52 protein-coding genes and 3 tRNA genes (1 of these 55 cut by a window edge) are annotated in these 56,731 nt (G+C 59.5%); 43 read left to right on the top strand and 12 right to left on the bottom strand.

What is annotated here, in order from left to right:
* On the top strand, positions 1-1,313 hold the 3' portion of the coding sequence (locus tag IU367_RS20690; RefSeq protein ID WP_274452965.1) for an L-cystine transporter. It extends 88 nt beyond the left edge of the window; the window shows 1,313 of its 1,401 coding nt (coding positions 89-1,401); its start codon lies beyond the left edge, outside the window; it ends in the stop codon at positions 1,311-1,313.
* An 87-nt stretch (positions 1,314-1,400) separates the two neighbouring features.
* Complete coding sequence (locus tag IU367_RS20685; RefSeq protein ID WP_274452964.1) at positions 1,401-2,729, top strand: CoA-disulfide reductase; 1,329 nt, start codon at positions 1,401-1,403, stop codon at positions 2,727-2,729.
* 126 nt (positions 2,730-2,855) lie between these two features.
* On the opposite strand, the gene IU367_RS20680 is transcribed toward IU367_RS20685, so the two are convergent.
* Positions 2,856-3,611, bottom strand: coding sequence for an outer membrane protein assembly factor BamD (locus tag IU367_RS20680; protein ID WP_043119513.1), 756 nt, complete (start codon positions 3,609-3,611; stop codon positions 2,856-2,858).
* A 117-nt stretch (positions 3,612-3,728) separates the two neighbouring features.
* Between IU367_RS20680 and rluD the strand changes: the two genes are divergently transcribed.
* From rluD to clpB, 3 genes are all read left to right on the top strand, one after another.
* The gene (gene rluD / locus IU367_RS20675; RefSeq protein ID WP_043142683.1) at positions 3,729-4,709 is read left to right on the top strand and encodes a 23S rRNA pseudouridine(1911/1915/1917) synthase RluD; all 981 of its coding nucleotides are present in this window, start codon (positions 3,729-3,731) and stop codon (positions 4,707-4,709) included.
* A 187-nt stretch (positions 4,710-4,896) separates the two neighbouring features.
* Positions 4,897-5,634 carry a peptidoglycan editing factor PgeF gene (pgeF, locus tag IU367_RS20670; RefSeq protein ID WP_274452962.1) on the top strand — a complete coding sequence of 246 codons (738 nt, stop codon included), beginning with the start codon at positions 4,897-4,899 and terminating at the stop codon, positions 5,632-5,634.
* 207 nt (positions 5,635-5,841) lie between these two features.
* Entirely contained in the window at positions 5,842-8,415 is a 2,574-nt protein-coding gene (clpB, locus tag IU367_RS20665) for an ATP-dependent chaperone ClpB (protein ID WP_274452961.1), read from the top strand.
* 297 nt (positions 8,416-8,712) lie between these two features.
* Here clpB and asnA read toward each other — a convergent pair whose 3' ends face one another.
* Positions 8,713-9,705 carry an aspartate--ammonia ligase gene (asnA, locus tag IU367_RS20660; protein ID WP_172955252.1) on the bottom strand — a complete coding sequence of 331 codons (993 nt, stop codon included), beginning with the start codon at positions 9,703-9,705 and terminating at the stop codon, positions 8,713-8,715.
* A 153-nt stretch (positions 9,706-9,858) separates the two neighbouring features.
* On the opposite strand from asnA, the gene asnC reads away from it, so the two are divergent.
* On the top strand, positions 9,859-10,320 hold the full coding sequence (gene asnC / locus IU367_RS20655; RefSeq protein WP_042870194.1) for a transcriptional regulator AsnC: 462 nt from the start codon (positions 9,859-9,861) through the stop codon (positions 10,318-10,320).
* Positions 10,321-10,497: 177 nt separating this feature from the next.
* On the opposite strand, the gene IU367_RS20650 is transcribed toward asnC, so the two are convergent.
* On the bottom strand, positions 10,498-11,262 hold the full coding sequence (locus IU367_RS20650) for a substrate-binding periplasmic protein (RefSeq protein ID WP_103472266.1): 765 nt from the start codon (positions 11,260-11,262) through the stop codon (positions 10,498-10,500).
* Between the two features lie 85 nt (positions 11,263-11,347).
* Between IU367_RS20650 and IU367_RS20645 the strand changes: the two genes are divergently transcribed.
* Positions 11,348-11,884 (top strand): DUF2301 domain-containing membrane protein, encoded by a 537-nt coding sequence (locus IU367_RS20645; protein WP_103472265.1) that lies wholly within the window; start codon positions 11,348-11,350, stop codon positions 11,882-11,884.
* 118 nt (positions 11,885-12,002) lie between these two features.
* Here the strand turns inward: IU367_RS20645 and IU367_RS20640 are convergent, their stop codons facing one another.
* The gene (locus tag IU367_RS20640; protein ID WP_274452960.1) at positions 12,003-12,407 is read right to left on the bottom strand and encodes a CBS domain-containing protein; all 405 of its coding nucleotides are present in this window, start codon (positions 12,405-12,407) and stop codon (positions 12,003-12,005) included.
* Between the two features lie 134 nt (positions 12,408-12,541).
* Here IU367_RS20640 and IU367_RS20635 point away from each other — a divergent pair, with 134 nt between their 5' ends.
* The gene (locus IU367_RS20635) at positions 12,542-13,246 is read left to right on the top strand and encodes an SDR family oxidoreductase (RefSeq protein ID WP_274452959.1); all 705 of its coding nucleotides are present in this window, start codon (positions 12,542-12,544) and stop codon (positions 13,244-13,246) included.
* Positions 13,247-13,266: 20 nt separating this feature from the next.
* Here IU367_RS20635 and IU367_RS20630 read toward each other — a convergent pair whose 3' ends face one another.
* Positions 13,267-13,779: a 2-amino-4-hydroxy-6-hydroxymethyldihydropteridine diphosphokinase gene (locus tag IU367_RS20630; protein ID WP_122974401.1), complete on the bottom strand. Its 513-nt coding sequence runs from the start codon at positions 13,777-13,779 to the stop codon at positions 13,267-13,269.
* A 127-nt stretch (positions 13,780-13,906) separates the two neighbouring features.
* Here IU367_RS20630 and cydH point away from each other — a divergent pair, with 127 nt between their 5' ends.
* The 4 genes from cydH (at position 13,907) to IU367_RS20610 (ending at position 17,306) form a co-directional block, all read left to right on the top strand.
* Positions 13,907-13,999, top strand: a complete 93-nt coding sequence (gene cydH, locus IU367_RS20625) for a cytochrome bd-I oxidase subunit CydH (RefSeq protein WP_017409791.1) — start codon at positions 13,907-13,909, stop codon at positions 13,997-13,999.
* A gap of 105 nt (positions 14,000-14,104) precedes the next feature.
* A complete protein-coding gene (locus IU367_RS20620) occupies positions 14,105-15,505 on the top strand; it encodes a sensor histidine kinase (RefSeq protein ID WP_274452958.1) in 1,401 nt (466 codons plus the stop codon).
* A gap of 8 nt (positions 15,506-15,513) precedes the next feature.
* A complete protein-coding gene (locus IU367_RS20615; protein ID WP_274452957.1) occupies positions 15,514-16,029 on the top strand; it encodes a hypothetical protein in 516 nt (171 codons plus the stop codon).
* Positions 16,026-17,306, top strand: coding sequence for a sigma 54-interacting transcriptional regulator (locus IU367_RS20610; RefSeq protein WP_042870179.1), 1,281 nt, complete (start codon positions 16,026-16,028; stop codon positions 17,304-17,306). The genes IU367_RS20615 and IU367_RS20610 overlap by 4 nt, the downstream gene beginning before the upstream one ends.
* Before the next feature lie 72 nt (positions 17,307-17,378).
* Here the strand turns inward: IU367_RS20610 and IU367_RS20605 are convergent, their stop codons facing one another.
* Positions 17,379-17,861 carry a DUF1097 domain-containing protein gene (locus tag IU367_RS20605; RefSeq protein ID WP_043554141.1) on the bottom strand — a complete coding sequence of 161 codons (483 nt, stop codon included), beginning with the start codon at positions 17,859-17,861 and terminating at the stop codon, positions 17,379-17,381.
* Positions 17,862-18,234: 373 nt separating this feature from the next.
* Between IU367_RS20605 and msrP the strand changes: the two genes are divergently transcribed.
* Both msrP and IU367_RS20595 read left to right on the top strand, forming a co-directional pair.
* Positions 18,235-19,239, top strand: a complete 1,005-nt coding sequence (gene msrP / locus IU367_RS20600) for a protein-methionine-sulfoxide reductase catalytic subunit MsrP (RefSeq protein WP_274452955.1) — start codon at positions 18,235-18,237, stop codon at positions 19,237-19,239.
* 97 nt (positions 19,240-19,336) lie between these two features.
* On the top strand, positions 19,337-19,969 hold the full coding sequence (locus IU367_RS20595; RefSeq protein ID WP_241279291.1) for a protein-methionine-sulfoxide reductase heme-binding subunit MsrQ: 633 nt from the start codon (positions 19,337-19,339) through the stop codon (positions 19,967-19,969).
* 48 nt (positions 19,970-20,017) lie between these two features.
* Here IU367_RS20595 and IU367_RS20590 read toward each other — a convergent pair whose 3' ends face one another.
* Positions 20,018-20,266, bottom strand: a complete 249-nt coding sequence (locus IU367_RS20590; RefSeq protein WP_274452954.1) for a PepSY domain-containing protein — start codon at positions 20,264-20,266, stop codon at positions 20,018-20,020.
* 63 nt (positions 20,267-20,329) lie between these two features.
* On the opposite strand from IU367_RS20590, the gene IU367_RS20585 reads away from it, so the two are divergent.
* The 4 genes from IU367_RS20585 (at position 20,330) to IU367_RS20570 (ending at position 23,458) form a co-directional block, all read left to right on the top strand.
* Positions 20,330-20,662: a PepSY domain-containing protein gene (locus IU367_RS20585; protein ID WP_043142650.1), complete on the top strand. Its 333-nt coding sequence runs from the start codon at positions 20,330-20,332 to the stop codon at positions 20,660-20,662.
* An 82-nt stretch (positions 20,663-20,744) separates the two neighbouring features.
* Positions 20,745-21,401 (top strand): AHA_4052 family stress response regulator transcription factor, encoded by a 657-nt coding sequence (locus IU367_RS20580; RefSeq protein WP_005318517.1) that lies wholly within the window; start codon positions 20,745-20,747, stop codon positions 21,399-21,401.
* A 37-nt stretch (positions 21,402-21,438) separates the two neighbouring features.
* Positions 21,439-22,788, top strand: a complete 1,350-nt coding sequence (locus IU367_RS20575; protein WP_043142649.1) for a sensor histidine kinase — start codon at positions 21,439-21,441, stop codon at positions 22,786-22,788.
* Positions 22,789-22,996: 208 nt separating this feature from the next.
* Positions 22,997-23,458, top strand: coding sequence for a hypothetical protein (locus tag IU367_RS20570; protein ID WP_043142646.1), 462 nt, complete (start codon positions 22,997-22,999; stop codon positions 23,456-23,458).
* 151 nt (positions 23,459-23,609) lie between these two features.
* On the opposite strand, the gene torA is transcribed toward IU367_RS20570, so the two are convergent.
* Both torA and IU367_RS20560 read right to left on the bottom strand, forming a co-directional pair.
* Complete coding sequence (gene torA / locus IU367_RS20565) at positions 23,610-26,090, bottom strand: trimethylamine-N-oxide reductase TorA (RefSeq protein ID WP_274452953.1); 2,481 nt, start codon at positions 26,088-26,090, stop codon at positions 23,610-23,612.
* Between the two features lie 22 nt (positions 26,091-26,112).
* On the bottom strand, positions 26,113-27,243 hold the full coding sequence (locus IU367_RS20560) for a NapC/NirT family cytochrome c (protein ID WP_241326217.1): 1,131 nt from the start codon (positions 27,241-27,243) through the stop codon (positions 26,113-26,115).
* 366 nt (positions 27,244-27,609) lie between these two features.
* Between IU367_RS20560 and IU367_RS20555 the strand changes: the two genes are divergently transcribed.
* Positions 27,610-29,580, top strand: coding sequence for a DNA topoisomerase III (locus IU367_RS20555; RefSeq protein ID WP_274452952.1), 1,971 nt, complete (start codon positions 27,610-27,612; stop codon positions 29,578-29,580).
* A gap of 72 nt (positions 29,581-29,652) precedes the next feature.
* On the opposite strand, the gene IU367_RS20550 is transcribed toward IU367_RS20555, so the two are convergent.
* Entirely contained in the window at positions 29,653-31,008 is a 1,356-nt protein-coding gene (locus tag IU367_RS20550) for a TrkH family potassium uptake protein (protein ID WP_103472257.1), read from the bottom strand.
* Positions 31,005-31,658: a potassium channel family protein gene (locus IU367_RS20545; RefSeq protein ID WP_043554131.1), complete on the bottom strand. Its 654-nt coding sequence runs from the start codon at positions 31,656-31,658 to the stop codon at positions 31,005-31,007. Before IU367_RS20545 ends, IU367_RS20550 begins: the two co-directional genes overlap by 4 nt.
* Before the next feature lie 127 nt (positions 31,659-31,785).
* Between IU367_RS20545 and murB the strand changes: the two genes are divergently transcribed.
* Positions 31,786-32,823 carry a UDP-N-acetylmuramate dehydrogenase gene (gene murB / locus IU367_RS20540; RefSeq protein WP_274452951.1) on the top strand — a complete coding sequence of 346 codons (1,038 nt, stop codon included), beginning with the start codon at positions 31,786-31,788 and terminating at the stop codon, positions 32,821-32,823.
* Complete coding sequence (gene birA, locus IU367_RS20535; protein ID WP_274452949.1) at positions 32,820-33,785, top strand: bifunctional biotin--[acetyl-CoA-carboxylase] ligase/biotin operon repressor BirA; 966 nt, start codon at positions 32,820-32,822, stop codon at positions 33,783-33,785. The genes murB and birA overlap by 4 nt, the downstream gene beginning before the upstream one ends.
* 77 nt (positions 33,786-33,862) lie before the next feature.
* Here birA and coaA read toward each other — a convergent pair whose 3' ends face one another.
* On the bottom strand, positions 33,863-34,801 hold the full coding sequence (gene coaA / locus IU367_RS20530; protein ID WP_042036009.1) for a type I pantothenate kinase: 939 nt from the start codon (positions 34,799-34,801) through the stop codon (positions 33,863-33,865).
* Between the two features lie 261 nt (positions 34,802-35,062).
* Here coaA and IU367_RS20525 point away from each other — a divergent pair.
* The 22 genes from IU367_RS20525 to gmhB all read left to right on the top strand — a co-directional run bounded on the left by IU367_RS20525 (position 35,063) and on the right by gmhB (position 56,473).
* Positions 35,063-35,147: transfer RNA gene (locus tag IU367_RS20525), tRNA-Tyr, on the top strand.
* Between the two features lie 38 nt (positions 35,148-35,185).
* Positions 35,186-35,260, top strand: a tRNA-Gly gene (locus tag IU367_RS20520).
* A 172-nt stretch (positions 35,261-35,432) separates the two neighbouring features.
* A complete protein-coding gene (gene tuf, locus IU367_RS20515; protein WP_011898272.1) occupies positions 35,433-36,617 on the top strand; it encodes an elongation factor Tu in 1,185 nt (394 codons plus the stop codon).
* A gap of 53 nt (positions 36,618-36,670) precedes the next feature.
* Positions 36,671-36,747: transfer RNA gene (locus IU367_RS20510), tRNA-Trp, on the top strand.
* Positions 36,748-36,807: 60 nt separating this feature from the next.
* A complete protein-coding gene (gene secE, locus IU367_RS20505; RefSeq protein WP_011707705.1) occupies positions 36,808-37,179 on the top strand; it encodes a preprotein translocase subunit SecE in 372 nt (123 codons plus the stop codon).
* Positions 37,180-37,188: 9 nt separating this feature from the next.
* Positions 37,189-37,740, top strand: a complete 552-nt coding sequence (gene nusG, locus IU367_RS20500) for a transcription termination/antitermination protein NusG (RefSeq protein WP_005318554.1) — start codon at positions 37,189-37,191, stop codon at positions 37,738-37,740.
* A 133-nt stretch (positions 37,741-37,873) separates the two neighbouring features.
* Positions 37,874-38,302: a 50S ribosomal protein L11 gene (gene rplK / locus IU367_RS20495; protein ID WP_005318556.1), complete on the top strand. Its 429-nt coding sequence runs from the start codon at positions 37,874-37,876 to the stop codon at positions 38,300-38,302.
* A 4-nt stretch (positions 38,303-38,306) separates the two neighbouring features.
* Positions 38,307-39,008: a 50S ribosomal protein L1 gene (gene rplA / locus IU367_RS20490; protein ID WP_042036011.1), complete on the top strand. Its 702-nt coding sequence runs from the start codon at positions 38,307-38,309 to the stop codon at positions 39,006-39,008.
* Between the two features lie 256 nt (positions 39,009-39,264).
* The gene (gene rplJ, locus IU367_RS20485) at positions 39,265-39,765 is read left to right on the top strand and encodes a 50S ribosomal protein L10 (protein WP_005318563.1); all 501 of its coding nucleotides are present in this window, start codon (positions 39,265-39,267) and stop codon (positions 39,763-39,765) included.
* Between the two features lie 51 nt (positions 39,766-39,816).
* On the top strand, positions 39,817-40,179 hold the full coding sequence (gene rplL / locus IU367_RS20480; RefSeq protein ID WP_042036012.1) for a 50S ribosomal protein L7/L12: 363 nt from the start codon (positions 39,817-39,819) through the stop codon (positions 40,177-40,179).
* 222 nt (positions 40,180-40,401) lie between these two features.
* On the top strand, positions 40,402-44,430 hold the full coding sequence (gene rpoB / locus IU367_RS20475; protein ID WP_042867349.1) for a DNA-directed RNA polymerase subunit beta: 4,029 nt from the start codon (positions 40,402-40,404) through the stop codon (positions 44,428-44,430).
* 90 nt (positions 44,431-44,520) lie between these two features.
* On the top strand, positions 44,521-48,825 hold the full coding sequence (gene rpoC, locus IU367_RS20470; RefSeq protein ID WP_043142620.1) for a DNA-directed RNA polymerase subunit beta': 4,305 nt from the start codon (positions 44,521-44,523) through the stop codon (positions 48,823-48,825).
* Between the two features lie 197 nt (positions 48,826-49,022).
* Positions 49,023-49,739 (top strand): helix-turn-helix transcriptional regulator, encoded by a 717-nt coding sequence (locus IU367_RS20465; RefSeq protein WP_043554914.1) that lies wholly within the window; start codon positions 49,023-49,025, stop codon positions 49,737-49,739.
* A gap of 25 nt (positions 49,740-49,764) precedes the next feature.
* Complete coding sequence (locus tag IU367_RS20460) at positions 49,765-50,145, top strand: RidA family protein (protein WP_042036016.1); 381 nt, start codon at positions 49,765-49,767, stop codon at positions 50,143-50,145.
* Positions 50,146-50,231: 86 nt separating this feature from the next.
* Positions 50,232-50,624: a sulfurtransferase complex subunit TusD gene (gene tusD / locus IU367_RS20455; RefSeq protein ID WP_241281094.1), complete on the top strand. Its 393-nt coding sequence runs from the start codon at positions 50,232-50,234 to the stop codon at positions 50,622-50,624.
* 10 nt (positions 50,625-50,634) lie between these two features.
* Positions 50,635-50,991 (top strand): sulfurtransferase complex subunit TusC, encoded by a 357-nt coding sequence (tusC, locus tag IU367_RS20450; protein ID WP_274452947.1) that lies wholly within the window; start codon positions 50,635-50,637, stop codon positions 50,989-50,991.
* A gap of 7 nt (positions 50,992-50,998) precedes the next feature.
* Positions 50,999-51,277 (top strand): sulfurtransferase complex subunit TusB, encoded by a 279-nt coding sequence (gene tusB, locus IU367_RS20445; protein ID WP_043554908.1) that lies wholly within the window; start codon positions 50,999-51,001, stop codon positions 51,275-51,277.
* Between the two features lie 183 nt (positions 51,278-51,460).
* A complete protein-coding gene (rpsL, locus tag IU367_RS20440; protein WP_005306278.1) occupies positions 51,461-51,835 on the top strand; it encodes a 30S ribosomal protein S12 in 375 nt (124 codons plus the stop codon).
* Positions 51,836-51,928: 93 nt separating this feature from the next.
* Complete coding sequence (gene rpsG, locus IU367_RS20435; protein ID WP_005901834.1) at positions 51,929-52,399, top strand: 30S ribosomal protein S7; 471 nt, start codon at positions 51,929-51,931, stop codon at positions 52,397-52,399.
* 74 nt (positions 52,400-52,473) lie between these two features.
* Positions 52,474-54,579: an elongation factor G gene (gene fusA / locus IU367_RS20430; protein ID WP_043142611.1), complete on the top strand. Its 2,106-nt coding sequence runs from the start codon at positions 52,474-52,476 to the stop codon at positions 54,577-54,579.
* A 54-nt stretch (positions 54,580-54,633) separates the two neighbouring features.
* The gene (gene tuf, locus IU367_RS20425; protein WP_011898272.1) at positions 54,634-55,818 is read left to right on the top strand and encodes an elongation factor Tu; all 1,185 of its coding nucleotides are present in this window, start codon (positions 54,634-54,636) and stop codon (positions 55,816-55,818) included.
* Between the two features lie 112 nt (positions 55,819-55,930).
* Positions 55,931-56,473, top strand: a complete 543-nt coding sequence (gene gmhB / locus IU367_RS20420; protein ID WP_274452946.1) for a D-glycero-beta-D-manno-heptose 1,7-bisphosphate 7-phosphatase — start codon at positions 55,931-55,933, stop codon at positions 56,471-56,473.
* Positions 56,474-56,731 lie beyond the last annotated feature (258 nt).

Raw genomic sequence — 56,731 nt, 5'->3', positions numbered from 1 at the left:
CCCGCCGGGTCTTCTCGGGGCTGGGGCTCGGCATCCTGTTCGGCGCCGCCTTGCAACTGCTGTATGGTGCCGGCTCCAGCGTGCTGGTGCAGACCGGTGACTACCTGGATATCGTCGGCAGCGGCTATGTGACGCTGCTGCAGATGATCATCACCCCGCTGATCATGGTCTCCATCATAGGCGCCATCCTCAAGCTCAACGGCGGCACCGCCCTTGGCAAGATCAGCGCCATGACCATAGGCGTGCTGATCTTCACCACCATGATTGCCGCCGGGGCGGGCATCTTGATGTCCAACCTGTTCGGCCTGACGGCCGAAGGGCTCACCGCCGGCGCCGCCGAGACCGCTCGTGGCGCCGCGCTGCAGACCACACTCGGCAGCGTCGAGAGCATGTCCTTTGCCAAGATGGTGCTGGAGTTCATCCCGGCCAACCCCTTCCTCGACATGACGGGGGCGCGCAAGACCTCCACCATAGCCGTGGTGATCTTCTCCATCTTCATCGGCCTCTCCGCCACCGGCATCGCCCGCAAGAAGCCGGAGATCTTCGCGAGCTTCGGCCACTTCATGCAGGTGGCCCACGTCATAGTGATGCGGATGGTGACCCTGGTGCTGCGCCTCACTCCCTATGGCGTGCTGGCGCTGATGACCAAGGTGGTGTCCGGTTCCAACTACGCCGACATCCTCAACCTGCTCAGCTTCGTCATGGCCTCCTACGGCGCCATCGCCATCATGTTTGCGGTGCACCTGCTGCTGGTGAGCCTGGTGGGCATCAACCCGGCCCGTTACCTGAAGAAGATCATGCCGGTGCTGGCCTTTGCCTTCACCTCCCGCACCAGTGCGGGCTCGATCCCGATGAACGTGCAGACCCAGACCAAGGCACTCGGCATTCCGGAGGGGATCGCCAACTTCGCCGCCTCGTTTGGTTCGACCATAGGCCAGAACGGCTGCGCCGGCATCTATCCGGCCATGCTGGCGGTGATGATAGCCCCGACCGTGGGGGTCAATCCCATGGATCCCGGCTTCATCATGACGCTGATCGCCATCATCACCGTCAGCTCGTTCGGGGTGGCCGGGATCGGTGGCGGCGCCACCTTCGCCGCGCTGATCGTGCTCTCCGCCCTGGACTTTCCGGTGGCGCTGGCGGGCCTGCTCATCTCCATCGAGCCGCTGATCGACATGGGCCGCACCGCGCTGAACGTTTCCGGCTCCATCACGGCCGGTACTGTCACCAGCCGCCTGTTGGGCGAGACCGACATGGCGGTGTTCAACAGCGAGCACGAGGTGTGTCTGGACGGCGAAGAGTCCACCATCTGATCCGCTTGCCAGGGGAGGGGCCAGCCCCTGCCCATCGATAGACCAGAGGGAGGGCATGCCCTCCCTCTGCCATTGAAAGGAGAGAGTATGAGAATCCTGATCATAGGTGGCGAAGCCGCCGGTATGAGTGCGGCGGCCAAGGCGCGCCGGCTGGCCAAGGATGCCGACATTGTGGTGTACGAGGCCTCCGAGGTGATCTCCTTCGGCGCCTGCGGCCTGCCCTACTTCGTCGGCGACGAGTTTCAGGAGCCGGGCTACATGGCCGAGTTCACCCCGGAGCAGTTCGCCGCCAAGGGGATAGAGGTCAAGACCGGCCACCGGGTGCTCGGTATCGATGCGGCCGCCCATACCCTTCGGGTGGAGCACAAGGGCGACACCTTCACCGATCGTTACGATCGGCTGATGATAGCCACAGGTGCCCGTGAAGTGATGCCCCCCATCCCCGGCCTGCAGCAGCAGGGGGTGTTCGGCCTGCGCCGCATGGCCGACGGGCTGGCGCTGAAGGAGGCGGTGCAGGACAAGCGCAATACCCGCGCCCTGGTGATCGGCTCCGGCTTCATCGGGCTGGAGGTAGTCGAGGCCCTGGTGCATCAGGGTAAAGAGGTGCGGCTCATCGAGCTGGCGGATCGGGTCATTCCCGACGCTTTTGATAGCGAAATCACCCAGCACATAGAAACCGAACTGCGCGAGCAGGGGGTCTGTGTCCATCTGGGTGAGCGGGTTGAGGCTCTGCTGGGGGATGGCAGGGTCACGGGCGTGCGAACCAGCCAGGGCGAGTATGAGGCCGATATAGTGGTGGTCTGTACCGGGGTCAAGCCCAACACCGAGTTCCTGGCCGACACCGGCATCAAACGGCTGGCCAATGGCGCCATCGAGGTGGACAGGCAGGGCCGCACCTCGCTGGCCAACGTCTGGTCTGCCGGCGACTGCGCCAGCGTCTGGCACAGCGTCAAGCAGCAGCAGGTTTATGTGCCGCTCGCCACCATAGCCAACAAGCTGGGCCGCATGGTGGGCGAGAACCTGGCCGGGGCCGAACAGGTGTTCCCGGGCACGCTGGGCTCTGCGGCGCTCAAGGTGCTGGGGTTGGAGGCGGGTCGTACCGGTCTTTCTGAGCAAGAAGCCAAGGCGATGGACATCGACTATCGCACCGTTGTCATCAAGGACAAGTGCCACACCAACTACTGCCCCGGCCAGTCCGACATCCACGTCAAGCTGGTCTATGAAGCGGGCAGCAAGCGGCTGTTGGGGGGCCAGATCCTGGGTCGCAAGGGGGCTGTCCACCGTATAGATGCGTTGGCGGTCGCCATCACCATGGGAGTGACCACTGAGCAGCTCGGCATGCTGGACTTTGCCTACGCCCCGCCCTTCTCTCGCACCTGGGACGTGCTCAACGTGGCGGGTAATGTGGCCAAATAGCTGACTGAAGATGGCGGCGCATACACGGCGCCGTCATGCCAGTTGCACTCTGCAGGTAAATAGCAGACATAAAAAAACCGATGCCTGGGCATCGGTTTTCTGTTGCGACCGGTTTGGCCGTTGAACTCAGCCGCGGCCGAGACGGTTGTCCGGGTAGTTCTTGGCCAGCACTTCGCGGGCATGCTGGGCCAGGGCCGGCATCTTCAGCGTGTCGTAAGACTCGACCATGATCTCCAGCGCCTTCTCGGTTTCGGCCGTGTCGGGATAGGTCTCGACAATCAGCTTGGCCCGGTTGGCGGCGGCGATCAGCGCATCGCGCTTCACGTAGTACTCGGCCACGCTCAGGTCGTAGCGGGCAAGGCGGTTCTTCAGGCCGATCATGCGAGCACGGGCATCGGCGGCATAGACGCTGTTGGGATAGTTCTGCAACAGGGTCTTGAAGTCCTGGAAGGCCTGACGGGCATAAGAGGGGTCTTTGTCGTCCCGATTGATGCCCAGGAAGTCCTGGAAGAAGTTGTAATCGCCGGCCATGTTGGTCAGGCCGCGCATGTAGAACACATAATCGATATTTTTATGCGCCGGATTGAGGCGGATAAAACGGTCGATATTGGCGATCGCCTGAGCGGTATCGTCCTGTTTGTAGTAGGCGTAAATGAGGTCAAGCTGCACCTGGTTGGAGTAGGCGCCGAAAGGATAGCGCGAGTCCAATGCTTCCAGTAATTCGATAGCATTCAGGTAGTTACCGGCATCCAGCTTGAGGCGTGCTTTCTGGTACAGGGTCTCCGGCGGTTCGTCGGGGACCTTGGGTTTGGTGCTGGAACAGCCCGTGATCAAGGTAGCAACCAAGGCGAGCGACATCAGCAGGTGAGACTTCTTTCCCATCAACAACATCCGGTCCATTTCCACGAAATTGGCAAAGTATCCGTTATGCTTGGCTAAAAGAAAAGCTAGAATACCCGGATTATTTCGAATTGATACCCCCCGCTCAAGAGACCATACATGAGCCAGCATATTGAACTGACAGGCGAATTTCAGGATCACCAATTCGGGCAGCGACTCGACCAGGCCCTGGCCGAATTGTTTCCAGACTACTCCCGAACCCGCATCAAGGAGTGGATTTTACAGGACAGAGTGACCCTGGATGGTCAGGTTGCGAACACCCCGCGCGAGAAGGTACTGGCCGGGCAACAGGTGCATGTAGATGTCGAGCTGGAAGATGACACTCGTTGGGATGCCCAGGACATAGCGCTCAACATCGTCTACGAAGATGAACACATTCTGGTGATCGACAAACCGGCCGGTCTGGTGGTTCATCCGGGTGCAGGCACGCCGGATGGCACCATACTCAACGCCCTGCTGCACCGCTATCCCGGCATCGCCGAGGTGCCCCGCGCCGGTATAGTGCACCGTCTGGATAAAGACACCACAGGCCTGATGGTGGTTGCCAAAACCGTGCCCGCCCAGACCCATCTGGTGGAAGCGCTGCAGGCGCGCCAGATCACCCGTGAGTACGAAGCCATCGCCATCGGTCACATGACCGCAGGCGGCACAGTGGATGCGCCTATCGGCCGTCACCCGACCCAGCGTACCCACATGGCTGTGGTGCCGAACGGCCGTCCTTCCGTGACCCACTACCGGGTACACGAGAAATTCCGTGGCCACACCCGTCTGCGTCTGCGTCTGGAAACCGGTCGTACCCACCAGATCCGTGTGCACATGGCTCACATCAAGCATCCGCTGGTGGGGGATCCCGCCTACGGTGGCCGTCTGCGCCTGCTGCGCAATGCGACCCCTGAGCTGACCCAGATGTTGCGCAGCTTCAATCGTCAGGCGCTGCATGCCACCATGCTGCAACTGGCGCACCCCATCACGGGTGAAGTGATGCAGTGGCACTCCGAGACGCCGCAGGACATGGTGGATCTGATGGAAGTGCTGCGCGCTGACACCCTGGCCAATCCGGACGATTTAGTCTGGAATTGATGATCTGATGGAAGTACTGCGCGCCGATACCCTGGCCAATCCAGACGATCTGGTCTGGAACTGATGAAGAGGGTGGTTCTGCGACGATTCCTGCCGTAACCCGTCCTGCATGACCTGAAACGGGGCTCCTTGACTGGCAACAGCTAAGGGGCCCCGTTTTTATATGAATAAATGAAAGGAGCCACAGATGAAATGGATCGAACCCGACTGGCCGGCACCGGCTCGTGTCAGAGCCCTGTCGACCACCCGGGATGGCGGCGAGAGTGAAGGGGTCTTCGCCGGCCTCAATCTGGGCGCCCATGTGGGGGACGCGGCGGCGCGGGTCGAGGCCAATCGTGCCCGCCTGCAACAGGCTGCGGATATTCCCGGCCCTCTCAACTGGCTCAATCAGGTGCATGGCACCGCAGTGCATCCGGTCAGCAACCAGTATGATGCCGTGCCGGATGCCGATGCGGCTTGCGCCCATGAGGCGGGACAGGCCTGCATAGTGATGACCGCCGACTGCCTGCCCGTGTTGTTTTGCGATCGGGCGGGCACTGTGGTGGCTGCCGCCCATGCCGGTTGGCGCGGGCTGCAAGGAGGCGTATTGGAAGCCAGCATCGCGGCCATGGGCTGTGAACCGAACGACATTCTCGCCTGGCTTGGCCCGGCCATCGGTCCTACCGCCTTTGAAGTGGGCGGGGAAGTGCGCGACGCCTTTATGGCTGAACAGGCAGAGGCGGCTGCGGCTTTCATCCCTTCACCCAATGAGGGGAAATGGCTGGCGGATATCTACCGGCTGGCCCGGCTGCGCCTCGCCCGGGCCGGTGTGAGCGCCGTCTACGGCGGCGAGTTCTGCACCTTCGGCGATGGCGAGCGGTTCTACTCCTATCGTCGCGACGGTCAGACCGGCAGAATGGCCTCCATCATCTGGTTGGCCCGCTAAGAGCAGGACAAGCACCCGGTCAGCAATCACCCCGCTTTTCTCACGACCAGATCAGCGTGAGAAGGGCGGGGATCCTGCCTTCTCCCCGCTTTGCAGAAAAAATAACCAGTCCAGGCCCTTGAAATAACCCGTACGGGCCGCATCTTTCTTGTCAGAAAGTCATGTTGTTTGCCGCATGAGCGGCGTCTGTCTGAAAGGGGGAGTGCGATGCGCCTCGATCGCCTGACCAGCAAATTCCAAGTTGCTATTTCCGATGCCCAGTCTCTTGCACTGGGTCGTGATCACCAATTTATCGAACCCGTCCACCTGATGACCGCTCTGGTCAATCAGGATGGTGGCTCCATTCGTCCACTGCTCACCCTGACCGGGATGGACATCAATGCCCTGCGCTCTCGCCTCGGCGAAGAGCTGGATCGGCTGCCCAAGGTGAGCGGCGTGGAGGGCGATGTGCAGCTCTCCAACGGCCTGGGTCGCCTGCTCAACGTCTGTGACAAGCTGGCTCAGCAGCGCAAGGATCAGTTCATCTCGTCCGAGCTGTTCGTGCTGGCCGCTCTCGACGAGAAGGGCAACCTGGGCGAGCTGCTGCGTGCCCAGGGCTTGAGCAAGGAAAAACTCGAAGCCGCCATCGACAAGGTGCGCGGTGGCAGAAAGATCGAAGATGCCAACGCCGAGGAGAATCGCCAGGCGCTGGAGAAGTACACCATAGACCTCACGGAGCGGGCCGAGATCGGCAAGCTGGATCCCGTGATAGGTCGCGATGAAGAGATCCGCCGTACCATCCAGGTGCTGCAACGCCGTACCAAGAACAACCCTGTGCTGATCGGTGCCCCCGGCGTCGGCAAGACCGCCATCGTCGAAGGGTTGGCCCAGCGCATCATCAACGGCGAAGTGCCGGAAGGGCTCAAGAACAAGCGGGTGCTCTCCCTGGACATGGGCGCCCTGGTGGCCGGTGCCAAGTACCGCGGCGAGTTTGAAGAGCGGCTGAAAGCCGTGCTGAGCGATCTCGCCAAGGAGGAGGGCAACGTCATCCTCTTCATCGACGAGCTGCACACCATGGTCGGCGCCGGCAAGGGCGAAGGGGCCATGGACGCGGGCAACATGCTGAAACCTGCGCTGGCCCGTGGCGATCTGCACTGCGTCGGTGCCACCACCCTGGATGAGTACCGCCAGTACATAGAGAAGGATGCCGCGCTGGAGCGCCGCTTCCAGAAGGTGCTGGTGGAGGAGCCGAGCGTGGAAGACACCATCGCCATACTGCGCGGCCTGAAGGAGCGTTACGAACTGCACCACCATGTGCAGATCACGGATCCGGCGATCGTGGCGGCGGCCCAGCTGTCGCACCGTTACATCGCCGATCGCCAGTTGCCGGACAAGGCCATCGACCTGATCGACGAGGCTGCCGCCAGCATCCGGCTGCAGATCGACTCCAAGCCCGAGTCCCTCGACCGGCTGGAGCGGCGCATCATACAGCTCAAGCTGGAGCAGCAGGCGCTGATGAAAGAGGATGACGACGCCAGCCGCAAGCGACTGGATCTCATCAATCAGGAGATTGGCGAAAAGGATCGGGAATACAACGAGCTGGATGAGGTGTGGAAGGCCGAGAAGGCTGCCCTCGCCGGCACCCAGCACATCAAGGCGGCACTGGAGCAGGCCCGTCAGGATCTCGACGTGGCGCGCCGCGCAGGCGACTTGGGTCGCATGTCCGAGCTGCAATACGGCCGTATTCCCGAGCTGGAGAAGCAGCTGGATCTCGCCACCCAGGCCGAGATGCAGGAGACCAGTCTGCTGCGCAACCGCGTCACGGACGTGGAGATAGCCGACGTGCTGGCCCGTGCAACCGGTATTCCGGTGGCCCGCATGCTGGAAGGGGAGCGCGACAAGCTGCTGCGGATGGAAGAGCAGTTGCACAGCCGGGTGATAGGCCAGGAGGAAGCGGTTGAAGCCGTCTCCAACGCCATTCGCCGCTCCCGTGCCGGGCTCTCGGATCCGAACCGTCCCATCGGCTCCTTCCTGTTCCTCGGTCCCACCGGGGTGGGCAAGACCGAGCTGTGCAAGGCGTTGGCGGAGTTCCTGTTCGATACCCAGGACGCCATGGTGCGGATCGACATGTCCGAGTTCATGGAGAAACACAGCGTGGCCCGTCTGGTGGGGGCACCCCCGGGCTACGTGGGCTATGAGGAGGGGGGTTATCTGACCGAGGCGGTACGCCGTCGCCCCTACTCTGTGATCCTGCTCGATGAAGTGGAGAAGGCGCACCCGGATGTGTTCAACATCCTGTTGCAGGTGCTGGACGATGGCCGCCTGACCGATGGTCAGGGTCGTACCGTCGATTTCCGCAACTCGGTCGTCATCATGACCTCCAACCTGGGGTCGGATCTGATCCAGGAGCACCACTCCGAGAAGGATTACGACGAGATGAAGGCCATGTTGATGGAGGTGCTGACCCGCAGCTTCCGGCCCGAGTTCATCAACCGGATCGACGAGACAGTGGTGTTCCACCCCCTCGACGAGGCTCACATCAAGTCCATCGCCCGCATCCAGCTCAAGAGCCTGATGGGCCGCCTGGAGGCTCAGGGTTACGAGGTGGAGGTGAGCGAGGCGCTGCTCGAGAAGCTGGTGCACGCCGGGTTCGACCCCGTCTACGGGGCACGGCCCCTCAAGCGGGCGATCCAGCACAAGGTGGAGAACCCGCTGGCCCAGGCGCTGCTTTCCGGTCGCATCGTTCCCGGCAAGAAGTTGCTGCTGGGGGCCGACGGCAACGGCCTGACCATGACCCAGTAACCGATCTCGTGCCTATGTTCACAACGCCAGCCTTCGGGCTGGCGTTGTCATATCTGTCGGCGGTGAGCTGGGAGCAAAAAAAAGCGGCAATCCGAAGATTGCCGAGAGGAATGTAGTGACGCGACCTGACGTGGGTTGAGCGGATCGCAGGGGCAAGCCCCGGTTTCGCAAAGGGCCATCAGGGATGTCCACTCTGCTTACAGCATGCCCGTGATGCGCTCTCTCATCCCGGGCGGCCACACACCTGTCAGGCCTGACCCGCGCGCCGCAGCTCGCAGGTCAGGCCCATTGAATTGCTTACAGCATGCCCGGGATGGCGGTTTTCATCTCCGCCGGCCAGACGCCGACCTGCACCTGACCTATGTGTTCCTTTTGCAGCAACAACATGGCCAGACGGGATTGGCCTATGCCGCCGCCTATGGTTTGCGGCATGCGCGCGGCCAGCAGATCCTGGTGCCAGTCGTATTGCAGGCGATCTTCATCGCCCGTGATGGCGAGCTGGCGGCGCAGGGCCTCGGCGTCTACCCGGATCCCCATGGAGGAGATCTCGAAACTGTCTTCCAGCACAGGGTTCCACACCAGGATGTCACCGTTCAGGCCGGCCAGCCCCAGCTCGCTGTGACTGCTCCAGTCGTCATAGTCAGGGGCACGCACATCGTGGCGCTCGCCGTGGGAGAGGGCTCCGCCTATGCCGATGAGGAAGACGGCACCCAGCTCCTTGGCGATGGCGCGTTCGCGCCCCTTGGCGTCGAGATCCGGGTAACGGGTCAGCAGCTCTTCGCTGTGCAGGAACTGGATCTCGCCTGGCAGGAAGGGGGTCAGCGCGTGTTCGGCACAGACGGCGCGCTCGGTGGCCTTGATGGCGGCCCAGATGCCGCGCACCGTCTCCTGCAGATAGGCCAGATCGCGGCGCTCGCTCGGCATCACCTTCTCCCAGTCCCACTGATCCACGTAGACGGAGTGGATGGGGGTGAGACGATCCTCGTCCGGACGCAGCGCCTTCATGTGGGTGTAGATGCCTTCGCCCGGGCCGAAACCGAAGCGGCCGAGCGTCTGGCGCTTCCACTTGGCCAGGGAGTGCACCACCTCGTAGCTGTGTTCAGGCAGGGTCTTCACCTTGACCTGCACCGCATTCTCGTGGCCAGAGAGGTTGTCTTGAGTGCCATCACCGACCCGGCTCAGAATGGGGGCTTGCACCTCCATCAGGCCCAGTTGCTGGGCGAGTTGGCGGGAGAACATCTCTTTGACGAAGCTGATCTGTTGCTGGCTGCGAATGTAGTGCTGTTTCATGCTGAATACCTGTCTCAAATCCGTTGGATGTGACGATTCTTCAACAGATTGCCAAGTAAATTCAATATTCGATAATAGAAATAGGCTTTGTGTGTTTTTTTCTTCAAAATAAACCCATTATTAATGAGGTATCGTCAACGGGAGTTCAAAAAAGTGCCGGAAAATTATCGGATCGATAATCTCGATCAGGCCATCCTCACCGCCCTGATGGACAATGCGCGGATCCCTTACGCCGAGTTGGCCAAACAACTGGCGGTCAGCCCGGGCACCATCCATGTGCGGGTGGAGAAGATGAAGCAGGCGGGGATCATCGAGGGGACGCGGGTGCAGGTGAATGCCAAGAAGCTGGGTTATGACGTCTGCTGCTTTATCGGCATTAATCTTAAAAGTGCGAAAGATTACCCCTCGGCGCTGGCCAAGCTGCAGGCGCTGGACGAGGTGGTGGAGGCCTATTACACCACGGGCCACTACAGCATCTTCATGAAGGTGATGACCCGCTCCATCGACGAGCTGCAGACTGTGCTGATCCACAAGATTCAGACCATAGACGAGATCCAGTCCACTGAAACCCTGATTTCACTGCAGAATCCGATCTTGCGAGATGTTAAGCCCTGAGGTCTGTTGCGTGGGGGATGCGCGAGATCCATTTCACATGCGAAACCCTGATTTCACTGCAGAATCCGATCTTGCGAGACGTGAAGCCCTGAGGCTTGTTGCGTGGGGAGGGATGCGGGAGATCCATTTCACATGCGGAACCCGATCTTGCGTGATGTGAAGCCCTGATCGCCGGGATCAGGGTTCGATATAGGGGATGCCGTACTTGTCGTAGATGGCCTTGAGCCTGCCGTCGCGCTTCATGTGCAACAGCTCGGCATCATAGGCCGCCATCAGGGCCGGGGTGCCGGCATCGGCCCTGGCCTTGGTCCAGACGGTGTAGTAGGGGCTGGCCTTGAGCGGCTTGGGCAGGTAGTCGAGCTTGCCCTCCAGCCCTTCCTCCTTGATCTGGGCGAAGGCGGTGACCAGCGGCATGGGCACGGCATCTATGCGTCCGGCGATCAGCTTGCGCAGTTGCAGCTGGTTGATGGGGATCTCCTGGAAGTGATAGGCCGGATCGGTCAGGGCCGCCGTCAGCTCAGGGGTGTAGGAGAAGTCTTTGGTGACGCCGATGCGCCAGGGTTTGAGATCGCTCAGGGTGTCGTAGCGGATCTTCATCATGTCGGCCTTGCGCACGAAGAAGTGCCAGCTGTGGCGCAGGTGGGCCTGCTGCGGGTAGAGCAGATAGCGCTCTCGCTCCGGCTTGTAGGAGTGGGTCATCACCAGGTCATACGCGCCGGTTTCGGCATTGCGGGTGAGGCGGGCGCCCGAGTCGGTCAGCTCGATCCTGATGGGGACCTTGAGCTTGCCGAAGATGGCGGTGACCACGTCCACATCCAGCCCGCAGGGGCGGGCCTGGTCGTCCAGAAATTTCAGCGGCGGCTCCAGCGTGCCACCTATGATCAGTTCTTTGGCCTGGAGCCAGAGGGGAAGCAGCAGGCAGAGCAGAATGAACCTTCGCAAACCACATCTCCTGCACTGAATAGGGAATCGCCCACGGGTATAATTCAAGTATATTGGCCCGGATATTCAACAGAGACGACCCCGGATGGCAAATCCTGAAATCGAAAGTGAACTGGACGGTATCGACAGCTTGTCGGTCTGCCTCTATCGCCTTGGCCTGAGTCTGGCAGCTTTATTGCTTGTGTGTCGAGGGGCCAGCCTGCTGATTGGGCAGGATTTTTTACCGCCTGCGATCTGGCTGGCGGCCATGGCGGTGGCGAGCGGGGTGTGCGGGCTCTGTCTGCATATCTATGACAAGCGTATTCGCTTCATCCTGCAGGCGACGGCCTGGGGCGGCCTGATGCTGAGTGCCTGCGGGGCGCCGGACGTGCTGGTGCTGGGGGCTGTGCTGGCCACGCTTTCCGGCCTGGCGTTCAAGGAGCAGTTTTGTTTCGCCATTCCTGGCATCAAGGCGGTGCCCCTGTTGCTGCCGCTGTTATGGGGGCTGGAGTGGGCCCGGCTCGGCTGGGCCGCCGCCCTGGTTGCCCTGGCGTGCGGCCTGTTGCTCTGCCTGCTCAGTCTGGCCAAGTGGCGCATGCCCCTGCACTTCGACATAGGTGACAAGGGGCGCTATCAGAGCTAGGTCTGCTGACAGCCCTTCATCTGGTGGTTGAGGGCCTGCATCACCTGATGGCGGCTGATGATGCCGATCACCTTGCCCCCTTGCACTTCGACATAGGTGACAAGAGGCACTACCAGAGCTAGGTCTGCTGACAGCCCTTCATCTGGCGGTTGAGGGCCTGCATCACCTGATGGCGGCTGATGATGCCGATCACCTTGCCCCCTTGCAGCACCGGGTAGATCTTGGGTCTGGCCTCGCTCATCTGGCGCGCCAGCTCCAGTATGCTGTCGTCCGGGGCGACCGAGAGCGGCGTGCGGCTCATCAGATCTTCCACCCGGGTGCGGGTGTCGCAGTGATAGCTGCCGGTGAGCAGGCTGGGAAGGCAGTCCTGCTCGGAGAGAAAACCGATCAGCCGCTGCTGCTCGTCCAGCACCGGCAGGCCGCTCAGGCCTGAGTGGTGCAATCTGTCCAGCGCCTCGGCCAGGCCGAGTTGCGGGGTGAGGGAGTGGGTCAGGCGGCTCATGTGATCGCGGATCTGCAGCATCTGGGTGGCTCCAAAAGGGGTAAAGTGGTGTCACTATGGCCGCCGGGCGGCGGACGGGGCCAATGGCTTGTGCCGTGGAGATTGATAGGCAGGGCCCTGCCACGGGCCGGCAAGCAATGACAAAAGGAGAGGTTATGCGTGCATTGGTGACGGGGTGTGGCCGCCGGCTCGGCTTCTATCTGTGCGAGCAGCTGGTGGCGGCCGGCTGGCAGGTGACGGGCAGTTATCGCAGCGAGCGGCCCGAGCTGGCCAGACTGGCGGCGCTCGGGGTCGAGCTGGTGCAGGCTGATTTTGCTCGTGAAGAGGAGGTCGGCAGGCTGATCGAGGCGCTGGCCGCCCATCAGGATCTGGGGCTGGTGATCCACAACGCCTCGGCCTTCGAGCCCCAGGCGGCGGATCCGGCGGTGCAACTGGCCCAGTTCGAGCAGTTTTATCGGGTGCACATGGCGGCACCCTTCCAGCTCAACCGGGCGCTGGCGCCCCAGCTGGCGTGCAACGCCAATGCCGGCATCATCCACATCACGGATATCTATATTCACGCCCCGGCCCCCCAGTTTGCCAGCTATGTGGCCACCAAGGCGGGGGCTCACTCCCTTGCCATGAGCTTTGCCCGCGAACTGGCACCCGCCATCCGGGTCAACACCATAGAGCCTGGCCCCATCCTGTTTCTCGACGAACATGGCGACGCGTGGCGCCAGCAGGTGCTGGCGAAAACGCCGCTGGCGCGGGAAGGGGGGCTGGAGCCCATCTGGCAGGCGGTGCAGTTGCTGATGGAGAACGACTACATGACGGGTGCCAGCATCCGGGTCGATGGCGGCCGCAGCCTGGCCGTCATCTGAGCCCTGACCCGGAGCGGCGCTCAGCTTCTGGCGACAGAGGCCTCTGCCGCCTGATGCAGGGCCAGGGGGGTGAGGCCGACCTGCTGCTCCTCGATCACCTTGCCCGCCATCAGCCGGGTGTGCAGTGGCAAGGTGACCTTGCGATCGCGCACCTCCCCCTGCCCATACAGCTCGGCCAGCAGCTCGTTGAGGTAGGCATCGACCCGGGTAGCGGCGAAGTCATCGGTCGGGTTGCTGGCCAGAATGTCGATGTCCAGCGGCCGGTCGAGCACCTTGCAGTTCGGATCGCCGCGATCCCGGCCGTGGGCCAGCTCCATGGCGATGAAGACGGTTTTCAGCTGCAGGGGCGTCAGCGTGCTTTCTGTGACGAACAGGCAGTTGAGGAAGTCGTGGCGGGAGTGCATCCCCACCGGTTTGGTCTGGATCACCGAGCTCAGTTGCAGGCGACCGAAACGCTCGAGCAGTTCGCCGACCGCCTGGCTGACATGCTGGTGGGGATCCAGATTCGATCCAATGCTGCACAGATAGAACATCTTCATCGGTCCTTGAGTAGGGCTCATCTGAAATGTATACACGGCTCACGGTAATCGGATTAACTATGCATTAACATCAAATTGTCTGTTGTGATCAGGCTCTATGTTGGCAAGAAAGGAGGTTTGCATGAGTGTGGAACTGAAGTGGGCACTGTTGACCGCGTCTGGCGCGTTGGCGATGATCCTGATTATCTGTGTGGCATCCGTCGGTCTGGCGTGAACCCCATCCCTCATTTTGCAGTATGAACCGGCCTCCTGGCCGGTTTTGCTTTTTGGGGGAGTGCGGATATGCTGGCCCACCCATGATGAATCGAGACAGCCCAAGATGACCAAGGTACGTCCACGCTCCCTGTTGCAAGTGGTATTGATGGGCTTCGTCCTGGTATTGATGCCGCTGGGCGGCATGATCTGGCACGACAGCCAGGCTCTCGAACACCTCAGCCAGTTGACCAGCGACGAGCTGGAAAGGGCGGTGCGCGATACCCGGCGGGCTACGCTGCTCACTACCCAAGCCATTGATCTGGAACGTACTCTTCGTCGTTATGCCGTGCTGGGGGATGATCGCATCCTGGCCAGCTATCAGCAGCAGCTGGCGAGCTATCGCGGCCTGCTCGCCGCCCATCAGAGTTCGATCCCGGATGCCGAGGCCTACACGGGTCTCGAGCAGGCACTGACCTGGCTCGACAGCCTGCAGGATCTGGCCCGCGCCAAGGCCGAGTCGACCAGTCCGAAGTTTGATGAATTTAACCATGTTAATCAGCAGCTTGAGGTCATCACTCGCAGCCAGGTAGACGAGCATGTCAGCCGGGTGCGGGCCACCATAGCCGACCTGATGACGGAGATCTGGTGGGTCAGCGGTTTCGTGGCTGTACTCAGCCTGCTGCTGGTATTGCTGTTTACCTATCTGATCATCCACCCGGTACGTCAGATTGAGTCGCGGATCTTGAGCCTGGGTGCCGGGGTGGAACCGGACAAGCGCCCGGTGGACGGGCCGGCTGAGCTGGTGTTGCTGGGGGAGCGGATCGGCTGGCTGCACGACAAATTGAAGGAGCTGGAGCAGCAGAAATACCAGTTCCTGCGCCACGTTTCCCATGAATTGAAGACCCCGCTGGCGGTGCTGCGGGAGGGGGCGGATCTGCTCTCAGAGCAGCTTGTAGGGCCCTTGACCCCGGATCAGCAGGAGATCTGCCAGATGCTGGAGGAGAACAGCCGCCGGTTGCAGACCCTGATTGAGCGCCTGCTCGATTTCAACCGCCTCAGCCAGCAGGAGGTGTTCAGCCTGACCCCGGTGGCGCTGGCGCCCCTGTTGTCAGAATTGTCTGCAGAGTACCGGCTGGCGCTGGAATCCAAACAAATCAGTGTACACTTGCCGACCGATCCGATCATGCTGCAGGCCGAGCCGTATCGCTTGCGGCTGATCCTCGATAATCTGTTTTCCAACGCGGTCAGTTATGGCGCCATGGGCGGCCAGATCTGGATCCGCGCCGGGCAGGATGCCGATGGCTGCTGGCTGGAGGTGGCCAACGAAGGGCCCTCCATTCCGGTGGCCGAGCGGGAACGGATCTTCGAGCCGTTCGAGCAGGGCAGCATAGTGCGGCAAGGTTTGTTGAAGGGCTCCGGCATGGGGCTCTCCATCGCTCGCGAGTCGGCGATGAGCCTGGGCGGCGAGTTGGTATTGGTTGAAGATGAACAGGCGGATGTCTGTTTCCGGTTGACGTTGAAGTGAAGCCTAAGATGAAACAATGTGTTGTTCCGGTATTGATGATGGGTCTGCTCACAGGCTGCTCCCTGTTGCCCGCGGGTGAACCGGCGGCGTCGTCGGATATCGCCCTCGCCAAGCGGATGGAGTTTGCCAACAAGGAGATGCAGGTGCGCCTGCAGTACTCGGACTGGCTGCTGGCCAGTCATGCCCAGCAGCGGGTGCAGGAACGTCAGCGCCTCAAGGGGGCGAGCGACATCGAGAGCCGGGTCAGCCTGGCCATGGTCAATACCCATCCGTCCGAGTCGGTGGCAAATCGCCGGGCCGGACTGGACAAACTCAAGAGCCTGCTGCCCGAGCTGGGGCTGGATGCCCAGGCCTTCCTGCGCAGCTGGATTGCCCTCGGCGAGGAGCTGCTGGCCCGCGACAGCCGGCGTGACGATCAGAGTCAGGAGGTGCAGCGTCTGCGCCGCCAGATCGAACAGCTCTCCGCCATCGATGAACAGCTCAATCAGCGCAAGCTGAACGGCAATGGCGAGGCGCTGAAATGAGTCGCATCCTGCTGGTCGACGACGATGTCAGCCTGCTCAAACTGATGAGCATGCGCCTGCGCAGCCAGGGCTACGAGGTGGATACCGCCGACAGTGCCGAAGGGGCGCTGGACAGACTGCGCCAGCAGCGGGCCGATCTGGTGCTGAGCGATCTGCGCATGACCGGCATGGATGGATTGGCGCTGTTCGAGCGCATCCAGTCCCAGTGGCTGGGGCTGCCGGTCATTATCATGACAGCCCACGGCACCATACCCGATGCCATTCAGGCCACCCGTTCCGGGGTATTCAGCTTTCTCACCAAGCCCATCGACAAGGATGAGCTGTTTGCCACCATAGAACATGCGCTGAGCCTGACTCGCCCAAAGCAGCGGCAGGATTGGCAATCGCTGATCCTGACCCGCAACCCGCAGATGGAGCAGTTGCTGATCCAGGCCAACAGCATAGCCGGCATGGAAGTGCCCGTGCTGATCATGGGTCCTTCCGGTTCCGGCAAAGGGGTGATGACACAGGCGCTGCATCAGGCCAGCAGTCGCCGTGACAAGCCGCTGCACGCCATCAACTGCGCCGCCTTGCCGTGGGCCGCGCTGGATCTGCAACTGTTCGGCGAGGATGGTCAGTCCGGCCTGTTCGAGCAGGCCAAGGGGGCAACCCTGTTTCTCGACGAGATAGGGGATCTGTCGGAGTCATTGCAGGCCAAGCTGCTGCAGGTGCTGCAGGAGTACGGTCAGGGCATCCCCGAGGTGCGGGTCATCAGCTCCAGCCATCAGGATCTGGTGGCGGCGATGGAGGAGGGGCGCTTTCGGGAGGATCTCTTCTACCGCCTCAACGTGGCCAACATCACCTTGCCGCCCCTCAGTGCCCGCAGCGAAGACATTCCGCTGCTGGCCAGACAGGCGCTGGACGAATATCGCAGCCGTCACGGCGACTGCGCCGCCCTCGGCTTCTCGCCGGAGGCACTGGCCCTGCTGGCCGCGGCGGGCTGGCCCGGCAACGTGCGCCAGCTCTACAGCGTGGTGGAACAGCTGGCCAGCCTCTGCTGCAGCCCGGTGATCGGCGCCGCCATGGTGGAGTCCGCCCTGAGCGGCGGCAGCGGCGGCATCCCCTCGTTCAACGAGGCGCGGGCCGAGTTCGAGAAGGAGTATCTGATCCGGCTGCTGCGTACCACAGAGGGCAACGTGACCCTGGCGGCCAACATGGCGGGCAGAAACCGCACCGATTTCTACAAGCTGTTGAATCGGCACGGTATAGAAGCGGCAAACTTCAAGTCGAAGGGATAAATGACAGAGGGGCGGCCCGTCGATGACGGACCGCCCCTCTTGTTTCAGACCGAATCGGCCAGGTCGGCAGGATCAGGCCGGGTCGGTGACGCCAGCCGTGGCCTGGGCTTTCTGGGTTTTCTGGGAGAGCCAGAGGCCGCTCGCCTTCATCAGGTAACCGAACAGCGCGCCTATCACCAGGGAAGGCAGTATCAATCGCCACTCTCCCGCCGCCCCGAAGGTGGCGCAGCAACCGGCGAAGGTGCCGGGAATGTAGCCGAGCCACTGCTGCTTGGCCTGCACGCACATCAGGGTCGCGACCACCCCCGTCATCATGTAACCCGCCACACCGGCTCCCCACCAGGCATCCCCGTGGATCAGCAGCAGGGCCCACAGCATGCCGCTCACATTGCACAACATGGTTTGCAGCAGCGCCTTGTAGCCACCGCTGGAGGCGAAGTAGCTGGTACAGCCGAGGAAGCCGACCCAGGAGATGAGGCCGAGGGCGACGGCAACCCAGCCCCAGATGGCGGAGAGGATCCCGGTCGTGATGGCGATGGCGATCAATGGGCTCATGGTGTGACTCTTCAAAGTAGTGACATCTGGAAAAAGGGGGAGCCTACCCCTCGCAGGGGGGGCGGCAAGCAGGGGCGGAATTGTGTGTGATCTTCATCACTCATTTCAACTCAGGAATACGCTTGCGCTCGCGAAAAAAATTCATTGGTGGCGTCTTTGGCCCTGCACCATAGTTAGAGGCCCTGTCCTGCTCATGGAGTGAGTCTGATGGTGCCAAATGTGATCGTTCCTCTGCTGGTGTTCGTAGTGCTGTTCCTGGTCGGAACCATGGCCAAGGCCCTGCCCCTGCACCAACTCATGTAAATTTGTGTGAAATAAAACTCGGCCGGGGCGGGTCTTATGGTTATCACCCTCATAGCCCCGGGAGTTTTTCATGTTGATCAAGCGCCGCTCTTTCCATCACCCCACCGAGCAGGATGTCACCCCGGAAGCCGTCTATCAGGATCGCCGCCTCATCCTGAAGGGGCTCGGGCTGGGGGCCGCGACCCTGGCGTTTCCCACTCAGGCGGGCGTGCTCGATCTCTTCTCCGCCGACAAGCCGACCCCTGCCGCCGCGACCAGGCCGCTCAACATCCATGCCGCTGCCCGGCCCGAGGGCGTGATCATCACCCCGGAGGAGAAGGCCACCACCCACAACAACTTCTATGAGCTGGGCACCGACAAGGGGGACCCGGCCCGCAATGCCCATTACCTCAAACCCGAGCCCTGGACCCTCAAGGTCGAGGGGGAGGTGGCCAAGCCGTTTACGCTGGACGTGTGGGATCTCATCAACAAGAGCACGCTCGAAGAGCGCATCTACCGGCTGCGCTGCGTGGAGGCCTGGTCCATGGTGCTGCCCTGGAGCGGCATCTCGCTGGCGGACCTCATTCGCCGTGCCGAGCCCAACAGTCGCGCCAAGTTCGTGGCCTTCGAGACCCTGTATGACCCCGAGCAACTGCCGGGACAGGCCTCCCGCTCCCTCGGTGGCGGCATCGATTATCCCTACGTGGAGGGGCTGCGCATCGACGAGGCGATGAATCCGCTCTCCTTCCTGGCGATGGGCCTCTACGGCAAGACGCTGCCCGCCCAGAACGGGGCACCGATCCGGTTGGTGGTGCCCTGGAAGTACGGCTTCAAGAGCATCAAGAGCATAGTTTCCATCCGGCTGGTGGAGGAGATGCCGCCCACCACCTGGAATCTGCTGGCATCGAACGAATATGGCTTCTACGCCAACGTCAATCCACAGGTGGATCACCCGCGCTGGAGCCAGGCCAGCGAGCGCTTCATCGGCGAGGGGGGCATCTTCGGCGCCAAGCGTCAGCCGACCCTGATGTTCAACGGCTATGCCGACGAGGTGGCCTCGCTCTATCAGGGGATGGATCTGCGCAAATGGTATTGAAACTGACGCTCTGCCCGAACGGTGTCTTGCCCCCTTCTCCCCTTGCGGGAGAAGGGTTGGGGATGAGGGGTGGGAAAAACATAACGGGAACTGCGATATGACGCCGAGACTGAAAACAGCCCATATCAACGGCTTGCGCCTGCTGGTACACCTGGCCTCGCTGGGGTTTCTGCTCTGGCTGCTGGTGGCCGTGCCCGGCGGCCTGCTGGGAGGGGACCCGGTACAGGGGCTGACCCACTATCTCGGCAAGGGGGCGCTGCATCTGCTGCTGCTCACCCTGCTGGTGTCACCGCTGGCCAAACGCTGGCGCCAGGGTCAGCTTATCAAGCTGCGCCGTCCCCTCGGGCTCTGGTGCGCGGCCTGGGCCGGGTTGCACTTTATGGTCTGGCTGGGGCTGGATCTGCAGTTCGACTGGGGCCTGATTGGCGGCGAGCTGGTGAAGCGCAGCTACATACTGGTGGGGGCGCTGGCGCTCTTGCTGCTGGTGGCGCTGAGCATCACCTCGATCCCGGCCCTGCTGCGGATCATGGGGCCGGCCTGGCAGAAGCTGCACAACTGGATCTATGCGGTGGCCCTGCTGGTGCCTGTACACTACTGGTGGTCGGTGAAGAGTGGCTGGCAGGAGCCGCTCATCTATTTGCTGCTGGCCTGTGCCCTGCTGTGGCCACGGCGGGACAAGCTGCTGCGCCCCTGGCGCCAGCGTCAGCCACAAAAACTGAAAGAGGCGTGACTCGTCGCGCGCTCATCCGGCGCGCGCAGCGCACATAGCAAAAGAGGCCTAGTCGGCCTCTTTTTTGGTGATCTCCCCCGTGTAGGCATCGACCAGCAACTGCACTCGCTGCTCCTGGGCATCCAGGGTTTCTACCTCGAATTTATCCCCTTCCAGCTCCACTTCCCGAATGTCGTGGTACCCTTGGGCCAACAGCAGCTTGACCAGCGCCGGCATGTCGAGACGCGTCTGGGCCGCCCAGCCGAAGGTGGAAAAGAGGCAAAGGATCAGCAGGATACTGCTTGGGATCATATTCATTCCGGATTCATGGCTGGCAGACTATAAACGGCATTATGTTAGGTTTTTGGAGATGAATCATCCATGAATAGAGCCCTGTCTCTGCTTGGGTTGCTGCTGCCCGTGATGGCGCAGGCAACCACGCCGAACGAGGCCTTGCTGCAACAAGCTGTCAGCGAGGGTCGGATCAGGCCCTTTCATGAGGTGATGGAGGTGGCCTCTCGCCTGCCGGTGCGCGTGCTGCGCGTCGATCTGGGGGAAGAGGACGGCATCTGGTTGTATGAGCTCAAGCTCATCGACAGCGAGAACAGCGTCATCAAGGTGGGCTATCGCGCCGACAACCTGGAGATGGTGTGGCTCAAGGGCCATCATCTGGAGCGGCTGTTCGAGCCTCGCCCTCCACCGGAAGAAGAGTGACCCGGTTGGGCGCTCGGGCAGGCATGGCTGCCAGACCCCCTCTCCGCTGACGCAAGTGTAACCCTGCTTTGGATACCCATTTATGCGCATTCTGATAGTTGAAGATGAGAAGACACTGGCGGGCCAGCTGGCGGAACAGCTGCGTCTGTCCGGTTTCGTGACCGACCTTTGTCATGATGGCAACGAGGCCGGCTTTCTCGGCGAGACCGAGCCCTATGACGCCATCATCCTGGATCTCGGCCTGCCGGGTCGCGATGGCCTGAGCGTGCTGAAAGAGTGGCGCAGCAAGGGGATAGATACCCCAGTGCTGGTGCTGACCGCCCGCGGCCAGCTGCACGAGAAGATTGAAGGGCTCAATGCCGGTGCCGACGACTACCTCACCAAGCCGTTCCAGGTGGCCGAATTGGTGGCGCGGGTGCAGGCGCTGGTGCGGCGGGCGGCGGGCAATGCCAGCTCGATCCTGGAGATAGGCGGAGTGCGGCTCGACATGGCGGCCTCCCAGGTCTGGTACGAAGGCACCCCCATCAAGCTCACCGCCCACGAGTTCCGGGTGCTGGGTTACCTGATGCAGCACAGGGGCAAGGTGGTGTCGCGCAGCGAGCTGATCGACCACATCTATGCCCAGGATTTTGACCGCGACTCCAATACCGTCGAGGTGTTCATCGGCCGGATCCGCAAGAAGACCCACGCCGATCTGATTGAGACTGTGCGTGGCCTCGGATACCGGATCAACGAATGAATCGGGCGTTGATGCAACTGCGGCAAGGGTACGCTGAATGAGGCTGGTACGGACCCTGCGGGGGCGACTGGTGGTCATAGCCCTGGTCTGGTGCGGCCTCTTCCTGTTCGCCACAGGTTTCAGCCTGCAGACCATGATGCGCAACTACTGGCAGGAGGCGGAGGCCGACGGCCTGCGCCTGCAGCTCTATGATCTGCTCTCCCGGCTCGAGATCCAGCCGGACGGTCTGCCCATAGTCACCGAGCCCATGGCCGATCCCCGTTTCCGTCAACCTTACTCCGGCTACTACTGGCAGCTGGAGCTGGGGGATGCCGTGGTCAGCCGCTCCCGCTCCCTGTGGGATGTGCACCTCGACGTGCACGGCCTGAAGTCGGCGTTTGGCGACCCGGATCTGTTCGTCGGCAAGGGGCCCAACAAGGAGCCCCTGCTGATCATGACCCGTGCCGTGCTGCTGCCGGGCTCTGACAAGGTGTTTACCCTGGTGATGGCCAAGGACAGCAGTGCCCTGACCCAGACCCTGAAGAAGACCCGGATCAGCCTGTTCCTCGGCCTCGGTTTTGCCGCCACCGGCCTGGTGCTGGGCTTCATGTTCCAGATCGTCTATGGTCTGCGCCCGCTGCATCTGCTGCGCCGCGAGCTGGGGCGGGTGCATCAGGGGCATCAGGAGGGATTTCGGCTGCGTTACCCGCTGGAGATCCAGCCGCTGGTGGAGGACATCAACCGCCTGCTCCACCACTACGGTGAACTGCTGCAACGGGCCCGCTCCCACACCGGCAACCTGGCCCATGCCCTCAAGACGCCGCTCAGCATAATGCGCAATCAGGTGGCCCAGTTGTCACCCGAGGATCAGGCCGCCATCGGCGAGCAGCTCGACCAGATCCAGCGCCACATCGACTATCACCTCGGCAAGGCCCGGGTGACGGGCGCCGCCAAGATCCTCGGGGTGTCGACCCCGGTGCGGGCGCGGGTGGAGTACATCTGCCGCGCCTTCTCCCGGCTCTATCCGGGCAGGGAGGTGGATCTGCAGGTGCCGGCCAATCTGGCGGTCGGGGTGGAGGAGCAGGACTTCGACGAGATGGTGGGCAACCTGCTGGAGAACGCCTTCAAGTGGTCGGCCGGCCAGCTGCGCATCTCCAGCGCCGAGCTGGGGGGCTGGATCACATTGCGCATCGAGGATGACGGCCCCGGCATGAGCGAGGATCAGATCGCCAAGGCGGTGCTGCGCGGGGTGCGGCTCGATGAGAAGGTGCCGGGCTCCGGGCTCGGCCTCAACATAGTCTCCGATCTGGCCGAGGCCTATAGAGGCAATCTCATCATGGGCCGGGCGGAATTGGGTGGCCTGGCGGCGTCTCTGTCACTGCCCAAGGTGGCAAGGGTGGATAGCTAGGGATCACGCCCGTTATGGGGCAATGGAATTGGGGTGGCCCGTTCCCCGTCTCCGCTCAAGGTGGCCTGGGTAGAGAGCCAGGTATTATCAAGCCTTGTCATGAGGCAATGGAATTGGGGTGGCCCGCGCCCCGCCACCGCCCAAGGTGGCACGGGGAGCGGGCCAAGCATAAGATAAGACACTTGTTCAAGCCTGAGGAAGGGTAGCAATGACAGACGATCCATGGGCACTATGTCATCTTGATGACTCGTTCGATTCCTCTGTACTGGGGATCAAGGGGGCTCAGCTCCAGTGGTTCGAGGACAGAGATAGCCTGATCGCATTCCTGCTGGAAGATTTCATCGATCTGCTGGCCGATGTGGGTGAGCTGGACGAAGACGAAATCGCGAGCGCCCGCGAGCGCTTCACCCTGCTGGTGGAGCAGATCAGAGACGATCGCGGTCTGGTGGATGCGCTCAACGATCTCGCCTCCGGCCTGCGTCGCATCGCCTGGCTGGGGCCGCTCTCCGAGCTGGCCGAGGTCAGCGATGACTTCGCCGCCGGCCTGCGCCGCTATTTCTGGACCCAGTACGACGGCGACGAAGATGACCCGGATGCCTGGGTGCCGGAAGAGCTCTGGCCCCAGCTGGTCGAATGTGCGGAAGAGTACATGCAGGAAGGGGACTTCTGAGTCACCTTGTCCGTGCTCTGGCTGCAGAGCGGGTTGCGTGTGCACAAGAGTACATGCAGTAAGGGGGCTTCCGAGTCACCACTGCCCCAGCAAATTGACAGCAATAAAAAACGGCGCCTGATGGCGCCGTTTTTGTTGGTCGAGTGTGAACTCAGCCGTTGGCCGGGACCGCGTGGGCGGTATTGGCCAGTGCCGGGCCCCTGTATTTCTCGATCTGCAGCTGGGCCATGTGGCCGCAGTTGCCCTGCGCCAGGCTGGAGGTGCCCTCGTCGAAGGTCAGGCAGTTGACGTTGCCGTTCTTGCAGATGGCCCCCGCTTCACCCGGCTTGGCCGGGTCGAACCAGGCCCCTTCACAGATGCGCACCACGCCAGGACGTATGTCTTTCGACACCAGGGCGCCCACTAGGATCTGGCCGCGATCGTTGAAGGCACGCACCAGGTCCCCATCCTGAATGCCACGGGCCTTGGCATCATCCGGGTGGATCAGGATGGCCTCCCGATCGGCGATGGCAAACTTGTCCCGCAGCGGCGTGTTGTCCAGCTGGGAGTGCAGGCGCTGGGTCGGGTGCGAGGTGTTGAGCGACAGCGGATAACGGCTGGCCGCCTCGCTCTTCAGCCACTCCTTGGGCTCATACCACTTGGGATGGCCGGCGCAGTCGGCATAGCCCATGCCGGCGATGGTGTTGGAGAAGATCTCGATCTTGCCGGACGGGGTGCCGAGCGGGTTGAGCAGCGGGTTCTCGCGAAAATCGGCGTGACGGATCCACTGGCGGTTCGCCTCCGGAATGGGGAAGCGGATGTAGTTGTTGGACTCCCAGAACATGGTGAAAGGCGGCAGTGCCACCCGGGCACCACGGGCCTGGGCGGCCATGCCGTCATACATCTGCTTGAGCCACAGCATCTCGTCCTTGCCTTCGGTGTAGGCCTCCAGCAGGCCCAGCTTGGCGGCGATGGCGCTGAAGATGTCGAAGTCGTTGCGTGACTCGTGCTGGGGCGGCACGCACTGGTGCATGGGGAAGACGTAGCGCTGGGAGTAATCGCCGCCCATCTCCAGATCGTTGCGCTCGTAGCTGGTGGTGGCCGGCAGCACTATGTCAGCGTGCTTGGCGGTGGCGGTCCAGTAGGGCTCGTGCACTATCACGGTTTGCGGTTTGCGCCAGGCCTTGAGCAGGTTGTTGGTGTCCTGATGGTGGTGGAAGGGATTGCCACCCGCCACGTAGACCAGCTTGATGTCCGGATAGCTGAGCTGACGGCCGTTGAAGTCGATGGTCTTGCCCGGATTGGCGAGACAGTCGGCGATGCGGGCCACCGGGATCGGCGCCGGGCTGTTCTTGGGGGCGTTGCCGGCCGAGATACCCGCCAGTATGCCGCCCTTGGCGGTGGGGCTGCCACCGGAGGAGTAGTGGTAGCTGAAGCCGTAACCGCCACCGGGCAGGCCGATCTGGCCCAGCATGGCGGCCAGGGTCACCAGCATCCAGTTGGGCTGCTCGCCGTGATGCTGACGCTGCATGCCCCAGCCCGCCATGATCATGGTGCGCTTGGACGCCATGTCGAGGGCCAGCTGACGGATCACGGCGGCATCGACGCCGCAGACCGTGCTCGCCCACTCGGCGCTCTTCGGCTGGCCATCCTCCTTGCCCAGCAGGTAGGTGAGGAATTTGTCGAAGCCGCTGGTGTAACGGTCGAGGAAGGCCTGATCGTGTTTCTGCTCGGTATAGAGGGTGTGGGCCACCCCCAGCATCATGGCCACGTCGGTATAGGCGTTCGGCGCAATCCACTCGGCCCCGGCCAGCTTGGCAGTCTCGTTGTAGACGGGGTCAATGCTGATGATGCGGGTACCCTTCTCCTTGAGCGCCTTGAAGCCGGCCTGACCCTCGTGATCCGGCATGTTCCAGCTGTTCTTCAGGGTGACCTGGGCGTTGACCCCCCACAGCACTACCAGTTCGGCGTGCTCGATGACGTTGGGCCAGGCGGTCTGCTGCTCATACACCTCGATGGAACCCATCACGTGGGACATGATCACCTGGGCGGCACCGGCGGAGTAGTCACCGGCATAACCGGTGAAGCCACCGGCCAGGTTCATCAGGCGGTGCAGCAGGGTACGACTGTTGTGGAACATGCCGACGCTCTTCCAGCCGTAGGAACCGGCGTGGATCGCCTGCGGGCCGAAGTCGCTCTGCACCCGGCCAATCTCGCCGGCCACCAGTTCGATGGCTTTGTCCCAGCTCACCCGCACCCATTCGTCGGCGCCGCGCAGCTCGGGTCTGGCGCCCGGGCCCTGCTCCAGCCAGCTCTTGCGCACCATGGGATACTTGATACGGTTCTTGGCGTGAACCTGGAACGGGGCCATGTCGATGAGATCGTTGGGCGCCGGATCATCGGCCACCGGCTGGACGCGCACCATGCGGCCCTCTTCGACTATGGCTTCGAAGGCGCCCCAGTGAGCACCGGTCAGTATGCCCTTCTGGGCGGGAACCAGGGTCGGGAACTGTTCAAGCGCCGTGCTGATGGCCTTGGCCAGGGCACTTTTCGGGAAGATGCCGGCCAGCAGCGGCAGGGCCGCGCAGGCGCCGAGCCCCTTGAGCAGGTTGCGGCGGGAGAGATTGGTTTTCTTATCGGTAAAAAAAGTCATGACGATTTCCTCTGTGCCAGCCTTAGTGCGCCGCGCTCATGTCACTGGCATGTTTCTGGACGTATTGGGTCAACATGCGAGCCTGTTCCGGGGTCAGGGAGGTACGGGATTCCATCCCCTTGATGACGCCGATCCACTGGTTGGCATTGAAGTGATCCAGCGCCGTGAGGCCGTGGCAGCCGGTACAGTTGTTGGACATCAGGGTAGAGGCGTATTGCCACAGCTTGCCCTGATCGCCGATGAGCTGGCTCTGATCCACCCAGGCGGTCAGGCTGACCTGATGCCAGGTAAGGTTGGTGGCGCTGTCGGTTTCGCTCTGGCCGGTGACCAGGGATTTCTTGGCGTTATCGCCGACCAGCACGCTCAGGATCCGCTTGCCGGGGGCGGCGTAGAAGACTTCGCTCACGCCGTCCTGCTGCCAGCCTTCGATCTGCACCTGGGCGCGGCCATTCTCGTTGGCCAGCACTTCCACCCTGGTGGAGGGCATCAGGGTGCCTTCGTCTGTCTTGGCGGCGGCATCGAGGAACAGCGGCGCCGTGGCGATGGCGTAACGGGTGGTGACGTTGGCCGGGGTCTGGGCGGCAGCCTGGGCCAGCTCGCTCGCGCCGGCGGCGGCCAGCTCGCTCATATCAGGCATGATGTGGGCGACACCGCGGTGGCAGTCGATGCAGGTCTGGCCTTCCTTGATGGCGACCGGGTGCTCGGCGCGGGCATTGGGGCGCTGGGCCAGAATGTCCATGGCGGCGTAGCTGTGGCAGCTGCGGCAGGTGGCAGAATCGTTGGCCTTGAGCTCGTCCCAGACGGACTGGGCCATGCGCAGCTTGTGCGATTCGTATTTCTCCGGGGTGTCCAGGGTGCCGATCGCTTCGTGATAGATATCCTTCACGGCGCGGATTTTGGTCCACAGATAGGCGCTGGGTTCATTGGGGATGTGGCAGTCTGCACACTCGGCCCGGATGCCCTTCACGTTCTGGAAGTGGACGCTGCCCTGATACTCGGCCAGCGGTGTCTGCATGGAGTGGCAGGAGACGCAGAACTCGGTAGAACTGGTTTTATGCATTACTGTCACTGTGACACCCAATGCCGCGACGCCCAGCAGGGCCCCGAGCAGCAGGAGCCAGAACCAGGTCTTTCTCAATAATTTTCCAAGCATGGCGGCGTTTTCCTACGATCAAATATTACCAATATAGTAGTAGCTAGGGAGAGGTAGTGGATTGACCTCTATCATGATTTTTATTTCGTATTGTTATTTTAAATGCATTTATTATTTTGTATTTTATCATTTAATTGAATTTAATTTAACTTCAGTGCTTTTATCATCCTGTTCGCACTCGTTCGGGCCAGGTTTCATCATCTGGCTCGCATGAGCATCCTCAAGGGTAGTTGCATCCTTGACCCCGAGTCGCGGCGCTGACCGACAGCGTGCTCGCGATCACCGGATCCACGGGTGGCCGGGCTTGGGCTTTGCAAAAGGCTCGGTATATACTGTTCGCATATACAGTATTCAGGTATGTTTGCCATGCGACTCTTTATCGCCGAGAAGCCCAGTCTGGGCCGCGCCATTGCCGATGTGTTGCCCAAGCCCCACAAGAAGGGGGACGGTTTTATCGAAACCGCGCAGGGGGATGTGGTGACCTGGTGCATCGGCCACCTGCTGGAGCAGGCCGAGCCCGATGCCTACGACGCCGCCTTCAAGCAGTGGCGCATGGAACAACTGCCCATCATCCCCACCCAGTGGCAACTGGTGGCCAAGCCCAAAACCAAAACCCAGCTCACCGTCATCAAGCGGCTGATCAAGCAGGCCGACTGCGTGGTGAATGCCGGTGACCCGGACAGGGAAGGGCAACTGCTGGTGGACGAGGTGATCGATTTTCTCGGCTACCCCAAGACCAGGCCCGTACAGCGCTGTCTCATCAGCGATCTCAACCCGCCGGCGGTGCGCCGTGCCCTCGACAAGCTCAGGGACAACAAGGAGTTCGTGCCGCTGGCGGTGTCGGCGCTGGCCCGCAGTCGCGCCGACTGGCTCTATGGCATCAACATGACCCGGGCCTACACCCTGCTCGGCCGCAAGGGCGGTTGCAGCGAGCTGCTGTCGGTCGGCCGGGTGCAGACCCCGCTGCTGGGGCTGGTGGTGCGGCGGGATCTGGAGATAGAGGCCTTCGTGCCCAAGCCCTTCTACGAGGTGCTGGCCCATGTGGTGACCGAAGGTAACGAGCGCTTCAGCGCCAAGTGGCTGCCTTCCGAGGCCTGCCTGCCCTGGCAGGATGAGGAGGGGCGGGTGCTCAACCGGGCACTGGCCGAGAAGGTGGTCAGTCGCATCAATGGCCAACCAGCCGTGGTGGAAGAGGTCGAGGAGCAGGCCCGCAAACAGGCGGCGCCGCTGCCCTACAACCTCTCCAGCCTGCAGATCGATGCCGCCAAACGCTTTGGCATGGATGCCAAGCGGGTGCTGGATGTGTGTCAGGGGCTCTACGAGCGCCACAAGCTCATCACCTACCCGAGATCCGACAGTCGCCACCTGCCGAGCGATCACTTCAACCGGGCCGCCCAGGTGCGGGAGGCCATAGCCGCGACCGCGCCGGCGCTGGCCAGGGCGGTGAGCGAGGCGGACGGCAAGATCCGCAGCAAGGCGTGGAACGACAGCAAGGTGGATGCCCACCACGCCATCATCCCCACCGAGAAGCGTGGCAACGGGGCCAGCCTCAGCACCGATGAGGCCAACATCTACGCTCTGGTGGCGCGCCAATATCTGCTGCAGTTCTATCCCCCATTCGAGTACAACGACAGCAAGGTGCTGCTGCGCATCGCGGGCGGCCTGTTCCAGGCCAAGGCGCGGCGGATCCTCAAGGCGGGCTGGAAGGCGCTGCTGGGGGTGGAAGAAGATGACGACGAAGAGAAAGCCGGTACCCTGCCCGCCCTGAAAGAGGGGGAGCAGCTGCTGTGCGAGCGGGGCGAGCTGCTGGAGAAGATGACCCAGGCCCCCAAGTCGTTCACCGATGCCACCCTGCTGGCCGCCATGACCGGCATAGCCCGCTACGTGCAGAACCCCGAGATCCGCAAGACACTGCGCGAGACCGACGGCCTTGGCACAGAGGCGACCCGGGCCGGCATCATAGACCTGCTGTTCAAGCGCCGTTTTCTGGTGCGCCAGGGCAAGAGCATCAAGGGCACTCCCACCGGACGGGCGCTGATCCTGGCATTGCCTGCCACCGCCACCACACCGGATATGACGGCCCTGTGGGAGCAGAGCCTGGGCCAGATCGCCGAACGGCACGCCAGCTACCAGCAATTCATGGGGCCGCTGACGGAGCAGTTGAACGGCTTGATCGAGGGGGCCAGGCAGGATTCAGGCGCCAGCTTCAGCGCCCTGCCCAAGGCAGCGCCTGGGGCCAGCAAGCAGCGCTTCACCCGCCGCAAGAGCAGCGCGGGGACGGCTGGCACGGCTCGCAAGAGTGCGGGCAAACGGCCGGCCAAGGCCAAGGTGGCCTGAGCCGTTGCACCGGGCGTTAATGCCGAGAAAAAGAAGGGGCCATAATGGCCCCTTCTTTTTATGGATGCGGGCTCAGCCCGTATAGACACCCTCTTCCGGGTACTTGATGCGGGTTTCGCTCGGGCGCGCCAGCATGAAGGCCAGGGTCAGCGGGCCGAGACGGCCGCAGATCATCACCAGCACCAGAATGAGCTTGCCAGGTTCGCTCAGGCCGGCGGTGATGCCGGTGGAGAGGCCCACGGTGGCAAACGCAGATATGGTCTCGAACATGATCTTGTCGAAGGATTGCTGCTCGGTGATCATCAGCAGGAACATGGCCAGCATCAGCACCATGGTGCTGACTATGATGATGGCCAGCGATCGGGTCACTATCTGGGGCGACAGGGTGCGGCCAAAGGCGGTGACGTGGGGGCGTTTGGTCAGGAAGGCCTTGGTGGCCAGCAGCACCACCGCAAAGGTGGTCACCTTGATGCCGCCACCGGTAGAGGTGGCACCGGCACCGATAAACATAAGCATCATCATGAACAGCAGGGAGGCGGGTACCATCTGACCTATGTCGATGGAGTTGAAACCCGCGGTCCGCGCACTGGTGGACTGGAAGAAGGCCGCCAGCCACTGACCCCCGAAGGAGGCCTTGCCGAGGGTGCCCGGGTTGTTGTGCTCCAGCAACCAGAACATCAGGGTACCCAGCAGCAGCAGGGCCGGCGTCATGATCAGCATCAGCTTGCTGTGCAGCTTCAGCTTGCGCCAGCGGCGGTTGCGTACCAGATCGACGATGACGGTGAAGCCAATCCCCCCCAGGATGATCAGCGCGGCTATGGTCAGGCTGATGACGGGGTCGTCTCTGTAGTCCATGAGATTGTTGGCAAACAGCGAGAAACCGGCGTTGTTGAAGGCCGATACCGCGTGGAAGAAGCTGACATAGAGGCCGCGCCCCCAGCCCATCTCGGGTACCCAGCGTATCGCCATGAGGGCGGTGCCGATCAGCTGGGCGATGAAGGCGAACAGCACTATGCGCTTCACCAACTGGATGATGTTGACCGAGCCCTCCTGGCCCAGCGCCTCCTTGGCCAGTACCTGCTGGCGCAGGCCGACCCGTTTGCTGAACATGGCGATCAGCAGCAGCGTCATTGTCATCTGGCCCAGGCCGCCAATTTCCATCAGCATCAGCAGGAAGATCTGCCCCTGCAGGGTGAAGGCAGTGCCGGTATCCACCACCCCGAGGCCGGTCACGCTGATGGCCGAGGTGGCAGTGAAGAGGGCATTGACGAAGGTGACCTCGCCCTTGTGGCTGGAGGGTTGCACCAGGAACAGGGTGCCGACCAGCAGTATGATCAGGAAACTGCCCAGGATCAGCTTGGCCTCGCTCCAGCGGGACTCATCGTCTCGGTGCAGGGCGAAGGCGTAGCTGCTACGCCAGCGTGTCATAAGGTTTCCAGCCAGTGGTCGATGGCATGCTTGTTGCCCGCCAGGATCAGGATGTCACCCAGTTGCAGCTCCATCTTGCCGGTCAGCACGTTGTGCAGCACCTGGCCACGCTTGATGGCCAGCAGTTGCAGCTCGGTCTGTTGCAGCAGGTGCAACTCGGCCAGGGTGCGGCCATTTTGCGGCAGACCTATGACGAACTCGGTCAGCACCATGTCGTGACCCAGCTCCAGATAGTCGAACAGCCGGTTGTCCAGCATGCTCTGGGCGACCCGGCGACCCATGTCCCACTCCGGGTTGATCACCTTGTCTGCGCCGACTTTTTGCAGGATCTTGGCGTGGAACTTGTCGCGTGCCTTGACCCACACCTTCTTCACCCCGGCCTCCTTCAGCACGAGCGTGGTGAGTATGCTGGTCTCGAGGTTGTCACCTATGGCGACGAAGACGATGTCGAAATTGGCCAGCCCCAGTTCGGCCACTGTGGACTCATCGGTCGCATCGGCGACGACGACATGGTTGCACAGGGTGGCGATCTGGCGAGTCTTGCTCTCGTCGATATCAATCGCCAGCACCTCGGCATCCTGCCGTTGCAGCTCTTCGCACAGGGCGCTGCCAAACAGTCCCAGGCCGATGACGGCAAATTGGTTGTTCATGAGTACTTCCTCAAGAGTCGGAGCCGCATACTCTACTCCAGCGGATCGAGTCCGAAAAGAGGGCCGGATTTTTCGTCCGGCGGGAATATAAGGTAGACTGCCCGCTCGCCATTGTCGGGACACGCAGATGAAACTCACCCCTCACGCCTCCTTGTTGACGCTCAACACCCTCGCCCTCGATGCCCATTGCCTCTGGTTGGCGGAGGTGGCACAGGTCGACGACCTGCAGCAACTCGTGACCAAGCCTGAACTGACCGACCTGCCTCGCCTGGTGCTGGGTGGTGGCAGCAATGTGCTGTTTTGCAATGATTTTGCCGGACTGGTTGTGCTCAACCGTTTGAAGGGCATCCAGCTGCAGGATGGGGGGGAACACTGGCTGCTGCACGTGGCGGCCGGGGAAGAGTGGCATCAGCTGGTGTGCCACGCCCTGCAACAGGGCTGGTACGGCCTGGAGAATCTGGCGCTGATCCCGGGCACGGTCGGCGCCGCGCCTGTGCAGAACATAGGCGCCTACGGGGTCGAGCTGGCCAGCTTCTGTACCTATGTCGAGGCGTTCAACTGGCAGAGTGGCCAGCTGGAGCGCATCGATGCCGCCGACTGTCACTTTGGCTACCGCGACAGCATCTTCAAGCACGAATATCAGGACAGCCACTTTATCACCGCCGTCGGCCTGCGCCTGCCCAAGGCCTGGACGCCGGTGCTGGGTTACGGTCCGCTGGCGGCGCTCGGGGACGCGCCCACCGCGCAGGCCATCTTCGATACCGTCTGCGCCACCCGTCGTGCCAAGCTGCCGGATCCCGCCGTGCTCGGCAACGCGGGCAGCTTCTTCAAGAACCCAGTGGTGACGAGGGCGCTGGCCGACACGCTCAAGCAGCAGTATCCGCACATGCCCTGCTACCCGGCCGGGGAAGGGCAGGCCAAGCTGGCCGCGGGCTGGCTCATCGATCAGTGCGGCCTCAAGGGCTTTGCCATCGGCCGCGCCGCCGTCCATCAGGAGCAGGCGCTGGTGCTGGTCAACCTGGGGGGCGCCAGCGCCATGGAGCTCATCGCCCTGGCGGCCCATGTGCGCGACAGCGTGGAGCAGAAATTCGGGGTGGTGCTGAAGCACGAGGTGCGCTTCATGGGCCTGACCGGTGAGACTTGGCTCGATGAGGTACTGGCATGACTCTGACTCCCACCAGACATACGCTGATCACCCTGCTCAGCGATGGTCAGTTCCACTCAGGCGAGCAGCTCGGCGAGCAGCTCGGCATCAGCCGTGCGGCCGTGAGCAAGCACATGGCCGCGCTCAAGGAGCTGGGGCTGGATCTGTTCAGCCTGACCGGCAAGGGCTATCGGCTGGCGGTGCCCATGGCGCTGTACGATCAGGTGCAGTTGCAGGCGCTGGCTCCCATGGCGCCGGTGCATTGCTTCCCGGTGATCGACTCCACCAACCAGTACCTGCTGGAGCGGGTCAACCAGCTGCAGTCCGGCGAGAGCTGTCTGGCCGAGTGCCAGACAGCGGGGCGCGGTCGCCGTGGCAAGCCCTGGGTCTCTCCCTTCGGCTGCCAGCTGATCCTCAGCATGTACTGGCGGCTCGAGCAGGGCATGGCGGCGGCCATGGGCCTGAGTCTGGCAGTCGGTGTGGCCGTGGTGCAGGCGCTGGAGTCGCTCGGTTATCCGGGGGTCGAGCTGAAGTGGCCGAACGATCTCTATTATCAGGGCCGCAAGCTGGCGGGCATTCTGGTGGAGATGAGCGGCAGCGCCGGTGCCAGCTGCAACCTGGTGATCGGGGTCGGCCTCAATCTGGCGATGCCGGCCCGGGAGGGGGAAAGGATCGATCAGGCCTGGTCCGAGCTGCGCCACATACAGCCGGAACTGGTGGATCGCAATCTGCTGGCCGCCCGCATGATCGAGTACCTGCAACAGGCCATGGTCACCTTCGAGCAGAGCGGCCTGGCCAGCTTTGTCGACGACTGGAACCGGCTCGATCACTTCGCCGGCCGACCGGTGCGCCTCCTGATGGGGGAGCAGGAGATCCGCGGGGTGGCTCGCGGCATAGACGATCGCGGCGCCCTGCGCCTGGAGACAGGTGAAGGGACAAGATTCTATCTGGGGGGTGAAATCTCCCTGCGCCGGGGCGACTGAGTCCTTGTCACAGCGACAGCAATGAAAGAGGGGGCCTGCGGGCCCCCTCTTCGTTCAGGTACTGTGTGCCTCGGCCATCACTTGCGCAGCTTGATCTGCTCGATGGCGTGCTCGTGGCCCTTGGTCAGGATCAGGTTGGCCCGTTCCCGGGTTGGCAGGATGTTTTCCTGCAGATTCAGATAGTTGATATCTTGCCATATGGTGTTGGCAATCTTGCTGGCTTCACTCTCCGCCAGTTTGGCGTAGTGATGGAAGTAGGAGTCCGGATCCGAGAAGGCGCCGCTGCGGAACTTGAGGAAGCGCTCGACATACCAGGTGCGCAGCAACTCGGCCTCGGCATCCACATAAATGGAGAAGTCGACAAAATCCGACACGAAGACGCGATGGGGTTCCTGCGGGTAATCCATGCCGCTTTGCAGCACATTGAGTCCTTCCAGGATCAATATGTCAGGCTGCTCCACTACCTTCTTCTCATCGGGGATGATGTCGTAGATGAGGTGGGAGTAGACGGGGGCCTCGACCTTCTCGTGGCCGGCCCGGATATTGGCGACAAATTCGACCAGATGACGGATGTCGTAGGATTCCGGGAAGCCCTTGCGACGCATCAGGCCGCGCTCTTCCAGCACCTTGTTGGGATAGAGGAAGCCATCCGTGGTGACCAGCTCCACCCTCGGGTGTTCGGGCCATCGCTCCAGCAGCGCCTGCATGATGCGGGCCGTGGTGCTCTTTCCCCCCGCCACGCTGCCGGCGATGCTGATGATGTAGGTGCCCTTGCCGCGCGACTGGCCGAGGAACTGCTCCAGTACCCGGCTGCGGCGCTGCTTGGCCTTGACGTAGAGATTGAGCAGGCGGGAGAGGGGCAGATAGATCTCTTCCACCTCCTGCAATGACACCTTCTCGTTGATCCCGCGCAGGGTCTGCAGATCGTGTTCGGTCAGGGTCAGGGGGACAGCATCGCGCAATAACGCCCATTGTTCGCGGGTGAATTGCAGATAGGGGTTATGCTCTGTCGTCATGGTGTCATCACTGTTTCTTGGGCAGGGCGACCATACACCAAGGGGTGGGGAGCGACAAGAGACGCGGCGGATTCGAGGAGAGAGTGAGTCCTTTTTTGCATGCTTCCCGGCAATAATGCACATTTTGCAAGGCGCAATGGTTGCATCCCCAAAATCCTTACAATAAAATGCGCGACGCTTGGATGTCTGTCGCCTATTTGCCCGGCAAAAGCGACAAAACAACGGGTGCAAGCAGAATTACCGTTGTGGCATTTATGCACTGGAGGGGTTCCCGAGCGGCCAAAGGGATCAGACTGTAAATCTGACGGCTCTGCCTTCGAAGGTTCGAATCCTTCTCCCTCCACCATATTTCTCTGCGGTTTGAGTTCTTTGGGTTAGAGAAATGCGGGCATCGTATAATGGCTATTACCTCAGCCTTCCAAGCTGATGATGCGGGTTCGATTCCCGCTGCCCGCTCCAAGATGCTGATACGGCTCAGGCGATACCAAGAGTCACACCTCAGGGTGAGTTCGGCAATCGAACCTGGCTGTCAGCACCAACCTCTCTTCCCCACCAGATTCAAATCCATCATATAAACTGTTCTGTGGTTAGCTTGCCACCGCGTACTCAGCGTTAGTTTAGAGGGACGATCATGTCTAAAGAAAAATTTGAGCGTAATAAACCGCACGTTAACGTGGGTACCATCGGCCACGTTGACCACGGTAAAACCACCCTGACCGCCGCCATCACCAACGTGCTGGCCAAGCACTTCGGTGGTAAAGCTTTCGCCTTCGACCAGATCGACAAGGCGCCGGAAGAGCGTGAGCGTGGTATCACCATCAACACCTCCCACGTAGAATACGACACCGCCATCCGTCACTACGCGCACGTAGATTGCCCGGGTCACGCCGACTACGTTAAAAACATGATCACCGGTGCTGCCCAGATGGACGGCGCGATCTTGGTAGTAGCTGCGACCGACGGCCCGATGCCGCAAACTCGTGAGCACATCCTGCTGGGTCGCCAGGTTGGTATCCCGTACATGATCGTGTTCATGAACAAGTGCGACATGGTAGATGACGAAGAGCTGCTCGAACTGGTCGAGATGGAAGTTCGTGAACTGCTGACCGAATATGACTTCCCGGGTGATGACCTGCCGGTAGTTCGTGGTTCCGCGCTGAAAGCGCTGGAAGGCGACGCTGCATGGGAAGAGAAGATCATCGAGCTGGCCAACCACCTGGATACCTACATCCCGGAGCCGGAGCGCGCAATTGACCTGCCGTTCCTGATGCCTATCGAAGACGTATTCTCCATCGCTGGCCGTGGTACCGTTGTTACCGGTCGTGTTGAGCGCGGTATCGTCAAAGTGGGTGAGACTGTAGAAATCGTCGGTATCAAAGACACCGTTTCTACCACCTGTACCGGTGTTGAAATGTTCCGCAAACTGCTGGACGAAGGTCGTGCAGGCGAGAACATCGGCGCGCTGCTGCGTGGCGTCAAGCGTGAAGACGTAGAGCGTGGTCAAGTACTGGCCAAGCCGGGCTCCATCAAGCCGCACACCAAGTTTGAATCTGAAGTGTACGTGCTGTCCAAAGAAGAAGGTGGTCGTCATACCCCGTTCTTCAAAGGCTACCGTCCGCAGTTCTACTTCCGTACTACCGACGTGACCGGTACCATCGAACTGCCGGAAGGCGTAGAGATGGTAATGCCAGGCGACAACATCAAAATGGTTGTTACCCTGATTGCGCCGATCGCGATGGACGACGGCCTGCGTTTCGCCATCCGTGAAGGTGGCCGTACCGTAGGTGCCGGTGTTGTAGCCAGCGTAATCGCTTAATCTTTGGCTTACATAAATAAAGCAAAGCCCCTATAATAGGGGCTTTCTTATGTAGGGGCGTAGTTCGAATTGGTAGAACAGCGGTCTCCAAAACCGATGGTTGCGGGTTCGAGTCCTGCCGCCCCTGCCATATACCTCGTCTCGTACGGGGCTTTTGTGTCTTTGGTTACGTCAGATACAGGTGGGTTGTATGAGTGTTAGTTCTGAGAGCCAGGGCGGAAGCAAGGATACCCTGCTTTGGGGCCTGGTTTTCATCATCCTGGCGGCCGCTGTAGTAGGTAATTATCTGCTCAACGATGTTGTCGCTGCCGTCCGCGCCCTGGGTGTGGTCGTCGTCATTGCTGCTGCTGGTGCGGTAGCCCTGCAAACCACCAAGGGAAAGGCGACACTGGCATTTGCCCGTGAGTCTCGCCTGGAAGTCCGCAAGGTCGTATGGCCGACCCGTCAGGAAGCCATTCAGACAACCCTGATTGTGCTGGCGGTGACCGCCGTGATGGGGCTATTGCTGTTCATTCTGGACGGTGCCTTGGTCTGGTTGGTCAACTTGATTACCGGAGTGTAAGGATAAGCCATGACTGAACAACGTGAACAACGTATGAGATGGTATGTCGTGCAGGCATTCTCTGGCTACGAAGGCCGGGTCGCCAAGTCTTTGCGCGAACATATCAAGATGCATGGCATGGAAGACATGTTCGGTGAAGTGCTGGTCCCGACCGAAGAAGTGGTCGAGATGCGTGCTGGCCAGAAGCGCAAGAGTGAGCGCAAGTTTTTCCCGGGCTACGTCCTGGTTCAGATGCTCATGGATGAAACCACATGGCACTTGGTGCGTAACGTACCGCGTGTGATGGGCTTCATCGGTGGCACCTCTGATCGTCCTGCTCCTATCTCTGATAAGGAAGCGGATGCCATCCTGAATCGTCTGCAAGATGCCCACGACAAGCCGCGTCCGAAAACCCTGTTTGAACCGGGTGAAATGGTGCGGGTTGCCGACGGTCCGTTCGCCGACTTCAACGGTACCGTTGAAGAGGTGGACTACGAGAAGAGCCGCGTGAAGGTCTCTGTTTTGATCTTCGGTCGCTCAACGCCGGTAGAACTGGATTTTGGTCAGGTCGAAAAGGGCTGATTAAACTCTGTACGTTAACGGTTGTCAGGGGCAGCGAATGTCACTATAATTCGCTGCCCCTTTATTAGTTGGGGAGCCGTTTGCAGGAGCATGTCTCCGAGGCGCTAGAACCCATTTCTGAGGTATTTTTCTAATGGCTAAGAAAGTCACAGCTTATATCAAGCTGCAAGTTAAGGCTGGCAGTGCTAACCCCAGCCCTCCCGTTGGTCCTGCTCTGGGTCAGCACGGTGTAAACATCATGGAATTCTGTAAGGCGTTCAACGCTCGTACAGAGAAGCTGGAAAAAGGTTCACCGACTCCGGTCGTGATCACCGTTTACAGCGACCGTTCCTTCACCTTCGAAACCAAGACTCCGCCTGCTGCCTTCCTGCTGAAGAAAGCTGCCGGGATCCAGTCTGGTTCGGCCAAGCCGAACAAAGACAAGGTTGGTAAGGTGACTGTTGCCCAGCTGCAAGAAATCGCCAAGACCAAAGAGCCGGATATGACCGGTGCCGATCTGGATGCAAAAGTACGTTGCATCGCAGGCTCCGCTCGTTCCATGGGCCTGGTAGTGGAGGATTAAGACAATGGCAAAACTTTCCAAGCGTATGCGCGTTATTCGCGAAAAAGTTGACGGTACCAAAGAGTACTCCATCAACGAAGCCATTGCCCTGCTGAAAGAACTGGCTACCGCCAAGTTCGTTGAAAGCGTTGACGTTGCTGTCAACCTGGGTATCGATGCTCGTAAATCTGACCAAAACGTTCGTGGTGCTACTGTACTGCCGCACGGTACCGGTCGTGATGTACGTGTTGCCGTATTCACCCAGGGTGCCAACGCCGAAGCTGCCAAAGCTGCCGGTGCTGAACTGGTTGGTATGGATGACCTGGCCGATCTGGTCAAGAAAGGCGAGATGAACTTCGACGTCGTGATCGCATCCCCGGATGCCATGCGTGTTGTTGGTCAACTGGGTCAAATCTTGGGCCCGCGTGGCCTGATGCCGAACCCGAAAGTCGGTACTGTAACCCCGAACGTTGCTGAAGCTGTGAAGAATGCCAAAGCCGGTCAGGTTCGTTACCGTAATGACAAGAATGGTATCATCCATACCACTCTGGGTAAGGTTTCTTTCGACGAAGTTCAGCTGAAAGAAAACTTGGAATCGCTGCTGATTGCCCTGAAAAAGGCTAAGCCGTCTTCCGCCAAAGGTATCTTCATCAAGAAAGTCAGCATCTCCACCACCATGGGTGCAGGTGTTGCCGTAGACCAAGCTTCTCTGGAAGCTCAGGGCTAATTGATGAGTTTTACAAGGCGCAAAATTTAATCTATAATTTTGCGCCTTGATTGGTTGGGGGCTTCGACCTCCGTCCAAGACCGCAGGAGGCTGCAAAGCCTTAATCCTTCCTGCGTAGACGGTGCCGGAAACCCAGCGAGAAAGATTCTTTCTCTTCTGGAATCCTGCTACCGCATCGTTCCCCTCTGTTGTGAAGGTAGGGGGGATGTGTCAGTACTGAGTCATGAGACTCAGATTCAATCCAGGAGTTAAGCCAATGGCATTGGGACTCGAAGACAAAAAGGCAATTGTTGCTGAAGTCAACGAAGCTGCCAAAGGCGCCCTGTCCGCAGTTGTAGCCGATTCTCGCGGCGTGACTGTAGACAAGATGACCGTCCTGCGTAAAACCGCTCGTGAAGCCGGTGTGTACATGCGCGTTGTGCGTAACACCCTGCTGCGTCGTGCGGTTGAAGGTACCGAATTTGCGTGCCTGAACGACGTATTGACTGGTCCTACCTTGATTGCTTTCTCCAACGAACACCCGGGCGCTGCCGCTCGTCTGTTCAAAGAGTTTGCCAAAGCGAACCAAAAGTTCGAAATCAAGGCCGGCGCTTTTAACGGTGAGTTTATCGCCGCAGCACAAATTGATCGTCTGGCCACGCTGCCGACCTACGACGAAGCAATTGCGAAGTTGATGGCGACTATGAAAGAAGCCTCTGCTGGCAAGCTGGTTCGTACCATCGCTGCTGTGCGTGATCAGAAACAAGCTGCTGCTTGATTCTCGCCTATTTAGGCTGTTTGAGTTTATTCAACATCAGGAATTTTTGTCATGTCTATCACTAAAGACCAAATCATCGAAGCCGTTGCTTCCATGTCCGTAATGGAAGTTGTTGAGCTGATCGAAGCTATGGAAGAGAAGTTCGGCGTTTCTGCCGCTGTTGCTGTTGCTGCCGGTCCGGCTGCTGAAGCAGTAGAAGAGAAAACCGAGTTCGACGTAGTTCTGACTGCTGCTGGCGCCAACAAAGTTGCCGTCATCAAGGCCGTTCGTGCCGCTACCGGTCTGGGCCTGAAAGAAGCCAAGGACCTGGTAGAAGCCGCTCCTGCCAACCTGAAAGAAGCCGTCTCCAAAGACGAAGCTGAAACTCTGAAGAAGCAGCTTGAAGAAGCTGGTGCTTCTGTTGAGATCAAATAATCTGCATTTATGTAGATTAGCCTGATAAAACAGGCTAGGGCTGGTGAATATTTGTTCACCAGCCTTTTTGCGCTGTAGACTGAGAGCATTTCACACCGTTTACGACTCTCGGTGCACCAGCAATCCGGACCGTTTCATCGTCCGGGCCAACACAAAACGGTGTTGAGACAGAGCTGTCCCGCGGGACAGAGTGGGTCACTTATCAGCGAGCTGAGGAACCCTATGGTTTACTCTTATACCGAAAAAAAACGCATTCGTAAGGACTTCGGTAAGCGAGACCAGGTACTGGACACGCCTTATCTGTTGTCCATTCAGCTGGACTCCTTCAAGCAGTTCATCGAGGCTGACCCGGAAGGTGAATACGGCCTAGAGGCCGCTTTCCGTAGCGTTTTCCCGATCACCAGTTACTCCGGTAGTGCTGAGCTTCAGTATGTCAGCTATCGCCTGGGTGAGCCGGTATTTGACGTAAAAGAATGCCAGATCCGTGGAGTGACCTACTCCGCGCCGCTGCGTGTCAAGCTTCGTATGGTTCTATACGATCGTGAAGCAGCTGCCGGCACCGTCAAAGACATCAAGGAACAAGAAGTATACATGGGCGAAATTCCGCTCATGACCGAGAACGGCACCTTTGTTATCAATGGTACCGAGCGGGTAATCGTCTCCCAGCTGCACCGTAGCCCGGGCGTCTTCTTTGACCACGATAAAGGCAAAACCCATTCATCCGGTAAGGTGCTGTATAACGCCCGCGTTATCCCCTACCGTGGCTCCTGGCTGGACTTCGAGTTCGATGCGAAAGACAACCTGTTTGTCCGTATCGACCGTCGTCGTAAATTGCCGGCTTCCATTATTCTGCGCGCCCTGGACTTCAGTTCCGAAGAAATCCTGGCCAACTTCTTCGAGACCATAGGTTTCGAAGTGAAAGATGGCAAGTTGATGATGGATCTGGTGCCCGAGCGCCTGCGTGGTGAAACTGCGACCTTTGACATCGTGGCCAATGGCGCCGTGGTGGTTGAGACCGGTCGTCGTGTGACTGCGCGTCACATCCGTCAGTTGGAAAAGGATGCCGTTACCCAGATTGAGGTACCGGTTGAGTATGTTGTTGGCAAAGTTGCTGCCAAGAACTACGCACATCCGCAAACTGGCGAAATGGTAGTGACTGCCAACCAGGCATTGAGCCTGGAAGCGGTTGCCAACCTCTCCCAAGCCGGCTTCAAGCACTTCGAGGTTCTGTTCACCAACGAACTGGATCACGGTGCCTACATGTCCGAGACCCTGCGTATCGACTCCAGCTCCAGCCGTTTGGAAGCGCTGGTCGAAATCTATCGCATGATGCGTCCGGGCGAGCCGCCTACCCGTGAAGCTGCAGAACAGTTGTTCGAGAACCTGTTCTTCTCTTCCGAGCGTTACGACCTGTCTACCGTAGGTCGGATGAAGTTCAACCGTCGTCTGTCCCGTGAAGACGAGACAGGCGCTGGCACTCTGACCAAAGACGACATAGTCGAAGTCATGAAGCGCCTGATCGACATCCGTAACGGCAATGACGAAGTGGACGATATCGACCACTTGGGTAACCGTCGTATCCGTTCTGTCGGTGAAATGGCTGAAAACCAGTTCCGTGTCGGTTTGGTGCGTGTCGAGCGTGCGGTCAAGGAGCGTCTCTCCCTGGGCGACCTGGACACCCTGATGCCGCAGGATCTGATCAACGCCAAGCCGATCTCCGCCGCAGTCAAAGAGTTCTTTGGTTCCAGCCAGCTGTCTCAGTTCATGGACCAAAACAACCCGCTGTCCGAAGTCACCCACAAGCGCCGTATCTCTGCGCTGGGCCCGGGCGGTTTGACCCGTGAGCGTGCCGGTTTTGAAGTCCGAGATGTGCACCCGACTCACTACGGTCGTCTGTGCCCTATCGAGACTCCTGAAGGTCCGAACATCGGTCTGATCAACTCTCTGTCCGTGTACTCTCGTACCAACGAGTACGGTTTCCTCGAGACCCCGTACCGTAAAGTCATTGACGGTGTGATCACCGACGAGGTGGACTACCTGTCCGCCATCGAAGAAGGCAAGTACGTGATCGCACAGGCTAACGCCGCGACCACCGAAGATGGCCGTCTGAAAGATGAATTGATCCCGTGCCGCCACAAAGGTGAATCCACCTTTATGAACGCCGACCAGATCCAGTATATGGACGTGAGCCCGCAGCAGATCGTATCTGTGGCAGCCGCTCTGATCCCGTTCCTGGAACACGATGATGCTAACCGAGCCCTGATGGGTTCGAACATGCAACGTCAAGCCGTACCGACTCTGCGTGCTGACAAGCCGCTGGTAGGTACCGGTATGGAACGCGCCGTGGCCGTTGACTCCGGTGTAACCGTAGTGGCCAAGCGTGGCGGCATGATCGACTACGTCGATGCCTCCCGTATCGTTATCAAGGTCAACGAAGATGAACTGCTGCCTGGCGAAGCCGGCATCGACATCTACAGCCTGACCAAGTACACCCGTTCCAACCAGAACACCTGTATCAACCAGCGTCCTTGCGTGATGTTGGGTGAGCCGGTCATGGCGGGTGACGTGGTTGCTGACGGTCCGTCCACCGATCTGGGCGAACTGGCGCTGGGCCAAAACCTGCGCGTCGCGTTCATGCCGTGGAACGGTTACAACTTCGAAGACTCGATCTTGGTAAACGAGCGCGTGGTTCAGGAAGATCGTCTGACCACCATCCATATCCAGGAACTGGCCTGTATCTCCCGTGACACCAAGCTGGGTCCGGAAGAGATCACTGCCGACATCCCGAACGTGGGTGAAGCCGCTCTGTCCAAGCTGGACGAGTCCGGTATCGTCTACGTGGGTGCCGAAGTGAAAGGCGGCGACATCCTGGTCGGCAAGGTAACACCGAAAGGTGAAACCCAGCTGACGCCGGAAGAGAAGCTGCTGCGCGCCATCTTCGGTGAGAAGGCCTCCGATGTGAAGGACTCCTCCCTGCGTGTGCCGAACGGTGTGTACGGTACCGTGGTTGACGTGCAAGTCTTTACCCGCGATGGCGTGGAAAAAGACAAGCGTGCCAAAGAAATCGAAGAGATGCAGCTGAAGGAAGCGAAGAAGGACTTGACCGAAGAGTTCAAGATCCTGGAAGACGGCATTTTCGGCCGCTCCCGCAACCTGCTGCTGGCCGCCGGTTACAGCGAAGATCGTCTGAACAAGCTGGATCGTACCAAGTGGTTTGAATTGGCCATCGAAGATGAAGCCAAGCAGATCGAGCTGGAACAGATCGCCGAACAGCACATCGAGCTGAAAGCCGACTTCGACAAGAAGTTCGAGAACAAGCGTCGCAAGATTATCCAGGGTGATGATCTGGCGCCGGGCGTACTGAAAATCGTCAAGGTTTACCTGGCAGTCAAGCGTCGCATCCAACCGGGTGACAAGATGGCGGGCCGTCACGGTAACAAGGGTGTTATCTCCAAGATCTGCCCGGTCGAGGATATGCCTCATGACGAGTACGGCCGTCCGGTCGATATCGTACTGAACCCCTTGGGCGTACCGTCCCGTATGAACATCGGTCAGATCCTCGAAGTGCACTTGGGCCTCGCGGCCAAGGGCATCGGCGAGAAGATCGACCGCATGATCAAGGAACAGCGCGCGCTGCACGAGATGCGTGACTTCCTGCAACAGGTCTATGACCTGGGCGAGAAAGACACCAAGCAAGTGGACATCGCCGAGCTGTCTGACGACGACGTACGTACCCTGGTGGGTAACCTGCGCAAGGGTCTGCCGGTCGCTACACCTGTCTTTGATGGTGCCAAAGAGCACGAAATCAAGGCCTTGCTGAAGCTGGCCGATCTGCCGGAATCCGGTCAGATCTCCCTGTTCGACGGTCGTACCGGCAACGCTTTCGAGCGTAAGGTCACCGTGGGTTACATGTACATGCTGAAGCTGAACCACCTGGTAGACGACAAGATGCATGCGCGTTCTACCGGTTCTTACAGCCTGGTTACCCAGCAGCCGCTGGGTGGTAAGGCGCAGTTCGGTGGTCAGCGTTTCGGTGAGATGGAAGTGTGGGCCCTGGAGGCTTACGGTGCGGCATATACCCTGCAGGAAATGCTGACCGTCAAGTCTGACGATGTGAATGGCCGTACCAAGATGTACAAAAACATCGTGGATGGCGACCACCGTATGGAGCCGGGCATGCCCGAATCCTTCAACGTACTGTTGAAGGAAATCCGCTCTCTGGGTATCAACATCGAGCTGGACGAAGAGTAAGAGCTCGCTCTTATTGTTCGAGAATTGACGTGGGCGCCCTGCTGCTTTGGCAGTAGGGCGCCGAGGTTAGACTCCTGACAGGGGAAACACGTGAAAGACTTACTCAAGTTTTTGAAGGCTCAGACCAAGACCGAAGAGTTTGACAGTATCAAGATCGGTCTGGCCTCTCCTGACATGATCCGCTCCTGGTCATTCGGTGAGGTCAAAAAGCCTGAGACCATCAACTACCGGACTTTCAAGCCGGAACGTGATGGTCTGTTCTGCGCCCGTATCTTCGGACCGGTGAAGGACTACGAGTGTCTGTGCGGCAAGTACAAGCGCCTGAAACACCGTGGTGTGATCTGTGAGAAGTGCGGCGTAGAAGTGACCCAGACCAAGGTCCGTCGCGAGCGTATGGGCCACATCGAGCTGGCCAGCCCGACTGCCCACATCTGGTTCCTGAAGTCCCTGCCGTCCCGTATCGGTCTGCTGCTGGACATGACCCTGCGTGACATCGAGCGCGTGCTGTATTTCGAATCCTATGTAGTGATCGAGCCCGGCATGACCAACCTCGAGCGCAGCCAGATGCTGTCCGAAGAGAACTATCTGGACGCACTGGAAGAGTGGGGCGACGAATTCGACGCCAAGATGGGTGCCGAAGCAATCCTTGCATTGCTGCGAGCCATCGATCTGGAAGGCGAAGTCAAGACCATGCGTGAGGAGCTGGATCAGACCAACTCCGAAACCAAGCGCAAGAAGACCACCAAGCGCCTGAAGCTGATGGAAGCCTTCCTGCAGTCCGGCAACAAGCCGGAGTGGATGATCATGACAGTGCTGCCTGTGCTGCCGCCGGACCTGCGTCCGCTGGTACCGCTGGACGGCGGCCGTTTCGCGACTTCCGATCTGAACGATCTGTACCGTCGTGTGATCAACCGTAACAACCGTTTGAAGCGCCTGCTGGACCTGGCTGCCCCGGACATCATTGTGCGCAACGAAAAGCGCATGCTGCAAGAGTCCGTGGATGCCCTGCTGGACAACGGCCGTCGTGGCCGTGCCATCACAGGTTCCAACAAGCGTCCGCTGAAATCCTTGGCCGATATGATCAAGGGTAAGCAAGGTCGTTTCCGTCAGAACCTGCTGGGTAAGCGTGTCGACTACTCTGGTCGTTCCGTTATCACCGTAGGCCCGACGCTGCGTCTGCATCAGTGCGGTCTGCCGAAGAAGATGGCGCTGGAGCTGTTCAAGCCGTTCATCTATGGCAAGCTGGAATCCCGCGGTCTGGCGACCACTATCAAGGCCGCCAAGAAGATGGTGGAGCGTGAAGAAGCTGTCGTTTGGGATATCCTGGACGAAGTGATCCGCGAACACCCGGTCCTGCTGAACCGTGCACCGACCCTGCACCGTCTGGGTATCCAGGCGTTTGAACCGACCCTGATCGAAGGCAAGGCCATCCAGCTGCACCCGCTCGTCTGTGCCGCCTATAACGCGGACTTCGATGGTGACCAGATGGCGGTCCACGTACCGCTGACCCTGGAAGCCCAGCTCGAAGCGCGCGCCCTGATGATGTCCACCAACAACATCCTGTCGCCAGCCTCCGGTGAGCCGATCATAGTTCCTTCCCAGGACGTGGTCTTGGGTCTGTACTACATGACCCGTGCCCGTATCAACGCCAAGGGCGAAGGTATGGTGCTGGCCGGCCCGAAAGAAGCCGAGAAGGTATATCGCGCCGGTCTGGCCGATCTGCATGCTCGCGTCAAAGTGCGTATCACCGAATATCTCCGTCAGGAAGATGATTCGCTGGTAGAGCGTACCGAGATGAAGAACACCACCGTTGGTCGTGCGATCCTGAGCCTGATCCTGCCGAAAGGCATGGAATACGCCCTGATCGACGAGCCCAAGGTGCTGACTGCTGCAGAGCAGGCTGATCTGGATGCCAATCCGCAGAACTGGATCAAGTCCGTATCCAACAAGGCGCTGGGCAAAAAGCTCATCTCCCGTCTGCTGAACACCTGCTATCGCAAGCAGGGCCTGAAGGACACCGTTATCTTCGCTGACCAGCTGATGTATACCGGTTTCCATTATGCGGCCCTGTCCGGTGCTTCCGTTGGTATCGATGACATGGTCATCCCGGATGCCAAGAAAGACATCATAGCCGCAGCCGAAGCCGAAGTTGCCGAGATCCAGGACCAGTTCCTGTCCGGCCTGGTGACCGCGGGCGAGCGCTACAACAAGGTTATCGATATCTGGGCCAGCGCCAACGAGCGCGTCTCCAAGGCCATGATGGAGAACTTGTCCAAAGAGCGTGATGTCAACTCGCTGGGTGAAGAAGAAGAGCAGGCGTCGTTCAACAGCATCTTCATGATGGCCGACTCTGGTGCGCGGGGTTCTGCAGCCCAGATCCGTCAGCTGGCCGGTATGCGTGGCCTGATGGCCAAGCCGGATGGCTCCATCATCGAGACCCCGATCGTCGCGAACTTCCGCGAAGGTCTGAACGTACTGCAGTACTTCATCTCCACTCACGGTGCCCGTAAGGGTCTGGCGGATACCGCACTGAAGACGGCTAACTCCGGTTACCTGACTCGTCGTCTGGTTGACGTGGCACAGGACATGGTGATCACCGAGGACGATTGCGGCACTATCGAAGGTCTGTGGATGACTCCGCTGATCGAAGGTGGTGACGTGGTCGAGCCGCTGCGTGAGCGTGTGCTGGGCCGTGTGGTTGCCGATGACGTGATCAAGCCGGGTACCGAGGACGAGATCCTGGTAGCGCGCAACACCCTGCTCGACGAGCAGCTGTGTGACCTGCTGGAACAAAACTCTGTTGACCGCGTGAAGGTGCGTTCTGCCATCACCTGTGAAACTGACTTCGGTAACTGTGCTCACTGCTACGGCCGTGATCTGGCCCGTGGTCACCTGGTGAACAAGGGTGAGGCTGTCGGTGTTATCGCCGCCCAGTCCATCGGTGAACCGGGTACCCAGCTGACGATGCGTACCTTCCACATCGGTGGTGCCGCATCCCGAGCCGCTGCCGAGAACAGCATCCAGGTGAAGAATACCGGTACCATCAAGCTGCAGAACGCCAAGTTCGTTCACAACAGCGATGACAAACTGGTTATCACCTCCCGTTCTACCGAACTGACCATCATGGATGACATGGGCCGTACCAAGGAAAGCCACAAGCTGCCTTACGGTGCCGTGTTGGAAGTGAAGGATACTCAGGCCGTGAGCGCCGGTGACACTGTCGCCAACTGGGATCCGCACACCCACCCGATCATCACCGAAGTGGCGGGTCGCCTCCAGTTCGAACACATGATCGATGGCGTGACCATCACTCGTCAGACCGACGAACTGACCGGTCTCTCTTCTATCGTCGTACTGGATGTCAACGAGCGTCCGAGTGCCGGTAAAGAGATGCGTCCGACCGTTAAACTGGTCGACCTGAACGGCAAAGATGTCATGATCCCGGGTACCGATGTCGCCGCCCAGTACTTCCTGCCGGGCAAGGCAATCGTGAACCTGGAAGATGGTGCCAACGTGGGTGTGGGTGACGCGGTAGCGCGTATCCCGCAAGAATCCAGTGGTACCAAGGACATCACCGGTGGTCTGCCGCGCGTTGCGGATCTGTTCGAAGCACGTCAACCGAAGGAACCTGCCATCCTGGCCGAGATCTCCGGTACCATCTCCTTCGGGAAAGAGACCAAGGGCAAACGCCGTCTGGTCATCACCCCGACCGATGGTGGCGATGTCTACGAGGAGATGATTCCGAAGTGGCGTAACCTGAACGTGTTCGAAGGTGAAAAAGTTGAGAAGGGTGAAGTGCTGGCGGACGGTCCTGAGTCTGCTCACGACATCCTGCGTCTGCGCGGTATCAGCCCGGTTGCCAACTACATCGCCAACGAAGTGCAGGACGTTTACCGTCTGCAAGGCGTTAAGATCAACGACAAGCACATCGAAGTCATCGTTCGTCAGATGCTGCGCAAGTGCGAGATCCTGAGCGCTGGCGACACTGACCTGATCGAAGGCGAGCAGGTTGAAGTGGCCCGTGTGAAGATTGCCAACCGTAAGCTGGTTGCAGAGGGCAAGGCCCCGGCTACCTTCCGTCATATTCTGATGGGTATTACCAAGGCATCTCTGAGCACAGAGTCCTTCATCTCCGCGGCTTCCTTCCAGGAAACCACTCGTGTTCTGACCGAAGCGGCCGTTGGCGGCAAGCGTGATGAACTGCGTGGCCTGAAAGAGAACGTGATCGTGGGTCGTCTGATCCCGGCTGGTACCGGCTTTGCCTACCACCATAGCCGGATCAACCAGCGTGCCGCCGCAGCTCGTGCTGTCGGTGTACCGCAGGTGACTGCCGATGAAGCTCAGCAAAACCTGGCGGATCTGCTCAACGCATCCGGCAGTTTTGACGAAGAGTAATCTTCTGCTGCAGTGATTGAAAAAGGGCTCCTTCAAGGGGCCCTTTTTGTTGGTCGTTTTCTCGTCAACCCCAGTCGCCACGCGGATATTCGGATGATCCAGAGCAAGGTTGGGGAGTAAAAAATCAAAAAAAGTTGACATTGCCCCCTCGCAATTGAAAACTCGGGAAAGTTGAATGGTTATTACAGGGGTAGAACATGACTGTCGGTATCGAGGAAGTACTGCTTCCCGAAGAGCAGCTGAGCGGTCGCACTTTTACAGACGAAGACAGGGAATTGTTGCGCTCCTATGGAGGGCTTATCGAAGGCTTGGCCGAACTGTTCGGCAAGCACTGTGAAGTGGTTCTTCACTCCCTGGAAAATCTGCACGAGTCCGTGATCAAGATTGCCAACGGGTTCAATACGGGACGGAATGAGGGGGCACCCATTACCGATCTCGCGCTGCGTATGCTCAAGGACATAGAGAATACCGGCCAGGATTACACCCAGAGTTATTTTGCCCGCAGCCGTACCGGCGCCCTGATGAAGTCGAGTACCATCGCCATCAGGAACAGTGACAAGCAGGTGATAGGTCTTATCTGTATCAACCTGCACATCAATGCGCCTTTTCACGAGTTTGTCGCCGAATTCTTCCCGACGCCCCAGCAAGTGGAGCGCCAGTCGCCGGAGACCTTTGCCAACAGCGTCGAAGAGTTGGTCGCCCAGACGGTGGACAACACCATCGACGAGATCAACCGCGATCCGACCGTTGCCAACAATGCTAAAAACAGGTTTATCGTGACCCAGTTGTTCGAGAAGGGCATATTTGATATCAAGGACTCGATCAACCTGGTCGCCGACAAATTGAATATTTCCAAACATACCGTTTATCTGTACATCCGACAGCGCAAGCAGGGTGAAGACGAGAACGAGTAAGCGCCATAGAAGGGGATAGATAAGAATGGCTAAAGAAGTGATTGCAACCGACAAGGCGCCTGCCGCAATTGGTCCGTATGTTCAGGCTACCAAGCTGGGCGAATTGGTCTTCACCTCCGGGCAGATCCCGCTCGATCCGGCCACCATGGAGATAGTGGCTGGCGGCATCGAAGCGCAGGCCGAGCAGGTGATGAAGAACCTGGTTGCAGTATTGAAGGAAGCCGGTGCCGATACCGGCAAGGTGCTGAAGACCACCTGTTTCCTCAGCGACATGAACAACTTCGTTGCCTTTAACCAGGTATATGCCCGTTACTTTGGCGACTCGGCCCCGGCCCGTTCCTGTGTGGAAGTGGCGCGTCTGCCCAAGGATGTGCTGGTTGAAGTCGAAGCCATTGCTTACGTCTGATCCTCGGCAGAATGAAGAGCCCCTCCCAGGAGGGGCTTTTTTGTCTTTGGCGTAGAATGGACAGACACCCGTACAGGAGTCCGGATATGAGTCTGAATTTTGCCTTGCTGGTAACGGGGCCCGCCTATGGTACCCAGTCGGCCAGCACTGCCTACCGCTTCGCCTTGAGCCTCATCGAGCAGGGCCATCGGTTGTCACATCTGTTTTTCTATCAGGACGGGGTCTGCAATGGTAACGGCTTGCATGCCCCGGCATCTGATGAGACCGACCTGGTGGCCCTGTGGCGCGAGCTGGCCATAGGGCAGGGGATCCGTATCGATGTGTGCGTCGCAGCCGCCATGCGGCGCGGTGTGCTCGATGAGACAGAGGCGAAGGGAGCAGGCAAGGATCAATTCAACCTGCAGGCCCCCTTCTGCCTGAGCGGGCTGGGTCAGCTGGCCGAAGCCAGCCTGACCGCCGATCGCTTTGTCCAGTTCTAGGGAGGGAGAGATGAACAAGATAGCCTTTATGTGTCGTCGCGGCCCTCATGGCACGTCCGCCGGACGGGAAGGACTGGATGCCTTGCTGGCGACCTCGGCGCTGACCGAGTCGCTGGCCCTGTTCCTCATCGGTGACGGTGTCTTGCAACTGGTCAGGGAGCAGCAGCCTCAGGCCATCTTGCAGCGCCACTATGCACCGACCTTCAAGCTGCTGGAGTTGTACGATATCGAGGAGGTCTATGTGTGCGCCGACTCGCTGGCCGAACGCGGTCTGACGGTGGATGATCTGCTGATCCCCGTCGAGTGCCTCTCCCGTGCCGACATCCGCCGCCAGTGGAGCCACTGCGCGATTCACATCTGCTTCTGAGGTGCTCATGATACAGCTGATATTGACCTCTCCCTTCCTGAGCCGGGATCTGGAACAGGCGCTCTGCTATCGCCAGCCTGATGATCTGCTGGTGCTGATGCAGGATGCCGTCATCGCGGCCACGGTCCCTCAATGGGGTGAGCGACTGGCAGCTATTCCGCTCTATGTGATGCGAGAAGACTTGCAGGCGAGGGGATTGCAGCACAGGATCGGGATGGATCTGGATATGGCCGGTCTGGTCGCATTGATCGCGGAAAACGGGTCACCGCAGACCTGGGGTGGCTAGCGTCCATTTTTATCGATGAAGTTCAGTTAGTTATGACTATTGACAGGGGATCCATTGTGCCCTTTTGCGGCACGGATTGTATAAATCTTGACTCCCTTGACAACAGGGCATAAAATTTCGCGTCCCCGTATCTGCGGGGAGGATTTTTCACATGTTTATGAAGTCATTATCAGGAGCCTTTTGATGGCAACTATTAACCAGTTGGTTCGCAAGCCACGCATCAAGCTCGTTGTGAAAAGCAACGTGCCTGCGCTGGAAGCGTGCCCTCAGAAGCGTGGCGTGTGCACCCGTGTATACACCACCACCCCGAAGAAGCCTAACTCTGCACTGCGTAAAGTATGCCGTGTACGTCTGACCAACGGCTTCGAAGTCACCTCCTATATCGGTGGTGAAGGTCACAACCTGCAGGAACACTCCGTTGTTCTGATCCGTGGCGGTCGTGTCAAGGATTTGCCAGGTGTTCGTTACCACACCGTTCGTGGTGCGTTGGACTGTGCCGGTGTTAAAGACCGTAAGCAGGCTCGCTCCAAGTATGGCGTGAAGCGTCCGAAAGCTTAATGGTTCTCCGTTAAGTAAGGCCAAACGTTAATTCGTTTCTAGTTAGATAACTTTCTAGTTTTGGGTAACCCCTGAAGTTACGGAGAATTTGAAATGCCAAGACGTCGTGTTGTTGGTCAGCGTAAAATCCTGCCGGATCCCAAGTTCGGATCAGAGCTGCTGGCTAAATTTGTCAACGTAGTAATGGTTGACGGTAAGAAATCTGTTTCCGAAGCCATCGTATATGGCGCGCTGGACATCATTGCCACCAAATCTGGCAAAGATCACCTGGCCGTATTCGAAGAAGCCCTGGACAACATTCGTCCGTCCGTCGAGGTTAAATCTCGTCGTGTCGGTGGTGCAACCTATCAGGTACCGGTAGAAGTTCGTCCGGTCCGTCGCAATGCCCTGGCAATGCGCTGGTTGGTTGACGCCGCTCGTAAACGTGGTGAAAAATCAATGGCTCAGCGTTTGGCTGGCGAGCTGCTGGATGCCGCTGACAATAAGGGTTCGTCTGTCAAGAAACGTGAAGACGTTCACCGTATGGCTGAAGCGAACAAGGCCTTCGCTCACTTCCGCTGGTAATCCGCTTGCGCAGGGTCTTTTGGCTCTGCGCACCTTCAGTTATCTAGGAGTCCGCTCCTAGTAAGAGGATGACAATGGCTCGTACAACCCCCATTGAGCGTTATCGTAACATCGGTATCTCCGCTCACATCGACGCCGGTAAGACTACCACTACCGAGCGCGTTCTGTTTTATACCGGTGTAAGTCACAAGATCGGTGAAGTTCACGATGGCGCTGCCACCATGGACTGGATGGAACAGGAACAAGAGCGTGGTATCACCATCACCTCCGCCGCGACCACCGCTTTCTGGTCCGGTATGGGTAAACAGTTCCAACCGCACCGTATCAACATCATCGATACCCCCGGCCACGTTGACTTTACTATCGAAGTAGAGCGTTCAATGCGTGTTCTGGATGGCGCCGTGATGGTGTACTGTGCCGTAGGTGGCGTACAGCCACAGTCTGAGACCGTATGGCGTCAGGCTAACAAGTACAAGGTTCCCCGTATCGCGTTCGTCAACAAGATGGACCGTACCGGTGCCAACTATCTGCGCTGCGTTGAGCACATCAAGACCCGCCTGAAAGGTAACCCGGTTCCGCTGCAACTGAACATCGGTTCAGAAGAGAACTTCAAGGGCGTTATCGATCTGGTCAAGATGAAAGCCATCAACTGGAGCGAAGCAGATCAGGGCGTATCCTTCGATTACGAAGAGATCCCGGCTGAGCTGCTGGAAAAAGCGCAAGAAATGCGCATGACCCTGGTCGAAGCCGCTGCTGAAGCGTCTGAAGATCTGATGGAAAAATACCTGGGTGGTGAAGAACTGACTGAAGAAGAGATCAAGAAAGCTCTTCGTCTGCGCGTTCTGAACAACGAAATCATCCTGGTTACCTGTGGCTCCGCGTTCAAGAACAAGGGCGTACAGGCCATGCTGGATGCCGTGGTTGACTATCTGCCGGCACCGACCGACGTAGCTGCCATCGACGGCCTGAAGCTGGACGGCGTCACCAAAGACGAGCGTCATGCTTCTGATGAAGAGCCGTTCGCTGCTCTGGCATTCAAGATTGCCACCGACCCGTTCGTAGGCAACCTGACCTTCTTCCGCGTGTACTCCGGCGTAGTTAACTCCGGTGACTCCGTGCTGAACTCTGTCAAAGAGAAGCGCGAGCGTTTTGGCCGTATCGTTCAGATGCACGCCAACAAGCGTGAAGAGATCAAAGAAGTTCGCGCAGGCGATATCGCTGCTGCCATCGGTCTGAAAGATGTGACCACTGGTGACACCCTGTGTGACGAAAAAGCACCGATCATCCTCGAGCGTATGGAATTCCCTGAGCCGGTAATCTCCATCGCGGTTGAGCCGAAAACCAAGGCTGACCAAGAGAAGATGGGTCTGGCGCTCGGCCGTCTGGCGCAGGAAGATCCGTCTTTCCGCGTATGGACTGACGAAGAATCTGGCCAAACCATCATCGCCGGTATGGGTGAGCTGCACCTGGACATCATCGTTGACCGTATGCGTCGCGAGTTCAAGGTTGAAGCGAACGTAGGTAAGCCGCAGGTTGCCTACCGTGAAACCATTCGTGAAACCGTCAAGGATATCGAAGGTAAGCACGCCAAGCAGTCTGGTGGTCGTGGTCAGTATGGTCACGTCATCATCGACATGTACCCGCTGGAAGCCGGCAAAGCCTATGAGTTCGTTAACGACATCAAAGGCGGCGTGATTCCTGGTGAATACATCCCGGGTGTTGACAAGGGTATCCGTGAGCAGCTGAAATCCGGCCCGCTGGCAGGTTATCCGGTAATGGATCTGGGTGTGCGTCTGCACTACGGTTCTTACCACGATGTCGACTCCTCCGAATTGGCGTTCAAGATCGCTGCCTCCCTGGCCTTCAAGGCTGGTTACATGAAGGCAAGCCCGGTCCTGCTCGAGCCGATCATGAAGGTTGAAGTCGAGACTCCGGAAGATTACATGGGCGACGTTATCGGTGACCTGAACCGTCGTCGTGGCCTGATCGAAGGTATGGAAGACGGCCCGTCCGGCAAGATCGTACGTGCCCTGGTGCCGCTGGCCGAGATGTTCGGTTATGCGACCGCCCTGCGTTCCGCTACCCAAGGTCGTGCTTCCTACGCAATGGAATTCGCTAAGTACTCCGACGCCCCGAACAACGTGGCCCAGGCAGTCATCGAAGAGCGCAAATCCAAGTAATTTATGATTCCCCGCCTACGACGGTAGGCGGGTTTAACCTAGAAGGACTACGTCGTGTCTAAAGAAAAATTTGAGCGTAACAAACCGCACGTAAACGTCGGCACCATCGGCCACGTTGACCACGGTAAAACCACCCTGACCGCCGCCATCACCAACGTGCTGGCCAAGCACTTCGGTGGTAAAGCTTTCGCCTTCGACCAGATCGACAAGGCGCCGGAAGAGCGTGAGCGTGGTATCACCATCAACACCTCCCACGTAGAATACGACACCGCCATCCGTCACTACGCGCACGTAGATTGCCCGGGTCACGCCGACTACGTTAAAAACATGATCACCGGTGCTGCCCAGATGGACGGCGCGATCCTGGTAGTAGCTGCGACCGACGGCCCGATGCCGCAAACTCGTGAGCACATCCTGCTGGGTCGCCAGGTTGGTATCCCGTACATGATCGTGTTCATGAACAAGTGCGACATGGTAGATGACGAAGAGCTGCTCGAACTGGTCGAGATGGAAGTTCGTGAACTGCTGACCGAATATGACTTCCCAGGTGATGACCTGCCGGTAGTTCGTGGTTCCGCGCTGAAAGCGCTGGAAGGCGACGCTGCATGGGAAGAGAAGATCATCGAGCTGGCCAACCACCTGGATACCTACATCCCGGAGCCGGAGCGCGCAATTGACCTGCCGTTCCTGATGCCTATCGAAGACGTATTCTCCATCGCTGGCCGTGGTACCGTTGTTACCGGTCGTGTTGAGCGCGGTATCGTCAAAGTGGGTGAGACTGTAGAAATCGTCGGTATCAAAGACACCGTTTCTACCACCTGTACCGGTGTTGAAATGTTCCGCAAACTGCTGGACGAAGGTCGTGCAGGCGAGAACATCGGCGCGCTGCTGCGTGGTGTTAAGCGTGAAGACGTAGAGCGTGGTCAAGTACTGGCCAAGCCGGGCTCCATCAAGCCGCACACCAAGTTTGAATCTGAAGTGTACGTGCTGTCCAAAGAAGAAGGTGGTCGTCATACCCCGTTCTTCAAAGGCTACCGTCCGCAGTTCTACTTCCGTACTACCGACGTGACCGGTACCATCGAACTGCCGGAAGGCGTAGAGATGGTAATGCCAGGCGACAACATCAAAATGGTTGTTACCCTGATTGCTCCGATCGCAATGGACGACGGCCTGCGTTTCGCTATCCGTGAAGGTGGCCGTACCGTAGGTGCTGGTGTTGTAGCTAGCGTAATCGCTTAATCGATTCGTTATATGCAAACATGAAAAGGGGTGGCTTCGGCCGCCCCTTTTTCTTTTTGGGCCTTGTGCCCTATGAGATACTTTGCAAAATCATTTATTGAGGTAGTCCCCAGTGAGCAAGCCCGCCATTTTTCTGGACCGTGACGGTGTCATCAACGAAGACACCGGTTATGTCAGTCAGGTAGACGACTTCCATTTCCTGCCCGGTGTGATCGAAGCCCTGCAGCTGCTGAAGAAGAAAGGCTATCTGTTGATCGTCGTCACCAACCAGTCTGGTATCGCCCGCGGCTATTTCAGTGAGGACGACTTCATGAACCTGACTGAATGGATGGATTGGTCATTGGCCGATCGGGATGTGGATCTCGACGGTATCTATTTCTGTCCACATCACCCGGATCACGGCGCCCCTTGTGATTGCCGCAAACCGGAACCCGGCATGCTGCTGCTGGCACAACAGGAACTGGGCGTCGACATGAGCCGTTCCTATATGGTTGGCGACAAACCTTCCGATCTGAAAGCGGCAGCCAGTGCCAAGGTTGGTCATAAAGTCATGGTGCGTACTGGCAAACCTGTAACCGATGCCGGCATCGCCTTGGCGGATGCCATCTACGACAACCTGCACGATTTCGCCGTTTCAGTGCCTGTTGCAGGCTGATTTCGTTCGCTTAATATGCGCATTGGTGGCTTTGTGAGCGAACAGTTGATGAAAGCCATCTTTTTGCAATTATCTGCTTGCCAGAAAGTTTCTACTCCCTATAATGCGCCTCCATCGACAGGGCAAGCGGCAACGCAGTAAAGCCAGTCGGTGCCTCGAAAAGCCTTTGAAAATAAGGCTTGACTCGAGAAGGCGGTTGAGTAGAATTCCACTCCCGCAGCAACACACTGTTGCGTCGCTCTTTAACAATTTGAATCA

The organism is Aeromonas bestiarum (assembly GCF_028751155.1).
Classification (GTDB): Bacteria; Pseudomonadota; Gammaproteobacteria; order Enterobacterales; family Aeromonadaceae; genus Aeromonas; species Aeromonas bestiarum.
This window is presented reverse-complemented; position numbering and strand designations above follow the sequence as displayed.

Excerpts from the sequence above, each read along its gene's own strand:
- IU367_RS20680 (WP_043119513.1), bottom strand. The coding sequence starts at position 3,611 with ATGGGAAAGAAGTCTCACCTGCTGATGTCGCTCGCCTTGGTTGCTACC.
- rpsG (WP_005901834.1), top strand. The coding sequence starts at position 51,929 with ATGCCAAGACGTCGTGTTGTTGGTCAGCGTAAAATCCTGCCGGATCCC.
- IU367_RS20555 (WP_274452952.1), top strand. The coding sequence starts at position 27,610 with ATGCGACTCTTTATCGCCGAGAAGCCCAGTCTGGGCCGCGCCATTGCC.
- IU367_RS20575 (WP_043142649.1), top strand. The coding sequence starts at position 21,439 with ATGAGGCTGGTACGGACCCTGCGGGGGCGACTGGTGGTCATAGCCCTG.
- IU367_RS20645 (WP_103472265.1), top strand. The coding sequence starts at position 11,348 with ATGGCAAATCCTGAAATCGAAAGTGAACTGGACGGTATCGACAGCTTG.
- IU367_RS20560 (WP_241326217.1), bottom strand. The coding sequence starts at position 27,243 with ATGCTTGGAAAATTATTGAGAAAGACCTGGTTCTGGCTCCTGCTGCTC.
- IU367_RS20590 (WP_274452954.1), bottom strand. The coding sequence starts at position 20,266 with ATGAATATGATCCCAAGCAGTATCCTGCTGATCCTTTGCCTCTTTTCC.
- cydH (WP_017409791.1), top strand. The coding sequence starts at position 13,907 with ATGAGTGTGGAACTGAAGTGGGCACTGTTGACCGCGTCTGGCGCGTTG.
- IU367_RS20630 (WP_122974401.1), bottom strand. The coding sequence starts at position 13,779 with ATGTTCTATCTGTGCAGCATTGGATCGAATCTGGATCCCCACCAGCAT.
- IU367_RS20460 (WP_042036016.1), top strand. The coding sequence starts at position 49,765 with ATGGCTAAAGAAGTGATTGCAACCGACAAGGCGCCTGCCGCAATTGGT.
- tuf (WP_011898272.1), top strand. The coding sequence starts at position 35,433 with ATGTCTAAAGAAAAATTTGAGCGTAATAAACCGCACGTTAACGTGGGT.
- IU367_RS20640 (WP_274452960.1), bottom strand. The coding sequence starts at position 12,407 with ATGCTGCAGATCCGCGATCACATGAGCCGCCTGACCCACTCCCTCACC.
- tusD (WP_241281094.1), top strand. The coding sequence starts at position 50,232 with ATGAGTCTGAATTTTGCCTTGCTGGTAACGGGGCCCGCCTATGGTACC.
- IU367_RS20635 (WP_274452959.1), top strand. The coding sequence starts at position 12,542 with ATGCGTGCATTGGTGACGGGGTGTGGCCGCCGGCTCGGCTTCTATCTG.
- rplK (WP_005318556.1), top strand. The coding sequence starts at position 37,874 with ATGGCTAAGAAAGTCACAGCTTATATCAAGCTGCAAGTTAAGGCTGGC.
- IU367_RS20620 (WP_274452958.1), top strand. The coding sequence starts at position 14,105 with ATGACCAAGGTACGTCCACGCTCCCTGTTGCAAGTGGTATTGATGGGC.
- nusG (WP_005318554.1), top strand. The coding sequence starts at position 37,189 with ATGACTGAACAACGTGAACAACGTATGAGATGGTATGTCGTGCAGGCA.
- torA (WP_274452953.1), bottom strand. The coding sequence starts at position 26,090 with ATGACTTTTTTTACCGATAAGAAAACCAATCTCTCCCGCCGCAACCTG.
- IU367_RS20585 (WP_043142650.1), top strand. The coding sequence starts at position 20,330 with ATGAATAGAGCCCTGTCTCTGCTTGGGTTGCTGCTGCCCGTGATGGCG.
- pgeF (WP_274452962.1), top strand. The coding sequence starts at position 4,897 with ATGAAATGGATCGAACCCGACTGGCCGGCACCGGCTCGTGTCAGAGCC.
- IU367_RS20545 (WP_043554131.1), bottom strand. The coding sequence starts at position 31,658 with ATGAACAACCAATTTGCCGTCATCGGCCTGGGACTGTTTGGCAGCGCC.
- rpoB (WP_042867349.1), top strand. The coding sequence starts at position 40,402 with ATGGTTTACTCTTATACCGAAAAAAAACGCATTCGTAAGGACTTCGGT.
- clpB (WP_274452961.1), top strand. The coding sequence starts at position 5,842 with ATGCGCCTCGATCGCCTGACCAGCAAATTCCAAGTTGCTATTTCCGAT.
- IU367_RS20465 (WP_043554914.1), top strand. The coding sequence starts at position 49,023 with ATGACTGTCGGTATCGAGGAAGTACTGCTTCCCGAAGAGCAGCTGAGC.
- IU367_RS20595 (WP_241279291.1), top strand. The coding sequence starts at position 19,337 with ATGACGCCGAGACTGAAAACAGCCCATATCAACGGCTTGCGCCTGCTG.
- rluD (WP_043142683.1), top strand. The coding sequence starts at position 3,729 with ATGAGCCAGCATATTGAACTGACAGGCGAATTTCAGGATCACCAATTC.
- IU367_RS20615 (WP_274452957.1), top strand. The coding sequence starts at position 15,514 with ATGAAACAATGTGTTGTTCCGGTATTGATGATGGGTCTGCTCACAGGC.
- asnA (WP_172955252.1), bottom strand. The coding sequence starts at position 9,705 with ATGAAACAGCACTACATTCGCAGCCAGCAACAGATCAGCTTCGTCAAA.
- fusA (WP_043142611.1), top strand. The coding sequence starts at position 52,474 with ATGGCTCGTACAACCCCCATTGAGCGTTATCGTAACATCGGTATCTCC.
- IU367_RS20550 (WP_103472257.1), bottom strand. The coding sequence starts at position 31,008 with ATGACACGCTGGCGTAGCAGCTACGCCTTCGCCCTGCACCGAGACGAT.
- IU367_RS20580 (WP_005318517.1), top strand. The coding sequence starts at position 20,745 with ATGCGCATTCTGATAGTTGAAGATGAGAAGACACTGGCGGGCCAGCTG.
- rpsL (WP_005306278.1), top strand. The coding sequence starts at position 51,461 with ATGGCAACTATTAACCAGTTGGTTCGCAAGCCACGCATCAAGCTCGTT.
- IU367_RS20685 (WP_274452964.1), top strand. The coding sequence starts at position 1,401 with ATGAGAATCCTGATCATAGGTGGCGAAGCCGCCGGTATGAGTGCGGCG.
- tusB (WP_043554908.1), top strand. The coding sequence starts at position 50,999 with ATGATACAGCTGATATTGACCTCTCCCTTCCTGAGCCGGGATCTGGAA.
- rplA (WP_042036011.1), top strand. The coding sequence starts at position 38,307 with ATGGCAAAACTTTCCAAGCGTATGCGCGTTATTCGCGAAAAAGTTGAC.
- IU367_RS20605 (WP_043554141.1), bottom strand. The coding sequence starts at position 17,861 with ATGAGCCCATTGATCGCCATCGCCATCACGACCGGGATCCTCTCCGCC.
- tusC (WP_274452947.1), top strand. The coding sequence starts at position 50,635 with ATGAACAAGATAGCCTTTATGTGTCGTCGCGGCCCTCATGGCACGTCC.
- msrP (WP_274452955.1), top strand. The coding sequence starts at position 18,235 with ATGTTGATCAAGCGCCGCTCTTTCCATCACCCCACCGAGCAGGATGTC.
- secE (WP_011707705.1), top strand. The coding sequence starts at position 36,808 with ATGAGTGTTAGTTCTGAGAGCCAGGGCGGAAGCAAGGATACCCTGCTT.
- rplL (WP_042036012.1), top strand. The coding sequence starts at position 39,817 with ATGTCTATCACTAAAGACCAAATCATCGAAGCCGTTGCTTCCATGTCC.
- rplJ (WP_005318563.1), top strand. The coding sequence starts at position 39,265 with ATGGCATTGGGACTCGAAGACAAAAAGGCAATTGTTGCTGAAGTCAAC.
- coaA (WP_042036009.1), bottom strand. The coding sequence starts at position 34,801 with ATGACGACAGAGCATAACCCCTATCTGCAATTCACCCGCGAACAATGG.
- murB (WP_274452951.1), top strand. The coding sequence starts at position 31,786 with ATGAAACTCACCCCTCACGCCTCCTTGTTGACGCTCAACACCCTCGCC.
- IU367_RS20570 (WP_043142646.1), top strand. The coding sequence starts at position 22,997 with ATGACAGACGATCCATGGGCACTATGTCATCTTGATGACTCGTTCGAT.
- IU367_RS20610 (WP_042870179.1), top strand. The coding sequence starts at position 16,026 with ATGAGTCGCATCCTGCTGGTCGACGACGATGTCAGCCTGCTCAAACTG.
- birA (WP_274452949.1), top strand. The coding sequence starts at position 32,820 with ATGACTCTGACTCCCACCAGACATACGCTGATCACCCTGCTCAGCGAT.